The organism is Longitalea arenae, assembly GCF_016924755.1.
In the GTDB taxonomy this organism is placed as follows: domain Bacteria; phylum Bacteroidota; class Bacteroidia; order Chitinophagales; family Chitinophagaceae; genus Niastella; species Niastella arenae.
The window spans coordinates 173,014-230,684 of record NZ_JAFFJX010000006.1 but is presented as its reverse complement, the minus strand read 5'-3'; the positions used below and the strand labels follow the sequence as shown (position 1 = coordinate 230,684).

The following is a 57,671-nucleotide window of genomic DNA, read 5'->3' as shown; positions in this document are numbered from 1 at the left end:
CAAAGAAACGTATTTGTACTGGTATGAGTTAATGCTCCTGATCCGTCAATTTGAACTGGCAGCCGAAGAAAAATATAAAATGGAAGGGAAGATCCGCGGCTTTTTCCACGCCTATGTTGGGCAGGAAGCCATCGCCGCCGGTGTTATGACCGCTACCCGCCAGGAAGATCCTTTTGTAACTGCTTACCGCGACCACGGTCTGGCCCTTGCCAAAGGCATGAGTCCCGAAAGCTGTATGGCCGAACTGTATGGTAAAGCAACAGGTTGCGCCAAGGGTAAAGGGGGCAGTATGCACTTTTTTGGTAAGAAAGAATACTTTTTCGGTGGTCATGGGATCGTAGGCGCCCAGATTGGAACCGGAGCCGGTTTGGCGTTTGCCGAAAAATACAAGGGCACAGACAATGTATCACTCACTTTCTTTGGTGATGGTGCTGCCCGCCAGGGTATTTTGCACGAGGTATTCAATATGGCCATGACCTGGGAATTACCGGCCATTTTCATTTGCGAGAACAACAACTACGCCATGGGTACGTCGGTAACCCGTACCAGCAACGTACACGATATCTTTAAACTGGCCGATGCGTATGAAATGCCTGCTGATTCAGTAGACGGCATGAGCGCTGAAGCGGTACATGAAGCCATTTCACGCGCCGTGAAAAGAGCCCGCGAAGGCGGTGGACCCACTTTGCTCGAGATCAAGACCTATCGTTACAAAGGGCACTCTATTTCTGACCCCCAGAAATACCGTACCAAGGAAGAAGTGGAAGAGTACAAACAACGTGACCCCATTCAACTGGTATTGAATACCATTCAAAAGAACAAATACGCTACCAAGGACGAAATTGCAGCAATCGATAAACGCGTGAACGATAAAGTAGCAGCAGCGGTGAAATTTGCAGAAGAATCGCCATTCCCAACGGAAGACGAAGTACTGAAAGACATCGTGATGACGCCCGATTATCCGTTCATCGTTGATTAATATAACCTCGATCCCTAAGTAAACAACATTAACAACTAAAAACAATACAATTCATGGCAACTGATGTAAAACAAGTGCCTGAACAACCAGTAGAAAGAACAACCGAAGAAAGAGTGGTGGATTCAGCCCGCGATTTCTGGGGTAAGAATAGTAAAATTATTACTTACGTGTTGGCGGGGCTGGTAGTGGTCATCGGCGGTTATTTTGCCTACAATAAATTCTTTAAAGGACCTGCTGAAGTTAAAGCGGCCGAAGCGATCTGGAAAGCAGAGGACTATTTCAGACAGGATTCTTTTCAACTGGCTTTGAATGGTGACGGCGTGAACGGCGGTTTTCTGAAAGCCATCAAGAACCACAGCGGCACTAAAGCCGGTAACCTGGCTAAGTTTTATGCCGGCGCCTGTTATATGCAGCTGGGCGATTTCAACAATGCGATCAAACACCTGAAAGATTTTTCAACCGACCAGGTTGAAGTGGAGATCCGCGCTACCGGTTTGCTGGGTGATGCTTATTCTGAACAAGGCAAAAAAGCAGAAGCCATCGATTATTATAAAAAGGCTGGTACTATGTTCGATAAGGATGATGTAAATTCTCCTGAATACCTGTTCCGCGCAGCCATGCTGAGCCAGGAACTGGGCAAGAATAAAGAGGCCATCGAGCTGCTGCGCACGATCAAGGATAAATATCCGAATAGTCAGAGAGCTTTTGAGGTAGATAAGTACCTGGGTAAATTGGGAGACTTAAACTAGAGTTACCAGGTACCAGTTGCCAGTTACCGGGGTTTGAATACCGGTTGCGGCTAAGCCGCGAAGAACTGGAAACCGGAAACCGGTAACCGGAAACCGAATAAAATGGCTGAAGTAAGCAACAGTAAGTTATTACAAATAGATGCAGGCATTCTCAATACGAATGCCTGTGTTGTTATAGTACGTACCGAATGGAATGCCGCCATAGTCGACGAGCTCGAAAAAGGCTGCCATACCATCTTAAAGCAGGCAGCCGTTAAATCGGTGAAAGTGATCACCGTTCCCGGCGCTTTTGAAATCCCTTTCGGCATTAAAAGTTATTGGGACGCGAATAAATACAAAGATGACCGTCCCTGCGCATTCATAGCCCTCGGCTGCGTGCTGCGTGGCGATACGCCGCATTTTGATTATGTATGCCAGGGCGTAACAAGTGGTGTTACGCAATTGAACTTATCCTTACCCGTGCCGGTTATCTTTGGCATCTTAACCGTAGATAACGACCAGCAGGCACAGGAACGCATTGGCGGCAAACACGGGCATAAAGGCGAAGAAGCCGCCATTACCGCGCTCAAGATGATCGCATTAACGCAATCATATAAAAACCAATAATGATTTACAGGGTGAGCGATCTGCTATCCCGGAACCAACCGGCGGAGAAGCTCCCAGCATTAAAAGGGGATTTCCATGAAAGTTCAATTATTTATACCCTGTTTCGTAGACCAGTTGTTTCCGCAAACAGCCTTTAATATGGTAAAAGTGCTGGAGAAGGCAGGTTGTACCGTAACTTATAATACCAACCAAACCTGCTGTGGACAACCCGCCTACAATGCCGGGTTCTGGGACGATGCGCGCGAAGTGTGTTCGAAATTCATGAAAGATTTCAGCGGATCAGCCACCGATTACGTAGTGGCGCCCAGCGCATCCTGCATTGGTTTTGTACGGAACTATTACGAAACGCTTTTTGAAAATACACCACAAATGAACGAGGTGAAACGCCTGAAGGAAAGAAGCTTCGAGTTCACCGATTTCCTGGTAAATGTATTGAAGGTAGAAAATGTGGGCGCCAGTTTATATGCGAAAGCTACTTACCACGACTCCTGCGCCGGTTTACGCGAATGTAAGATCAAACAGGAGCCGCGTAAATTATTGTCGAATGTAAAGGGACTGGAACTGGTAGAAATGAACGATGTGGAAACCTGCTGCGGTTTTGGCGGAACTTTCGCCGTGAAATTCGATCCTATTTCCATTGGTATGGCCGATCAGAAAAGCCTCAATGCGAAAAATACCGGTGCAGAATGCATCATTTCTACAGACCTTTCGTGCCTCATGCACATTGATGGGCATATCCGCAAAAAAGGAATGGGCCTGCAAACGATGCACATTGCCGATGTGCTGGCGAGTGGATGGTAATGGGTCACCAGTCGCCGGATAACCGGTTACCGGTAACTGGTAACTGGTAACACTTGCCGAGCTACCGAAGGCAACCATTTTATAACATGACAAACCTATTAGTGTATGGGTATCGCAGACAGATTATTCCAACAAAGAAAAGAGAAAGCAGAAGCTAACCTGAAAGCCGGTAACGACTTTTTGGAAGCGAATAAACAGAAGCCCGGCGTAGTGGCTTTGCCCAGCGGGTTACAATATGAGATCATTACGGAAGGCACGGGCGAAAAACCAACTGCCACCAGTAATGTTACCTGCCATTATCACGGTACATTGATCGATGGCACAGTATTCGACAGCTCCGTACGCCGCGGCCAGCCGGCCACTTTCCCCCTGAACCGGGTTATCAAGGGCTGGACCGAAGGACTGCAGCTGATGCCTGTTGGCAGCAAATGGCGCTTTTTTATTCCGCCGCAGCTCGGCTATGGTGAGCAACAGGTAAGCGCCCAGATCGGCCCAAACAGCACCCTGATCTTTGAAGTGGAGTTGTTGGGAATAAAGTAGGGTAAAGAATATGATTTATAATAAATAGTGCCACGGTCGTCCTGGGAAGGAAGGCTGTGGCATTGTTGTTCCGGCACAAAATAATCTGTTACTATGAACAATAAGAAGGTACTTATCATGCTGACTTTGGCGACCCTGGTTGTTGTTACCGGTTGTGGCTTCGAAAAGATGGAAAAGCAGGCGAATAAACAATTTGGCGACCAACATTTCAAAACAGCTATTGCATTGATAGAATTGCATAAAGTTCGCTTTGGGGAATATCCCGCATCGCTTGACAGTATAAAGTATACCGGCGATTGGGACCAGATCGTTTGGTCGTCTGTCAAATATCAAAAGCTAAGCACCGGTTACGAACTTGATCTCACCAATGGTTTAATGAGCATGCCCGAAAACCTGGAATATCCGGCAGAATTTTGGCAGGGGCTTGGGCTCATGAGATCAAATTTGAAAAAGTAACCTGTATTCCGTTTCACCAGGATGACCCTGCAAGAGTTGGCAGTTACTTAAAATAAGAGAGCCGGCTTTTACCTGCTTGCATCTGCTAAAAAAACACCGAGAGCTTCAAACGGGCAAAGAAAGACGTGCCGGGCGTAAAATGTATTTCGGAGACGGGGTCCGCTTCATGCTGTAACCGCGATTCGGTATCAAATTGCGTTTCATTCCACTTTACATTGAACAGGTTCTCAATGGCCAGTCCAAGCTCATACTGCTTTTTCGTATAATTGACTGAAAGATCTGTCACGGTATATCCCTGTGCAACAACCGATTTGTTTTCATTAGCTGCGCGGTCCTTCATGAATCGGTAACGCAAACTGCCCTGTAGGCCATTTTTCAGTTGCCAGTTCAATCCGCCCGTACTCGTCAAACCAGGGGCCAGCGGAATATAATTTTCTCCTTTGGGCTCCTCTGCACTGCGAGGTTTGGCTATGTTAACATTGGCATCGGCAAAGAGCCAGTTGTTGAACTGGTAGCGGGCAGAAAGGTCGAGACCTATACGCCGCGTTTTGCCACTGGGCTTTACCACGCCTTCATCACCTACATAAACGAATTCCTGTTGCAGGTACAGGTACCAGGCAGCCAGATTCACCAACAAATTGCGGGTCGGTTTCAACAATACACCCAGGTCGGCCCCATAAGCGGCGGGTAAGATCTCATGGCCCTGGTTAAACACCACTACGCGGGCATCGTTTGAATGGAAGCCTTTACCGGTTTTCAGGTAGAGCTGTGTTTTCGTATCGAGGGTGTACTGGATATTTAACTTGGGACTTACAATCACTTTCTCCTGGTCGGGCGATTGAGCGGCAGAGAGCTTGTCCTTGTAATGAAAATTAAAATAATCGAGGCGGGCGCCGATATTAAAGCGCCACCTGTTCTTTTCTATGCTTTGATCTGCATACGCAAAGGCATTGGTTTCCCTGATATCGCCCAGCTGCGTATATTCCAGCACGGTATTGCGGTTGATGGTATGCGATAATTCTGTATTCCGCGTTTGGTCGAGGCGGAAACCGGTGCCGTACACCGATTCTACATTCCAGGCGCCCAGGTGGGTTTCGTGAGAAAGTTTGGAATGATACCCGTAAATATGCCGGCCTTCCCGCTGCCGGATCTGGTCGCCATTCACCGGATCGTTCAGAAAAAACGTGAAGTTGGAATGCAGGTTGAAATTATAATTACTGTAAAATGCATGGTTTTCCCAGGTGGTAGCGGGCGATAAATAACTGCTGAGCCGGGCGCTGCCATTGGTTCTGTTGGTATAACCACCCTCGGTATTATCAATATAGCCAAAACGCCCGATGGATCCGTTTTTCACTGCCCGTTCCGGGATCTGACCCGAGGCATCCCAGTCACTGTTCAGGGTAGAAGCGATCAGCGTAAGTCTATTGTTCTTTCCAAGCTGGGTATTGAATTTTCCAAATAGATTAAAGCGGTTAAAATGTTGCGGCGATGCAAACGGTCCGTCAGAATAGAGGAATTCGCCCGCTACATAGGCGTTGGTGCCTTTTTGCTTTTGCCGCTTGCTCAGCAGATCGATCATCGCCAGGCCGCGGATGGTATTGAACTGACCAGCTTCCAGCTTTATGGCGCTTTTATCCAAACTGTTCGCCGTGTTCATACTCACATAACCGGCCGTGCCTAAATTGCCATATTGCGTGTAGTAGGGGCCTTTACCATAATCTACGCTGCCCGTGAGTTCAGGGATCAGAAAATGCAGATCAGCATAACCCTGACCATGTGCGTGAGAGACCATATTTACCGGTAAACCATCCACGGTTACGTTGATGTCGGTGCCATGGTCAATATCAAAACCGCGTAAGAAGATCTGTTCGGCTTTGCCACCGCCCTGGTGCTGACCAATGAAAAGGCCGGGTACGGTGCGTAAAATATCCTGGGCCGAGCGCACCGGTTGCAGGTTCAGGTCAATTTTGCTGATGGTATGAAATGAAGCGGCGGTCGATTGAGGTGTGATCACCACTTCCTCTAAGCTTACCGGTCCTTTTTCCATTTCAACAAGGATGCTGTTATTACCGCTTGTTCTTATTTCCCGCGTGGTAAAACCGATAAAGGAAATGATCAATACACCATCCGATCCGGTTGCCGAAGCAGGGTTCAGGGAGAAATAACCTTGTTTATTGGTAACCACACCCTGCAATGAATTACTCCAGCGTACATAGGCCAACTCCAGGGGTTCCCTGCTGTTTTTGTCGATCACCCGTCCCTGGATAGCACCCTGGCTCAAGGCTATATACGTTAAAAAAGAAAAGCAGGCAGTGAGGATACATTTTTTCATGATCAGTTTAAGTCTTTTAGAGATTTATTGATCTGGCGGTGCATCACAGGTCCAAGTTCAAACGCACTTTCTTTGGCCGCCAGCAAATATTGACGGGCCATTTTTTTCTCACCAACCGCCTGGTAAATTTTACCCAGGTAAAACAGGGTTTCCGGTTCAAAACATTTATCGGCTACATAGAGCCGGGCTGTTTTCATAGCTTTCAGAATGGCTCCCTGCTGGCAATAAGCCCAGGCCAGCCAGCCGAACGCTTCTGGTGTAGGCCGGTTCGCCACTTCCTTTTCGGCCAACTGCAAACTGCGGGCGGCATTCTTCCATTCATTGGCTTCAATATGGAAGAGGTATTTATTATACATGCCGCCATATAAATCATTGGCTGCAGCCGCCATAAAGCGCGTAATATGTTGTTTAGATCTAATGCTATCCTGTTCAAATGCGGCCATTTGCGAAAGTAATAATTCATAATCAGGTACAGGATGCCGTTGCTGTAAAAAGCGGACGATCCTGCGGGCATTGCGCAGATCTTTATCGTGGGAGAAAGCCAACCAGGCAATGCCTTTAAGGGCATGGTAATAATGCGGATCTTTAGCGAGCGCATCCAGGTAGCATTGATACGATTCACGATAGCGGTTGGCATGGCCGTAAAGATCAGCGAGATTGGTTTTGATCCAGCAGTAAAGTGCGGGTGTGTGATTGTCTTTTATGTTGTGCCAGGCTTTTTCCAGTAAAGTTATGGCAGCTTGAAGATCGCCTTCTACATGATCTTTATACTTGGCTTCCCGGATCAGGTACTCAAAACTGTTTCGGCCGGCCAGACTGTTCAATGCCTTACGGGCCCGGTAGCGATTGCCCAGTTCCATGGATACATCAAATTCCAAGAGTGTGGTGAGGTATTTATCATCGCCCAGGACCAGCGCCGAATCAACGTATTGTTGCGCCTGGGCAAAGCGATGTTGTGTAATGCAATTGGCAGCCAGGGACCGGAAACTGGCAGAACTGCTTGTACGGGTAAGTGCATTAGCGGCCTGGAATAGGCTGTCGGCCCTACACAACTCCGTTATTTTACCGGAATAGGTAAAACGCCTGGTAAGCAGTGCAGCCGTCTTTGCGCTTGCAATGATATCACCCGGTGTTTTTTGGAGTTTGGTTTGCCAAAAATCGAGTTCGGTATTTATTTGCTGCAGGCTGATATTGGGAGTGGGCTGAAGGTACACCACATAGTCTTTGGAGTTGGTGACGGGGCCTTGTTGGCAGCTTGTATGAATGAGTAAGCTTATTAACAGATAGTAATAAATTGGTTTCATGATTATGGTGTTGGTGTAAGGCCATTCCGATTTAGAGATTTAGAGATTTAGAGATTTTGAGATTTAGAGATTTAGAGATTTTGAGATTTATTGAGAGGTTTTATTGTCGGAAGCTCTCCAAATCCCAAAATCTCGAAATCCCGGAATAGAATAAGTGGAAGGAATGTTTGGTGATTAATGCGGGTTTGCCAGGTAAGGAAAGGATGGCAGGAACTCTTTATCGTTGCCATTGACATGATCGCTCGTAAGGCCGGGATTGGCAGTGCCGGAAGGGCCCCCGAAGATCAGGGTAAGCTCCACGTCGATCACGTCATCTGCCAGTGCACGGCCGGTGAGTACATTGGTGCCATCAAAGAAAGTGGTAGGGGCCGTAGTGGATGCATTTAATACATCAGTTACCAGCACATTGGTAAATTGATCGGCATTCAAACCCAGCAGGTTCGTGGTATAACCGGGGTTTAAGGCAAGCAACCTGGATTTGAATTTGCTCGCAAATAAGCCATTCATGGCCGAAGGCGTTGTTGTATTGAAAACATCTTTATCAGCCGCCGATACAAAAACGGTATTGATCGCAGGACGCGCCATTTGATCCTGGGTCTGATAATAGGTTTTGGTTTGATCGTCATCATCTTTATCGCAGGCGGAGAAAACAGACAAAGCGGTAGCGATCAGCAATACTTTGCTAATTGATTGTATAGTCATAAAAGGTGCTTGAAAAATGTAAGAATGGTTTTTTATAACGCCATTGGCAAACGGCGAAGTAGGAAGGCTAAGAACTGTGAACTAATAACTGTGAACTGTGAATTATTGACGTTTTTTAGTTTCGAGCCATACATTGAGTTTGCCATTGGTAGCATTGAGCATTGATTTGGGCACCTCTATAACAAAGCTCAGGACATTGGTGCCTGCAAAGGCATCGGATCCCGGATTGTTGAAGCTGGTGGCCATGCCGCCAACGATCTTTTTAAACTGGTTAAGATCGAAAAAGAAGGGATCGTCGCGTGGACCAGCGAACACTTTAATACCACCATTGTTGCCAATATTGGCCGGAGAACCATAGGGGGTAACGGCTACTTCCGCCGTTACCGGACCTTCTAGCTGACTGCGGTTACCCGTTTCTGCGGGTTTGATGGGGCCATACACTTTCATTTTACCATTGCCGTAAATACCCTGGATCACGAGGTCTTCCACATTATCATTGTTGTTGTCGATATTGAACTCCAGTAAGGTATTGGCATCAAATTTAGCAGCGCCGGTGGCAGATGGCGCCAGCAATCCCTGGGTATTGGCAACGAATACCAGGTTGTTCGCATCCTGTGCCCTGAACACATACACATCGGTAATGTCAGTAGTTTGATTGGTAACAGCAGGTGAATCAATGTGGTCAGCAGCATATACCAAACCGCCTGCCGTAAAACCTGCTGCAGCCAGTGCAGCCAGCAGCATTTTTTTCTTTTTCATGTTCCCATTTTTTTTGTGATGATAAAAGATGAATGATCTTATGTATGTACGGTTGTATGAATGGACCGGATTTAATTTTAATAATTTTTTTAATGTGCTTTTGAACTTTAGGGTTAAGCTGTAAGAATATAGCCCTGATAGAGATCAGGGCTATATGGGGAGTTATAGCTCCCGGGTAACACCACTTGTTCAATTACATGGATAACGCCTTTATCGTGTATGTAAGCATTCAGATGATATACGTGGATGGAAAAAGCCTGGATTTAAAAGCAGATCAATTTTTAAAAGATTAACCATGCGGAGGCTTGCGGTCGGCATTCCCGGCAGGCGAAGCTTCGCCGGCATTCACCATCGACGGCTGGTGTTTAGGAAAACGTTTTCAGTTTCCTTACATTCGCGTTTTATAATATTTGACTATGGCATACTGGCTGGTAAAATCGGAACCTTCTGTTTATTCCTGGGAGCAGTTTGAGAAAGACAAGCAGACCTTTTGGGATGGCGTACGCAATTATGCGGCCCGTAATCACCTGCGGTCGATGAAAAAAGGGGAGCAGGTATTATATTATCACAGTAATGAAGGACTGGCCATTGTAGGTATTGCCAAAGTGGTAAAAGAAGCATACCAGGATCCTTCAACAGACGATGACCGTTGGGTGGCCGTTGATCTGAAACCTTTTAAAAAGCTGGCCAATCCGGTTACATTGGCCACTATCAAAAAAGACAAACGTCTTGCCAACATGGCGTTGGTGCGTATCAGTCAGTTGTCGGTACAACCGGTCACTGATGAAGAATGGGCAGCGATCATGGAACTGGCTGGATTGTAGGATTAGCAGCTAGTGGCTAGTGATAAATGGCTGGTAGGCGAGTGGCTAGCAGGAAATGGCTGGCAGGGCTTTACGTTCGAAGATCGCTACAAATTACTCACTTCCTCATGTGCCTGTATTCCTATTAGCTACTAACCACTTCCCACGCGCCTGTAATTTCGTATTCCAACCAGCTACTTGCCACTTCTCACTCGCCTGTATTCCCTGCATTCCTATTACCCTCTATTTTTGTATTCCTACCAGCTATTAGCCACTTCCCACTCGCCTGTTTAACAATTCCTTTAGGTTACCTTTCACGCATTTAGTAATTAATCTGTACTACACAACCTAAACATATTGCCATGCCAACAACCAGTCTCCGGCAAGCACCCAGACACCTGCACTGCTTGTCACCATGAATGCCCCGTGACTAAGAAACAACAGAATCAGTAATAATTTCTTCCAACGGTATGTAATATTGCCTTTTCTGCATCTACTAACTAACACACACACCTAAAAAGTATAGCCATGAAGTTTTTGTTTCAACTGCTGGCAGCATTGCTGCTGTGGCTCTTTATTGCCTGCAATAACCGTGGAGCCCAATCTGGCAAGACTACCGATACTACCGTAATAGCCGATATGGAATTGGTTCAAATGCAGGAATCGATGCCTGCCCCTGATGCTATTGCTGATAGCAAATTTACGCCGCCGATGATCGTAAAGATGAAGAGATCGCCGTTACAGAAGAAAACTCATTTAATACTGAAGATTATGATCATATTGTAGAGAACCGTTTCCTGGCGGCTACACAGCATCCGTTATCTACATTCTCCATCGATGTAGATGAGGCGGCATACAGTAATGTTCGGCGCTATATTAATAATGGCAGCATACCACCTGCAGGCGCCGTACGCATAGAAGAAATGGTCAATTATTTTGATTACTCTTACCCGAAGCCAAAGAACGAGGAGCCATTTACGGTGAATACAGAATTATCTGAATGTCCCTGGAACCCGCAGCACCGCCTCGTGCATATCGGGTTACAGGGAAAAGAAATACCGGTCCGGAACCTGCCCAATGCCAACCTGGTGTTTTTGATCGATGTATCGGGCTCCATGGAAGACGCTAACAAACTGCCTTTGGTGAAATCATCTTTGAAAATCCTGGCCGACCAATTAAGGCCTGATGATAAAGTGGCAATTGTGGTGTATGCCGGCAATGCCGGACTGGTACTGCCCTCTACCAGTGGCGCCAATAAAAGCGCCATCAAACAGGCGATCGATCAACTGGAAGCAGGCGGTTCTACGGCTGGTGGCGAAGGTATTCAGCTGGCCTATACAATAGCGCGTGAAAATTTCATCAAGGGCGGTAATAACCGCATCATCCTGGCAACGGATGGCGATTTCAACGTAGGCGCCAGCAGTGACGATGAACTGGTGGCATTGATTGAAAAGGAAAGAAAGAGCGGCGTATTTCTAAGCGTACTTGGCTACGGCATGGGCAATTACAAGGATAACAAAATGCAGCAATTGGCCGATAAAGGAAATGGCAATCATTCCTACATCGATAATATCAATGAAGCGCGCAAAGTGCTGGTGACAGAGTTTGGCAGCACCTTATTCACTATAGCCAAAGACGTAAAGATCCAGGTAGAGTTCAATCCCGCCAAAGTGCAGGGGTACCGGTTGATCGGTTATGAGAACCGGGTGATGGCTGCCGAGGATTTTAACGATGATCAAAAAGATGCCGGCGAATTGGGTTCAGGCCATACAGTAACCGCTTTATACGAAGTGATACCTGCTGGCGTAAAAACTGATTTCATCGGTAAAGTGGATGAACTTAAATATCAACCAACGAAGATCAGTCTTACCCCTGGTGGCAGCGATGAAATTATGACCATCAAGTTACGTTACAAGAAGCCTGATGAAGAGCTAAGTAAATTGATCGTGCATCCCGTGAACGACACACACCTGGCCCTGGCCAACACCTCTGATAATTTTCGCTTTTCAGCGGCGGTGGCTTGCTTCGGTATGTTGTTGCGCAATTCTGCATTCAAACAGCATGCTACTTTTCAACAGGTGCTTCAATTGGCTAAGGGCGCAAAAGGCGCTGATGAAAACGGGTACCGCCAGGAGTTTATCAACCTGGCACAGGCGGCCGGTTCATTAACCGCTAAAAAATAAAGTCAGCACCTTCTAAACTTTTTCTATGTCTTTTAATTATAAACGATTTGTATTATCCGCTACCATACTGATGATGGCTTTTGTAGCCTGTAATAGCAATAGCGGAGGATCAGAAACAGCGGCTAACGTAACATTGGAAAAAACCGTTGATAATGCATCAGCCGCTACGGAGAATTATTACGGATCTGCAGATACTACAGCCCAGGCGGCGCCGCCGGCAGCCAATGAAGAACAGCCAAAGAAAGCGGGTTCACCCGCAGTTGCTGCTGCCAATGTTGACTGGGATAAAAAGATCATTAAAAATGCTTCGTTGACTATTGAAGCAAAAGATCATAGGACTTTCAATGATTATGTACACGAACAGGTAAAAAGAGCCGGCGCTTATGTGGCCCAGGAAGAACAAAACAGATCGGAGTATAAGATCGAGAACATCGTCACCATTAAGGTGCCTGTTGATCAGTTCGATAACCTGGTAAGATCGTTAAGCAGTACAAAAGATGAAAACCTGGTATCGCAGAAAATCACTTCCCAGGATGTAACCGGTGAAGTGATTGACACCCGTTCCAGAACGGAGGCCAAACGCCAGATCCGGTTACGTTACCTCGATCTGCTGAAACAGGCGAAAAATATGGAAGAGATCCTTAAGGTGCAGCAGGAGATCAACAATATCCAGGTAGAGATTGAAGCAGGCGCAGGCAGGGTAAGTTATCTCACGCATGCCGCAGCCTATAGTACCATCCAGTTAACTTTTTATGAAATTCTGGATCCTTCGGCGCAGTACAACGACAGGCCCGGTTTTGGAAAAAGGGTGCTGAACGCACTGAGCAATGGCATGGATTGGATAGGCGAGATGCTGATCGTAGTGCTTACCCTATGGCCATTGTGGTTATTAATAGGGATCGGCTGGTGGTTTGTCAGAAGATGGAGAGCAAGAACCGCATTCAACAGTAAGAAATAGGCGCTAAGAGGGGCATTTAAAAAATTTAGGGATTTCGGGATTTAGATATTTTGAGATTTGTCAGACAGTTCAAAATCTCAAAATCTCAAAATCTCAAAATCTCAAAATCTCAAAATCTCAAAATCTCAAAATCTCAAAATCTCAAAATCTCAAAATCTCAAAATCAGAAATCATATATTTGAGTTATGAGTAAAAAGAAACTAGTTGTCTTAAGCGGCGCAGGTATTAGCGCTGAAAGTGGATTGAAAACTTTTCGTGACAGCGATGGTCTGTGGGAAGGATACGATGTGCGCGAAGTAGCTACCCCACTCGCCTGGAAAAAGAACCCCGCCCTGGTACTGGAATTTTATAACCAGCGCCGGAAAAATGTGCTCGAGGCAAAACCGAACGATGCGCATTTCGGTTTAGCCAGACTGCAGGATGATTTTGATGTAACCATCATCACCCAGAATATCGACGACCTGCACGAACGCGCGGGTTCAAAAAAAGTATTGCATTTACATGGTGAAATACTAAAAATGCGCAGTGAATGGGATGAATCCCTGGTATATGATATCCGGGGCGATATCAAACTGGGTGACAAAGCCGAAGATGGCGCCCAATTACGTCCAAATATCGTTTGGTTCGAAGAGCCGGTACCCCTTATCGAAATGGCCATCCCGGTAGTGCTGAGTGCAGACATTTTTGTTGTAGTAGGTACTTCCCTGGTAGTATACCCGGCGGCCGGACTGGTGAACTATGCGCCCATGGAAATTCCCAAATATGTGATAGATAAGGTAATTCCCGCCACCAACTCGGTACACAATGTGACAAATATTGAAAAACCTGCCACATTGGGCGTTCAGGAATTGATAAGCCTTTTAAAGAACTAGGTCCGCCTGCAAAAAACCGCATTCCGCATTTCACTAATTTAAATCCGGAATGCCCATTGCACATCACATTTCGTTCACATACTTTTGTAAGCGTGGTAGCAGAATTGCAGCCTTGCATGAAGTGTAACTAAATTGTTTGCAATGGAAATTCCATCGGTAACAGCTTCCCTGAAAAAATACAAAGGCAAATGGGGCCATGCTGAATCGAAACATTTGCTGAAACGAACCTTATTCGGCGCTAAAAAAGAAGACATCGATCTTTTTGCTTCCCGCTCCCTAAAGTTTGCCATTCAACAATTACTCTACACAGAAGAGCCCACGCCAACACCTCCTATCAATCATTATAACGACGAGAAATATACCGACGGAAATTCAGCCTGGTACTACCTGGATCACTGCCACGAAACTAAGCGGAATGAACAGTGGCCGCAGAAGAAATTCCTTTAAAGCCTGGTGGCTGGGCAATATGCTCAATCAGCAAAGTACCCTGCGCGAAAAAATGGTGCTCTTCTGGCATAATCATTTTGCCACAGAAATGAAAACGGTTGATAATCCCACCATGATCTACAAACACCATGTGCTGCTGCGGCAATATGCGTTGGGAAATTTCAAAGCCATGGTAAGGGCCGTAACCGTTGATGCTGCCATGCTTAAATACCTGAACGGAAATGCCAATACGAAAAAAGCGCCCGATGAGAACTATGGCCGCGAACTGCAGGAATTATTTACACTAGGCAAGGGACCCGGTTCACAATATACAGAAGCAGATGTGAAAGCCGCCGCCAGGGTATTGACGGGTTTCCGCATTAACAACAGATCACTGCCCGATGTGCACGGCGAATTTGACGCCGGGCGCCATGACGAACGCGATAAACAGTTCTCTGCCTTTTATAACAACCAGGTAATTAAAGGCCGCAGCGGAAAAGAAGGGGAGGCCGAACTCGACGATCTGCTCAACCTCATCTTTCAGCAGCCGGAAGTAGCGCGCTTTATCTGCCGCAAATTATACCGGTATTTTGTTTATCACCATATAGATGAAGTTACCGAGAAAAACATCATTGAACCACTCGCCCATACGTTCAGGCAACATAATTATGACATTAAACCGGTGCTCGAACGATTATTGAGCAGCCGGCATTTTTTTGATGCCGGCAACCGCGGTGGAATTATTAAAAGTCCGGTCGACCTCGCGGTTGGCCTCTGCCGTGAATACAATATAGGTTTTCCGGGGGAAGAGAATTACGTGGAGTTGTATCAGCTCTGGTTCAATATTCAAACCATTGCTTCACAGATGCAGCAGAATATCGGCGACCCGCCCAATGTGGCCGGCTGGCCGGCTTATTACCATGAACCGCTGTATGATAAATCCTGGATCAGTTCCGATACCCTGCCCAAGCGTACTGCTTTTACCGATCGTATGGTGAGCAATGGCTTTGCCCGCAATGATAAAAAGATACTGATCGATCCCTTGCAGTACACGAGGCAATTATCGGCGCCCGGCGATCCCAACAAACTCATTGATGAACTGGCTGACCTGCTGTATGCGGTGGAATTGCCTGTTGAAGAAAAACAATATATGAAGACCGCTATCCTCTTACAGGGCTTGCAGGGCATGGCCAGTGATCATTACTGGAGGGATGCCTGGAACAAACTGCAGGAGAAACCCGATGATGCCGCCAATGCGAAAAATGTTACCAATAAGCTGAAGAACCTGCTGAAGTATATGATGAGCCTTCCCCAATACCAGTTAATGTAAAACCTCAACTATGAAACGCAGACAATTTTTACGGAATACGATCTCAGGTGTGGTGCTGTCTGCTTTTTGGCAGGGCATATCACTGAAGGCGCTGGCGGGTACGCCGGCTTTGCATGCCCGCCATGCCGTTCAGAACGATGAGCGGGTGCTGGTGCTTATTCAACTGGCCGGCGGAAATGATGGTATCAATACGGTGATCCCCTTCGATCAATACAGTGCCTATACGGCGGCAAGGCCGAATATTTTTCTGCCGGAAGAAAAAGTATTGCGCCTGAATGGTTTTGAAGCAACCGCTTTCAATCCAGCCCTTGTGAACATGCAGCAATTGTTCAATGAAGGCAAGCTTGGGGTAGTGCAGGCCGTAAGTTATCCAAAGCCGAACTTCTCCCATTTCCGGGCAACCGATATCTGGATGTCTGCCTCAGACAGTGATAAAGTGGTATCATCGGGTTGGGCAGGACGTTTTCTACATGATGTATATCCGCAGTTCCCTGATAATTTTCCCAATGAGGTGATGCCTGATCCGCTGGCGATCCAGGTAGGTGCGGTGGTATCTACCGCTTTACAGGGCCCTTTGTTCACGATGGGGATGGCCATTAGTAATCCCGCCGGCTTTTATAAACTGGTAGAAGGAAAAGTGAATGTAAATGCGAATTCACGCTGGGGCGAACAGCTGGATTACATCGAGCTCATGAGCCAGAAAACCGGTCAATATGCTACAGTGATCAAAAAGGCTGCGCAAAAAGTAACGGCGCAATCACCTGCCTGGCCGGCTGCGGGTAAAAATTCCCTGGCCGATCAGTTAAAGATCGTTAGCCGCCTGATCGCAGGTGGCTTGAAGACAAAAGTGTATATGGTGAGCACCGGCAGTTTTGATACCCATGCCAAACAGACCGAGGCCGATACAACTACCGGTACCCATACCAAACTCTTACAACGCGTATCAGAAGCCATTGGCGCTTTCATGGCCGATCTGCAATTTCTGCAAATCGAACATCGCGTAATGGGTATGACCATTTCGGAGTTTGGCCGCCGCATTAAAAGCAATGCCAGCGGCGGTACCGATCACGGGGCCGCTGCGCCGGTATTTTATTTCGGCCATGCCATAAAACCGGGAATTGTTGGCGCTAACCCGGTGATCCCAGAAAAAGTGAATGTGAACGATAATGTACCCATGCAATATGATTTCAGGTCATTATATGCATCGGTACTCCAGGGCTGGTTCAGGATGCCAGTACAGGAAGTGCAGCAGATCTTACTGGGCGATTTTGCGCCCCTGCCTATTGTATAATGGTATCTGTTTCTTCAAAGCGGATACCGTTCATTTCCAGTTCGCGAAGCACCGGGCTATAAACGGAAGCCATAACGGGGATATGTAATCCGGTTTCGCGGATCTTGCCCAGTAAGATCTGTTTGGCGGCAATGGCCAATGGCAGGCCCGTCGTTTTGGCCATGGCTGTATGCATATGGTCCTCGCCTTTGATCACCAGGCTGCTGGTAGCGAGGTGATGATCTCCCTCCAATTCATAACCGATCTCATGTTGCAATACTACCAGGTCTTTATCGGCCGGTTGCAGCAGTAATTTTTTTTCCATGGCAAACTGCAGCACATCTGCGGCGCTGCATTCTCCCTTATTGATGAGCGTTTGGTCGTCATCCATGCCTAAAAAGAAGAGTTGTTTCATGGAGAGGTTGGCTTCGTGCATTTGTCCGGCCACCGTAGCTGCTGCCTGGGTTTTTATTGAATCGAGGTTTACATCCATGAGCTGGCCTTTATTATCTACCATCATAAAATCCTGCAGGGCTTTTCTTTCATCTTCATTGGCGTCTTGTTCGGCCTCGAGCAGTTGCTGCAGTTTTTCGAGCAATTGCTTGGTTTGTGCAAAACGGGCCGTCAGTTGTTTTTCAATCCATTCGCCAAAGCCATGATTGGCAAAATGCGCCTGGAAGAACTGTTGCAACGAAACCCCGTCGGTATGATATTGCTTGGTGATGTCGGTCAGCTTTAGCTCCACCAGGTTTTTCCAGCCGAAGCAGAACTCGGGGTAACGCAGGGTGGTACGCACAAAGGTGCGGGCATCAGGCAGGCCGTACAGCGGCATATAATGCAGTGAGTCGCGATTGGGGTACCAGGCCAGATAACCGAGCCCGGGGATCTGGATAACGCGATTGGGATCGAACAATTGCTCGTATGACAAGCGGCAAATAGTACCGTTCTCTTTAAAAACAGCGCCCTCTTTACCGGCCAGCACTATATTATGGTAGCCGCCCGTCATTTTATAGTGCCAGGGATTATCATCGCTTTCCGGCGAGATCAGTCCACCGCAGAATGAACGGAAGGAAGTAATGGTGCCGCCATTTGCTTTAATGCGATGAATGTGCTGCATGGCGTTCATATGATCGATGCCAGGGTTGAGGCCCATCTCATAGAGGAATAAAAGTCCTTTTTCTTTGATGGCTGCGTGCCAGGGCGCCATGGCATTATCCACATAGGATGGTGTGAGCAGATTCTTTTGAAGTTGTAAACAATCGGCAGCTATTACCAGGTGCAGGGCAGGAGGGAGCAGGGAGATTACCAGGTCGGCGGCTGTGATGAGTTGATGGCGTTGTTTTTCGTCATCGGGTATAAATAACACAGTTTGTATATGGTTGTCAGGAAGCGTTTCTGTTGAAGGAGGAAGATGAGCAACCGTGATGAACCAGTTGCTGACTGCTGCTTCCCTCAACAGGTAATCGATCAACGAAACAGAAGAACCACCGGCGCTGAACACTAATATATGCTTCATGAAAGAGTTCTATTGAATAAAGATACTAAGAATGGGCAGAAAGCAATAACGTGTCGGGGTTCGTAAAGCTAGCCAGGTTACATAACCCATAACCGGCAACTGGCAGCGGTAACCGGTAACAATAAAAAAAGCCGGTGATAAACACCAGCTCTTTTGGTTTTGAACCGTCCCTTATTTAATATCTTTAATTCAGAATAATATTTTTAATTCAGAATAATCGTTCCCATATCAAGTGTGCTTCCTTCAACCACTTCAACCATCTTTCCTTCTGCATCTTTTAATTGATCCCTGCCCACTGTCACTTTCCACGCGCCCGGTTTAACTTTAAACCTGAACTTACCGTTATTAACCATTGTTTTTAAAGAATCTTTGCCATTCACTGCGAATACCCAGATAGAATCCCGCGCTGAATTTACCTGACCGGTAATTTTAGATTCGTGCATCGCGCGGGTCGCATGAAAGCCTATAACCACACTTACGACCCCTATTAACGTGGCAACAGTTTTATCCATATAGCAAAGGTTTGAACTCCTCAGTTATGTGATCAATTATCAAAAGCACATAACATTTAAAAAAACTGTGCCAGATGCTTATATGGTCTAAAAACTATGCCAGACGCAAGAAATGTGGAAAAACGAATTATCAACTGTAGAATATTCCTCAGAAACCAGCAGAAGCCAATCCAAGCGCTTTTGAGTTGATGCTGGTGATAGAATAGTCGATGGTTATACCTCGTTTGGTGCTGGGTACTTCCAGTGTTCTTCTCTTGCCGGCAGGAACATTATTAAAGATGATGGTTTGTGTTTTTACCAGTTTCTTTTCCGGACCGAAATACTTTACTTCAACCGCTACCTGGTCAAGCGTGTAGAGGCTGCTGTTAAGAACAGTTATATCCAGGTCGGAAATACCACCCAGGATACCTACTTTGAAAGCGCTGGCTTCGGCGCGTACCTGTTCATAGATATTCTTGCGCGCTTTTTCAATCATTTCCTGGTTATTGTTTTTCTCCCTGGGTTCAGTAACCGGCGTTGTTTCGGTTGTTGGGTTATTGGGATTGGAAACCGGAACTACAATGGATTTATTTTGCTGCGGCGATGGAACTACATTATTGTCTTTTTTAATAACTGCATGCCGCATGTTTGATTGTGCGGGTGCATTATTGGTAGCAGATGTGGAAGGCGGTGGCGCCTGATCTGTATTGTTATTGGCATCGTCAGTACCTGCCACTGGCTCTTCTTCCCTTTGTTTGGTTTGATGCTTTTTGGCTGGCTTTTCTGTGACAGGGGCGGTGGCGCTGCTCTTCTCATTTTGCTGTTCCCTGATCTCCTTTACCAGGCTTTCCAGGGCCGCGGTATCGGGTTGCTGGCGGCCTGAGTTGATCACCAGACCGATAACCACTCCACCCAGGATCAGTACTGCTGCCACCAGTGCGCGGGTCACATTTTTATTATCCTGCAGGTATTTGCCCGAACCTGCCAACAGCGCTTTGAGATCAAAGGTCTCTTTCCTGGACGTTTTTGGCGTTGACCAGCTTTCCTTTGGTTTGATGGCCGCCGGCTTTTCAATGGTTTTTTCGGCTGTGTGTTTTATGGTTGAACCGCCGCCGGATCCCTTTTTTGAATAAGCGGCTTTCCGGGCTTCGTAGTCTGATAAGAATGCATCATTGATCTGCACGTCTTCTTTCTGGCGCGACTTATATCCTTTAAGCAAACTGCTGTTCAGCTGATCATCTTCCTCGGAAATAATATAACTGGAAGCGGCTGCTTTCTTTTCGGTATTTTTTTGCGTGGCTGAATCTACGTTTGTGTCGTTTTGCCGGGCAACCGGTTTGGCGCTTTCTTCTTTCTTTGCTACAGGAACCGGTGTTTTGCCGCCCGGTAAGGTTACATAAATATGTTTGCCGGTGCTTATACCTGTTTGTTTGTTTACAGGCTGGTTCTCCTGCTGCGTTGTTGCAGTACTTGTTTGCTGTTGCTCAGTAACCGATGATGCGGCCGGCTGCTCAGCCTGTTTTTTATAGAAACGGTCATATGGCTGTTCTTCCACCCCCGGAGCAAATGATTTCAATTCCTCAATTTCGCTGGGATAACGCCATGCTGCACTTCTACCTTCTAACCAAACCAGGTCATAAGGCTTAAGCCCTTTGGCCGCCAGCTCTTCTGCTGTGTACGGTCCAGTTTGCTTGTTATCGCGTAATAGTAGGTATGTGTTCATAACATTAAAACTCAGTAAAAGTAATGCAAGCAGATAGCTGTAGTCAGCTACTTCGTATACCGAAATAATATTCAGTGGGTCGCGGGCTTAAGAGGGTTACATGGAATTCAATAAGGATACCGGGGGGTGAATTAAGCTTAGCTGCAAGTTAACAGTTGATAGTTATTGTACCAAATACTCCATATAAAAAGAGACGTTAAAAATGCCAGTAGTTTTCCACCATAACTGGCTCAGTACCCGATGTCCATAACCGGCGGCACCGGATATATAACGATTGTTTATAAGGCATCGGAACATGATTTTAGAGTATAAAAATTCCATACCATGAAAAACGTTTGATCAAAGCTGATATACTTGTTACGGGTGAAAGCGCTGGTTAAGTGTTTGCTTTCGTAACTGTTCTCCATTGCCTCCCTGGCGGGCCTTATAGCCTGCTGTTTCGCCATCTTGCAACCCGCTTTTTTTTAACATTTGTTGATAAAATTTAGGGCTAAAAAACCCTTTCAATAACCGGGTTTTCACGCTTAAATAGGGTATTTTTGCCACCCATCCAACGACCAATAAACGGATGTAAATCATTTCTGTAACAAGTATGGAAGAAAACTTCACACCACAGGAAACAAACGATCAGAATCGTATAATCCCTGTAAATATCGAAGAGCAAATGAAGACGGCTTATATCGATTACTCCATGTCAGTGATCGTAAGCCGCGCCTTGCCCGATGTACGCGATGGTTTGAAACCGGTTCACCGGCGCATTTTATACGCCATGAACGAATTGGGATTGAACTTTAACCGGGCGTACAAGAAATCGGCGCGTGTTGTAGGAGAGGTGTTGGGTAAATATCACCCGCATGGTGACTCATCGGTGTACGACGCCATGGTGCGTATGGCACAGGAGTGGAGCATGCGGTATACCCTTGTAGATGGCCAGGGTAACTTCGGTAACCAGGATGGCGATGGCCCGGCGGCCATGCGTTATACCGAAGCCAGGCTCGACCGGCTGGCGGAGTACATGTTGATGGATATCGATAAAGACACGGTCGATTTCCAGCCCAACTTCGACGATTCTGAAAGAGAACCGTCCATTTTGCCTGCCCGGATTCCTAACCTGCTTGTAAATGGTTCCAGCGGTATTGCGGTTGGTATGGCTACCAACATGATGCCGCACAACCTCAGTGAAGTGATCGACGGCTGTATCGCCTACATCGATAATCGGGAGATCACCATCGACGAACTGATGCAGCATATCAAAGCGCCCGATTTTCCTACCGGAGCCATTATCTATGGTATGGAAGGGGTGCGGGCGGCCATGCATTTTGGCCGCGGCAGGGTAGTGCTGCGGGGCAAATTAACGGTTGATACCAAACCGAGCGGTCGCGAAACGCTTATAATAACAGAAGTGCCTTACCAGGTGAACCGCGATGCGCTTTGCGATAAGATCGGGCAGCTCGTAAATGAGAAAGTGATCGAAGGCATTGCCCATGTTAACAACGAATCGAATGCTAAAGAAGGCACGCGTATCGTAATTGATCTCAAACGCGACGCTATTGCCAACGTGGTGATCAATCAGCTGTATAAATACACCGAGCTGCAAACTTCCTACGGTATTAACAACGTAGCCCTGTCGAAAGGACGCCCGAAAACACTGAACGTAAAAGAAATGATCAGTGAGTTTGTGGAGTTCAGGCATGAAGTGGTGGTTCGCCGTACCCAGTTCGAACTGCGCGAAGCGGAAAAGAAAGCCCATATTTTACAGGGTTATCTCATTGCACTCGATCACCTTGATGAAGTGATCGCCATGATCAGGGCATCGGCCACACCGGAAATTGCCCGCGAAAGCCTGATCAATGCAGGCTGGGGGCTCGATGAAGTACAGGCCAGGGCCATTCTCGAATTGCGTTTACAACGGTTGACCGGCATGGAACGCGAAAAGATCCGGGAAGAATTCGAAGAGCTGCAGCGCCTGATCTCCCACCTGCGCGAACTGTTAAGCAATGAAGGTATGCGCTACGATGTAATCAAGACCGAGCTGGCCGAAGTAAAGGAAAAGTTCGGCGATGCCCGCAAAACAGAGATCACTTACCTCGATAACGAGGTTCGCATAAAAGACCTGATCAAGGAAGAAGATGTGGTGATCACCATCTCGCATCTCGGCTATATCAAACGCACTTCCGCTACCGAATTCCGCGCCCAACGCCGCGGAGGCCGTGGCGCCAAGGGCGGCCGCGCCCGGGAGGAGGATTTCATCGAGCATCTGTTCGTGGCTTCTTCTCACCATACCATGCTCTTTTTTACCGAAAAAGGACGTTGTTACTGGCTCAATGTATACGAAATACCTGAAGGCGACAAAACCGCAAAAGGCCGCGCCATTCAAAACCTGATCCAGTTGCCGCCCGATGATAAGATCAGGGCGATCATCGATATCAAAGACCTCGAAGATGAGACTTTTGTAAAGGGTCATAATATTGTGCTGTGCACCAAAAAAGGGATCATCAAAAAAACGGCGCTGGAAGAATTCAGCAACCCGCGTAAGACCGGGGTAAATGCCATTACCATCGTGGAAGGCGATGAACTGCTGGTGGCCAGGTTAACCACCGGCAATAGCGAGATCATGATGGCCGTAAAAAGCGGTCGCGCCATCCGTTTCCCTGAAGAAAAAGTGCGTGCAACCGGCCGTGGCGCCATTGGCGTTTCGGGAATTGACGTAGATGATGAAAATGATGCAGTTATTGGCATGATATGTGTCAGCAAGGAAGATAACTCTCGTAGTGTATTGGTAGTGAGTGAAAAAGGATTCGGAAAAAGGACGCAGTTAGAGGAATATCCCATCACTAACCGGGGCGGGAAAGGGGTGAAGACCCTGAATGTTACCGAAAAGACCGGCGCCCTGGTGGGAATGCTGGACGTAGCAGAGAAGGAAGACCTCATGATCACCTGCAGGAGCGGAATGACCATCCGCATGCCGGCTGAAGGCATCAGCGAACTGGGACGTAATACACAAGGTGTTAAATTGATCCGCCTGGATGATGGCGATGAGATCGCCGCCATTACAAAACTCGATGATAGCGAAGAAGAAGTGAATGGAGAAAATGGCGAGATTGAGGTACTGGCCGATACAAACACAGTGGCGGAGACAACCGATGGCAATGAGTTTGCATCTGATGAGAATGCAGGGGCTTCTAACGAAGAACCCGCGTCCGGAAACGAAGAGAACCCGGAGAATGAATAATTAAGTGCATTGAGCACTAATTAAAATAAAACACAGATGAAATGAGCCGTAAAAATTTTTGAGCAGGCTGGTGCCAACGGCGAAGAAGTTTTTACGGCGAATTCCATGTGGCCAAAAAACATAAAAAATCACGCATGAAAAAATTGTTTCTGACAGCAATGCTTGCTGTAATTGGGTTCATGTCACAGGCCCAGAAACTCGAAAAGGCTAAAGACCTGCTGAGCAGGAAAAAACTCCCCGAGGCAAAAACAGAAATAGATAACGTACTGGCCGTTGAAAAGAATAAAACCAATTCAGAGGCGTGGTACACAAAGGCAAAAATATATGGAGCCATTGCCGCTGATTCTACACAGAAAGCGACGGTTCCCGATGCGCGCGGTACTGCCTTTGAAGCCATGAAACAGTACCTGAGCCTGGAAGCAGGTGTAAAAGAAGCCGCCAAAAGGAATATTCAACTGACCATCGATAACAATGCTCCGCTGATCGAGCTGTACACCGGCTATTCAAAAGATGCGGCCTCTTTTTATAATGCCAGCAATTTCAACGATGCATTTGTGAATTTCAAAAAATCGCTGGAAGTATTCGACCTGATGTCTGAAAGGAACATTATTCCCATCAAGCTCGATACTACCACCACTTTATATGCAGGGATCTCGGCTGAAAAAGCGCAAAAGCCCGATGATGCAGCTGTTTATTATGGAAAGATCGCTGAAGCTAAAGCAAAAGGCGAGGGCTTTGTAGAGATTTACAAATGGCTGGCTGACTATTACCGCAGAAAGGATGACGTAACCAACGCAGCAAAATTTGCTGCCCTGGGTAAGGAAGTTTATCCTACTGATCCGTTCTGGACAGGTTTTGAACTGGATATGGCCCGCGAGAAAGGAAATAAAGAAGACCTGTTCCAAAAATACGAGGCGGTTATCAAGGAAAATCCTGATAACTATCTTTTCCTTTTCAACTATGGGGTAGAATTGTATCAAACCGGTTATGATCCGGATGCGAGCAAGCGCCCGGCCAATTCAAAAGAGCTGATCAATAAAGCCGTTGAAGTAATGACCAAGACTTTGGAGAAAAAACCTGATTTTGCCAATGCCAACATGGTATTAGGCCAGATCTATTACAACCAGGGTGTTGAGATCAATAACGAGAACAAGAATATTCGTCCAAGCGGCGGGGTGAAATTAACACCTGAACAATTGAAGAAAAAAGAAGAGCTGCGTGCTGAGACCAGCAAGAAATTTGACCAGGCATTGCCTTATTTAATGAAGGTAGACGAGATCCTCGATGCGCAGGGAAAGTTAAAAATGGAAGAAAAAGACAACCTGAAAAATGCGCTTGACCTGCTGATCATCATCAACGAAGAAAAAGTAAATCAGCTGGAGCAAAAGAAACGCCAGGCAGAAGCTAAAAAAGACGCAGCCGGCATTAAAGCCATCGATGCCGAGATCAAGAAGATCCAGGATAATGTTACGAAGTACACTGATAAGTACAATAATATCGACAGAAAGCACTAAGAGGCATAAACGAAATTGATGTTGAGCCCCGGCAACCGCCGGGGTTTCTTTTTTAGCCGTAGATCCGCCGCTTGATGCGTCTGTGGAGCAATCAGTTGCATGAAGTGTATTTTAATTTCCTTTTAATTGATGGGTATTTACCGAATGAGACGCGGCCATTACCTTTATGCAATGCGCTGAACAATCGTGCGCATGGGTTTAAGGGTTTAATTTTTCAATCAATTTAACGCAGCTTTTCTAGGCTGCGTTTTTTTATTTGGCACAGTAGCTGGCAGTTACACAAGTGAATCACTTGATTTTCCCGGATTGTATTTTCTGCAATTGCGCTTTACAAAAATGGTTTGTACGGTCACGGGTACACGCCGCCTGGTCGGGTTGAACGATTTGCTGCGGTTTCTGTGCTTGGCGCGGCAGGGGCAGTTGGCGAAGCAGTGCAGGATCATTGATTTAGCCGCTTCAAATGGCGAGCGGTTGAGCGGCTGGTGGCTCTGAGAACGGCGGAAGGTGATGATGGCTGCCGGAGAATGGCCATTTAAAATGAGCTGCTGGGTTCAACAACCTTTATTAATCGCTAAAATAAGGAAGTGGCCGAGCGGCTCGTCGCATGAGAACGGCGTAAGGTGATGATGGCTTCCCGGAGAATGGCCATTTAAAAGGAGCTGCTGGGTTCAACAACCTTTATTAATCGCTTAAAATAAGAAAGAGGCTGAGCGGCTCGACGCATGAGAACGGCGGATGCTGAATGATGGCTGCGGGAGAGTGGCATATTTAAAAGAGGTTGAGACGGCGGCAGCGTTATGGGATGGACAGGAGCTTGCTTTGCTATGTCTTGTCTGTTAGCGTCTATTTAACATAATGTTAATTATAATCTTAAAAGAATACTGAAAGAGGAGTGACAAGCGCTGGAGAATGCTGGTAAAGAACCAATTTTGGCGGCTGTCCCTGTGAAACCAGCTTTGAGATCCAATTTTCCGGCCCTTGTCACAATCATTGTGCGCCATACATCCTGAAAAAAGCACTTAGAACAAATGACAGTTTTCCTTCAATTGGATTGCGTTTACGGGCTTTAAGACGCCATACTCACAGCGATTGCGAATAAATTTGGACCAAAATTTCGAGTTCAGGTTTTAATTGCAGTCTCGGGAAAGCTGCCAGGGATTTATAGCCAGATGGTTGGAAGAACACCGGATGAGAACGAAAACAAAGATACAAAAAGAAAGGATACAATTTTCGTGGAGGGACGCTTGTTAGATTTAGGGCCGCGTACTTAAGTTGTTGAGTACTATTTTAATGCGGAATTTCTATCTGCGCTAAATGCCATATCCCGCCAAATGCATGATACAGATCAATAAATACACATTTATCCGGCTTCAGGGAAATTACTTATACTAAAATAAATGCTTTATGCGTTAAAAAAGCGATCCCCATCCTTGTAAAACCTGATTTTATGCTTGGTACAATATCCCTGATTCTGATCCTCTTAATTCCGGTCATCTTCATCTGGCTGAGTCATCGCAGCAGCAAACGGTTTAAAAATTTCAACTGATTCTTCCGACAACATTAGCACAACTTGTCCCGCTTTGCGGAATCAGCAAATTAGCCGATCAGCTTTTCACCCAGGTCACTTTTTCCTGCACCGGTTTTCGCTTACCCGCAACAGATGGCACTTTCACATAACCCAGATAAAAGAAGCCCATTAACATATCATCGGGTCCTAAATTGAACAGCGGTTTTGCTTCCTCAATAAATGTAATGCCGCCTGTGCTCCAGTAACCTCCCAGCCCTTCATAAGCAGAGATCGTAAGATAAATATTTTGAACCGCACAGGCTACCGCCGCAATTTCTTCCATGGCCGGAACCTGCTCTGCATGCCGTTTGCAGCCAATGGCTATTACATGCGAACATTGTTGGGGGCCTACCAGCATCTGTTCATATTTATTTTGTTTGAACTTAGCACCGGCATATTTTTTATAGATATCCGCTTGTTGTTCGGCCAGTGTTTGTAAGCCGTTGCCCGTAAAAACCGTGAAGCGCCAGGGTTCGGTAAATTTATGATTGGGCGCCCAGTTTGCATTTTCAAGCGCCTGCCAGATGATCTCGTCCGGAATAACTTTTCCCGGTTCAAATTGTTGCGTAAACACACTCCTGCGTGTACGGATCAGTTCATTGATCATTTCGCTTTTCGTCATAGGCGGCAAAGGTAAGACACTTGTTCCTTAATTCTAGGCGGTATCGTTGCTTCGGATTCTGTCTTCTTCTTTACCTTTGAAAGATGCGTATAACTTTATTTTTAATTTGTTTCTTATCAGGAATTTCATTGTTTGCGGCGGATATCAAACGGCTCGACAGCCTGCTTAGCCGGCGCCATTTTTTTGAATTGCAACGTGCACTGGAAAGCGATATTAACCGTGATCTGCCCGCCTACCGGAAATTGTATTATCAGGCCTTTCTATATAATTTCTTCCATAACCTCACCAGATCGAACGAGGTGATCAATTTGCTGTTGGAGAAACACAAAAAACAATTGACGCCGGGCCGCATCGGCAGCCTTCTCATGAAGAAAATAGATAATCATGTGAAATTGTACCAGTACCGCGAGGCGCATCTCACCACCCAGCTTGTACTACGAAAATACCGGCAGGTATTATCAGCCGAGGAACGTGATGACGCCAGGAACTCCGATATCATCTGGAAGGGTTTGCAAAATGTTGCCCCGCAAACAACGACCATTACCGGCGAAACGCAGATAGCCTACCGCCGTGATCTGGCTGGCCTCATTAATGTGCCGGTAAATTTTGCGGACAGCACCTTTGATTTTGTATTTGATACCGGCGCCAACCTGTCGGTAATAACGGAATCCTATGCGCGCAAAACCAAACTGCGTTTATTAAACGTGCGGTTTAAAGTGAGGGCCATAACCGGATTACAGGTTCAGGCCAACCTGGGTATTGCTGATGAATTACGCATGGGAAATATCATTGTTCGAAATGCAGTATTCATGATCTTTCCTGACAGCGCCCTGTCTTTTGCCCGCGGAGCGTACACCATTAAAGGTATTATCGGTTTCCCTGTCATTGAACAATTGCAGGAGATCAGGATCAATAAGAACAAGGTGATCGTTCCTGCTGTTGCCGTTGACCGCAGGATCCGCAATTTTGGCGTGGATGAATTGCTGCCCGTGATCTCGGTAGCGTATAAAACCGATACCCTGGCATTTACCTTCGATACCGGCGCCCAGTTCACCTTTTTAAACGAACCCTTTTACCGGGATTATAAACGGCTGATCGATACGGCGGGCACTTCTTTCGATATGCAGATCGGCGGCGCGGGCGGCATCACGAAAACCAAAGCCTTCCGCTTGCCGCAGGTGCATATCAATGTGGCCGGGCAGCCGGCCGTATTAAAAGATGTCGCTGTGAAAACCGCCAGTTCTACACCGAAGGATAACCTGTACTATGGTAATCTGGGCCAGGACGTAATGAACCAATTCGCTGAAATGGTCATCAATTTCCGGTATATGTATGTTGACTTTATACCTGCAACGCCCTAGTCTCTGTCATCATGGTCATCCTGACCATGTCCATTGTTATTCCGTTTGAATAACTGGAAATCGGTCTTACCGAACTTGTACGTAAGGGTAACGCGGAAGCTGCGCACATTCCAGCGCCGGTATGCATCCTGGTAAAAGCTTTCCGTGTCGCTGATGATACCCCTTTTCCTGGAATTGAATAAGTCGTTTACGTTGAACGTAAATGTCGCTTTATTCTTAAGGAATTCTTTGCGTAAACCGAGATCAATACCATACATCTCCTTGCGTTTTCCCTGCGGAACCACTTCCGGTGATTCGTATTCACCCGTCGCCTGAAAGCTCCATTTGTTCCAAAAAGCCGATTTTGCCGCAACCCGGTAATTGATGATCAGTTTGGCTTCGATGTTAAAGCCTTCATTACTGAGATCGGTATTGTTAATGTTCGACACCACTTTTTTATACTGCATGTCTACCGTTGGGGTAATGTCGAGTTGTTGTCCCAGTTTTTGCTGTAAGGTCAGTTCAGCGCCCCACCGGTTCTGGTATTGGGCATTCACGAACGTGCTCAAAATGGCACTGGGATCAATGGCCGCATTGTTCAACCGCTCAAATTGTTCGGCCGATATGGTATCGCTGTAACGCGTAATATCGCCCTGGGTATTGCGGAAATAGATAACACCGAGGAAACTGCCGGTGAAATAGGTTTTATTATAATTGAACTCAAATGAATTGGTGAATTCGGGGCGCAGGGCTGGATTACCCTGGCGGATATTCAAGGGGTCATTGATATCAACGAATGGATTCATTTGCCAGAAATCGGGCCTGCGGATGCGGCGGCTGTAGTTCAGCTGGATCTCCTGCCCCTCGCCAATCGTTTTGCTCAGGTATAAACTCGGGAACAAGGCATCCCAAATGTTTTTAAGCTGTTGGGGAAACTGGTAACCAAATTTCTGGGCACTGTCAACCAGTTCCCCATCGAATTTTGAATATTCTGCGCGTAAACCTGCCTGGTAGCCGATCCCCTGCCATTTACCGGTGTATGTTGCATATGCTGCATGCACCATTTCCTGGTATTTGTAATGATTGCTGAGCGGTAGTTTAAATTCGGAACCGTTGTTCACTGAATAAGCATTGAAAATGCTGGTAAAATCGTTTATATAAGTGCGCAGACCAGTCTCCAGTTTGTTATTTTCTCCATTCGGATCCACATAGTCAACCTGAATGGTGAGTTGGTTATTGCGGCCTGCGCCTTCATTGCGAACCCGGCTGTCGGGCGAATAAATACTGCCATCGGGGTAAGCGTAGGTATTTAAGATATTTGTATTGTCGTCGTTGGTGCCGTGATTGTAATTGATATCAGCACTGATCGACTTGCCGCTTTCTACAAAATTATGTTTGAAGATCAGCTGCGTGCTGCTGCGTTCATTGTTCGAACGGTTGTCAGATGTTCTGAAGCCATAGTGGTCAGCCTGCCGGTGAATATCCAGGTATTCCTGGTTCTGGTCTTCGAAGTTGCCGAATTTCCCCCGGCCAATATTCTGCGTAATGGTAAATGTATTGCGGTTGTCCAGGAAGAAATCCATGCCAAAGCGCACTGAATAAAAGCGGCGCTCGCGGTCGGTATAGGCAACCTGATTGAAATAATCCTGCACAATACCATTGTCTTTATTCTGCCGATAGGTTTCCGATTTGGCTCGGCCGCCTGATTCATTGTAGTTTCCGTTTACAAAGAAATTGAATTTGCCCTGGCGTAAATTAAGTGCCAGGTTGCCGGTATAAATGCCCGGTGTACCGGCGCCAACAGAAGCAAGGCCGTTCAGTCCGAGTTTTTTATTTTTTTTGAGCACCACATTGATGATACCGCCGGTACTGGCAGCATCAAATTTGGCGGAGGGATTGGTGATCAGCTCTACCCTTTCAATATTGTCGGCCGGGATCTGGTCTAATGTAAGTATTGTCGGGCGGCCATCTACAAAGATCTGGGGCGAGTTGTTACGCAACAGCACGTTTCCGTCAACATCAACGGTCACGGAAGGAATATTGCGCATGACGTCAATACCGGTACCGCCTGCAGATGCCAGGTTCTTTTCTACGTCGAATGTTTTACGGTCAATACCCATTTGCAGCGCGGGTTTTTGCGCTACTACGGTAACTGATCCGAGGTATTGTGATTCTGCTGTTAATTTGATGTTGCCAAGATCTTTTTCAACCGTTTCATTGCCCTTGGCTGATTTGTCGAAAAAGATGATCATCTCCTGTTTAGCATATCCTATAGCAGTTGCAACCAGTTTGAACGTATCGGTAATGGAAAGATGGCTGATATCAAAGTCACCGTTGGGTTTAGTGAGCATGCCGCCGGCCAGGGTATTCGTGTTTTTTTCAAATAGTTGAACCGAAGCGGCATCAAGGCCTTTATTGTTTTTGGCATCCACTATTTTGCCGATCAATTTACCAGGGGCGGCATTGGCAGATTGGTTCCGGGGCGCTTTTTCTTCCTGGGCACATAAGGATATTGTTATAAAACTTGCTATAAACAGTACTAATACAGGTTTCATTACGCAGTTTGTGATTATTATTTACACCGGTATAAATGAATTTTAACCGGATGGGCTATTAGACGGTAAAAATGGCTGGCAGGTGTGCATACTGTTCAAATATTTAATTTTAATTTAATTCAGTTAAACATATCAGCTTTCCTTTGAATAAGCTTCAATTTTCACACCACGGAGAATCGATGGGCATGGGCAATGGTGAATGGTGAATGGTCAATGGTCAATGGTGAATGGGCAATGGGCAAATTCTTTTGCTTCGCCAATGTTCAATCGTCAATGGGCAATTGGCAATGGGCAATGGCCAAATTCTTTTGCTTCGCCAATATGCAATGGGCAAATCCTTTGCTCGGCCAGGCGGGAAACTTTAAACGGTGAATAATGAATTTATCAGCTCTTTCAGGTTTTCAACTTTCTTCAGACGTCCATTCCAGCTGAAGTTTATTGAGGCTTTTATACAAACCATCATCATGAGAGAGTAATTCCTGGTGGGTGCCGCTTTCAACCACATGGCCTTTATCGAGCACAACGATCTTATCGGCATTTCGAATGGTGGAAAGCCGGTGAGCGATCACAAAAGAAGTGCGGTTTTTCATGAGATTGTCGAGGGCTTCCTGCACCAGGGATTCCGAAGCGGAGTCCAGGGAACTGGTAGCTTCATCCAGTACCAGGATCACCGGGTCTTTTAAAATGGCCCGGGCAATGGCAATACGTTGCCTTTGTCCGCCCGATAATTTCACGCCCCGCTCCCCTACTACGGTATCATAGCCTTCCGAGAAGCCAACAATAAAATCATGTGCATTGGCTTTGCGGGCAGCCGCTTCTATTTCGGCTTGTGTTGCGCCGGGTTTGCCATAGGCAATATTTTCGCGGATGGTACCGCCAAATAACAGTACGTCCTGCGGCACCAAAGCCATTTGTTTACGCAATTGGGAAAGCGGAATGTCATCAGCCGGTCTGCCATCGAACAGCAGTTTACCTTCGTCTGGCTGGTAAAAGCGTAAGAGCAGGGCAGCAATGGTTGACTTGCCTGCCCCACTGGGGCCAACGATGGCAATTTGTTCACCCGGCGCAGCGGAGATACTAACGTCCTTTAAGATATGTACTTCTTTGCGGGAAGGATAACTGAAAGCTACATGTTCAAAACGTACTGCCCCATGCAGCTTGTTTATCTCAGCAACAGGTTCATCGGTTACCGCTACCGGTTCTGTATCATCGCGCAGGATCTCGCGAACGCGTTGGGTAGCGCCCAGTGTTTTTTGCAATTGGGTGTACAGATCGGCAAAACCTGCCATACTACCGCCGACAAAAGCGGTATAAACGACAAAAGCGGTTAGATCGCCAAAGGAAAGCGTACCTGCCTGTACCAGGGTGGTTCCATACCATACAACAAGTATGATGGTGCCAAAAATGCTCATCAAGATAAAAGAAACAAAAAATCCCCGGAAGCGGCCATTGCTGACCGCCAGTTTTACTACTTGCTGTAAACTCTTTGTATACCGGCCTATTTCATACCACTCATTAGTAAACGCTTTTACATTACCAATGCCCTGCAGCGTCTCCTGCACAATGGTATTGGAATCGGCCAGCTGATCCTGTGTATGACGTGACAGCTTGCGGATCTTTCTCCCAAAAACCACGCCCGCCACCACAATAACAGGTACAACCGATAACATAACCAACGTAAGGGAACGGGATAAATATAATATTAACCCCATTCCTATGACAAGCGTTAGCAGTCCACGCAAAATTTCTGCCAGCATTCCCGTGACAGCTTCCTGTATCTGTGACAGATCAGCGCTGATGCGGCTCGATAGCTCTCCCACCCTGCGTTGCGCAAAAAAATTCATTGACATCATGATCATTTTGCGGTACACATCTTTTCGCATATCCGCCAGCGCATATTCCCCAACATAGGAAAACAGGTATACGCGCATAAAGGAAAAGATCATCTGCATAATTAAAATACCCAACATCCATAATGCAATGGTGCCCGGTGCAACGGCTTCTTTACCCAGGCTGAGCGAGTGTGCACTATCAATAAGTCTTTTCAGGAAATAAGGAAAAGCCATGGTAGTGCCGCTGCTGAGGGCAATGAACAGCAATCCGGTTATAAATGTCCAGCGATATGGTTTCACGTAGCTGAAAATTAATAACGCTTCTCTCAAATTCTCTTTGGTCAATTTTGCTGTAGGCATATCCGGTTTACGAGCACCGTTATCCTGTCTGTTGCCACGTGCCATATAAAGAGGTAAACGTTTTAATGTTGATTAATTAATGTTGCAAAGAATGAATCAGGCTTCTAAATGCCTGGAACTTTCAGTAGGATCAGTTATTCTTTTTGCCGGCTCTCAAAGGCTTCTACGGGTAATAAGGTATTTTTTTTGATAGACGAACGGGCAGGATAAATATTGTATCCGGTAATTATATCTACAGGAAAATCAATAAATAATACAAGTTTATAAAAGCAGGCACGGTATTTATTAAGTAATAACAGATAGTTTAATTTTTCTATTTTTTTTAACCGCAGATTTTTTTGGCATGATTCTTAATACTTAATTGATAACCTAGCGATTTTTAAAACTACAGCCGATTGCTTAACCTGATATTGTAGCCTACCCGCTCCCACGTAGTTATTTAGTTAATTACATTTTTTACATATTAAAAACTCAAAGTTATGAAAAGAAGCTTTTTAGCGGCAGGCATTGGTCTTTGCATTTTTGCAGTTACAATGGTAGTATCTAACCAACCAGTAAGAGCAGAACTTTACAATGGAAATGTTATTGAACAGGATACTACTCCTAAGAAAAAAGATACAAGCAAGAAGAAACCAGATACAATGAATCTGAACCTGTCTTCACCTTCGACATCACAAAAGTAATTTATTACTTAAGGAAAACCGTCCCGGCTTAGCCAGGACGGTTTTCCTATTTATAATAACGGCCTTATCAAATTAAGTAAGCTCCATAATAAGCGGCGCCGATCAAACCGGTTTTATCATTCTTTATGATCCTGATCGGAACCTGCTCTAACAAATGTTGCATGCGATCGCAATCCATGTAATGTTCCATAAATTGTCTTTCTAACAACAAGGGTGCAATTTTAGGCGGAATACCACCGCCCAGAAATAAACCACCGGTTGCTTTCATCTTCAATACCAGGTTCGATGATTCACGGGCAAGGTATCTTACAAACAGGTCCATCGTCTCAACACAAATAGCCGCTTTTTGTTCAATTGCAGCGCCACTGATCACTGCTGAATCATTCTTTTCCTGTTCCAGCGCTTCTTTTAGCCAGCTTGGTTCTTCCCGCTTTTTTACATCGCGCAAAAAACGATAGATATCGACAATGGCCGGTCCAGCCACTACTTTTTCCCAGCTCACAACGCCATATTCGTTTTGCAGGAATTTCAATAAAGCAATATCCAGGTCTGTTCGGGGCGAAAAATCTGCGTGACCGCCTTCTGTGGGAAAAGGAAAATGGTTCACACCATTCCAGTATAGACCCGCCTGGCCCAAACCGGTTCCTGGGGCAATGATCGCCATATTGCCGGTGCTCTCGTCGTTACCAGGGTGTATGGTGATCAGGTCTTCTTCCGTTAATGCGGCCAAGCCATACGCCATTGACTCCAGGTCGTTCAGGAGGAACACTGCTTCAACGCCCATGGTGCGTTTCACCTCTTTAATATCAATATTCCAGTCAAGATTTGTAAGGTTCACTTTCCCATCCAGCACGGGGCCGGCAACACCCAGGCAGATCCTGTCGGGTTCCGGGCAATTATTATCCCCCAGGAACTGCTGCAGAATAGCCGTACAGGAACTGTATTCTGCAGATGGATATCTGCCCGTATATAAAACTTTCAATCCGGTTTCCGTTGCCACATAAAATGCCAGGTTGGTCTTAGTGCCACCAATATCGCCCGCCAGTACGGTAATGCCTTTTTCACCGAGTCCCGTACGCCGTTGGAGATGCAGATTTTTTATGATCATAATAAGGTGCTTGTTTTCTTGATTAATTCCTATCTGCTGCAATAATAAGTTATAAAATGAATGAACTTGTCAACTCCCAGACTTAAATCAAACATGGAACCAGAACCAGTTACTGCGGAAATAATCATCGGCCTGTATTGTTATGCTGGTGCGGTATGGGCTGCCCTGCCTGCCATCGCAAGGCAAAAGCGTGTGTTGAATTGTATAAAAATGCAAAAACGCTGACTGGCCGCAAAAACGAGGCAAGCTTCGGCCATAAGCAGTGGCCAATGATTTTCTGAAAAGAATGCAGGCGCTAAAGAGATGCCCTGGAAAACAGGTATGCCGGCGGCGCCTTTTAATGAAGTCACTGAGCGAATGCAGGGAATTATTTTTCAATTCATTCTATGATCCATTTGCAGTACAGTTTTAGTAAAGGGCTGTGTACGGGCAAGTCATTGCCATAGCGAAGCCGCAATGTAGTAATGTTGAATGCCTTTTTTACGAGTTATATCAAATAAAAAAGTTGTTAACGGCTGTAATAGAGCCAGGATCAATCTAATACATTCTTTTGCTTTGTTGTGAACCTTAGTGTGCCTGGCATTTTTACGATGGGCTTTCTACCTGCCTGGTTATCCACTGTTTAAGTCAAATTGTGTAAAAATTAATTTGGTTTTTTCCTTTTGACTACAATATTCCACTCCGCTCCGCTGTTTATATGAAAAGAATCGGCCATATTCCCTCTATTTATGGCCAAAGAAAAGTTCATCAGGCTGTTCATATAAGCCAGTGTTTTGCCCTCCGGTACATCGCCGAAGGTGTTCACAAATTCGATATCCTGGTCAAACACCGGGATACCATTCTTATTTATTTTCACCTCCAATTTATCTTTAGGTTCCACGTGTAACACCTTGAAAATCGAATCGTTAATGTTGGTCCATACATTGCCATACTGGATGTCCAGGATCGGTATATTACCCAGGATAGAATCCCCTTGCAAGACGGGTTTTTGATAGGGAATGGTGACCACAGAGGCCGGCAATTCTTTTCCAACCTGTTCAAATGAGATCACGCCGGCTGCCAGCCGCGCCCCCGTATAGGCATATACATCCCTGCCATGAAATGTGTAGGAAGCCTGAGAGTTCTTTCTTCTATTTAATTCCTCATCAATCTCACGTACTGATTCAATGCCAAGTGATTGAGCTATTAATGTTAATGTACCGTTGTCTGGTGTTACAAAGTAATGGCCGGTCTTTGTCTTCAAAACCACCGACTTCCGGCTGGTACCAACGCCCGGGTCTATCACGGAAACGAAAACAGTGCCCGCCGGCCAATATGGAGCCGTTTGCTCCAGCCGGTAGGCCCCCTCCCAAATATTATAGGCCGGGATCTCATGGGTGAGATCATACAATTTCAAAGCGGGGTCAACGCCGGCAGCCACCCCCTTCATGGCGCTGACGGCGCCATCTTTCAATCCAAAATCGGTTTGAAAAACCACAGCTCCTTTGCGGGGCTGGCAGGCGGTCAAAAGAGCTATTAAAAAAACGGATAATACGCTGATCTTTTTCATTTGATGGTTTTTTTATGGTCAGCTGCGCTGATCATTAGCTGTTGATCATCGCAAAATGGTTATTTTTCAAATTTATATGGATTTATTAAAAGCAATTCAAAAGGAACATTCCAAAGCCCAATGTGAGAAGATCGTGCGCTACGTGGGCGGTGACAAAACCCGCTTTGCTGAACTCATGCAATTATTCCTGAAAGGTGATTACCGGGTAACCCAGCGCGCAGGCTGGCCCTTAAGTATCTGTGTGGAGAAACACCCTGAATTGATCACGCCTTATTTCAAACAATTATTGCCATTGTTGAAAAAGCCTGACGTGCATATTGCAGTGGTGCGGAATACCGTGCGCTTGCTTCAATTTGTTGCCATTCCCAAAACCTACCATGGTGAGCTAATGAACACCTGTTTCGAATTTGTTGCCGATCCGCAAACAGCCCCGGCCGTAAAAGCCTCTGCCCTCACCATCCTCGAAAATTTGTCAGTATTATACCCCGATATCAAACCCGAGTTAAAACTGATCATTGAAGAGCGCTGGCCCTACGAAAGCGCCGCTTTTCATACCAGGGCCAGGAAGATCCTAAAAAGGATGATTTGAATCCCGGTTGTATCGGTCCATCAAAGGATTCGCTTACTATACACATTGATCGCCGAGCCTTCCGCTAAAAATACCGAAACCGGCACCTGGCTGTTCAATGCCGAAAAAGCCGGACCGTACAGTTTTGCAAAATCACATTCCACCGTATACTGTTCCACCGGATACACATCCCAGCTTGGATGTTCTACCTGGTATTCACCGGTGAGCTGTTCATTGATGCTGGTATAACCCCAGAAATGTTCGGTAATGAATTCTTCTTCGCTGCCAGGCTGCAGAGGGAATTTTTGCAAGCCCGTTCTCACTTCCAGTTTATTCCAATGACCACTGAATTTCCAGTGATAGCCAATGTGCAATCCCTGTTCCGTGGTATGGGAAAACGCTTTCATGGGCAGGGTCACATATCTTTCTCTGAATAGTGTATTCGCAATAAAGGTAATGGCCCGTTTCGGCACGATCTCCTTCACGAAAACAACGCCCCTTTTATAAACACCATTTTCTTTGTACCGCACATAAAAGCGCAGGTTCACTTCCGGAAATGAGGTATGAAATGGAACGCGCAGCTTCATAACGCAGGTATCATGGAACAGAAAGCCCACCAGGCTTACATAGGTCCTGTTATTCCAGCTATCCAATTCGGTTTTGGCGGGTAAAAACGGTTTCAACGCTTCGGGGTCAATCTCGTAATTCGCCATTATCAATCGAAGCCATTCGGCCGTCAGGAACTTCTTTTGTTTCATGGGCAACTCTTTCAGTGATCAAAATTATCATAAATTGCCGGTACCCTCAATGCCTGGATCTGAAAACGCAGCCCCTGTTTTGAAACAGGTTTTTTTGCAGGCACCCCCACATTTGCCGAAGCATTACGTCTACAATGAGAAGGCCGTAAAACGGTCAGCTCAGTTAACATTCCTCAAAAAATAAAACGGTGATAAAACGACTTGTTGTTTTTCTACTTGCCCTGATTTACCTGCCATCCCATGCCCAGCGAACAACGTATAATTTTAATAGCAACTGGAAATTTTTTGCCGGTGATGATTCAACAGCCAAAGAAACTGCTTTCAATGATGCCTCCTGGAAACCGGTGACCCTGCCCTGGGCATGGAATGAAGATGATGCCTTTAAAAAAGATATCCGGGACCTGCGCACGGGCATCACCTGGTATCGAAAACACTTTAAACTTCCTGCTGCAGCGAAGGATCAGAAAATATTCCTGGAGTTTGAAGGCATCCGGCAGGCCGGTGATTTTTATGTGAATGGAAAATATCTCGGTAATCATGAGAACGGCGTCACTGCTTTTGGGTTCGACATCAGCAGGCTCGTGAACACGGGCGATGTAGAGAATGTGCTGGCGGTGCGGATTGACAATAGCTGGGATTATCATGAGCGGGCCACCAACACCAAATTTCAGTGGGAAGACAGGAACTTTAATGCGAACTATGGCGGCATCACCAAAAACGTATACCTGCATGTGACCGGCAAACTGTATCAAACGCTTCCTTTGTTCGCCGCATTGGGCACTACCGGCGTATATGTATATGCCGATCGGTTTAACATCAAGGCGCATACTGCTACCATTCATGCCGAATCGCAGGTTAAAAATGAAGGCGATAAAGCGCAGACCTTCACATTCGAAGTAGCCATTACAGATATAGCAGGAAAGCCGGTAAAAACATTTGCCGGTGAAAAAACTACTATAGCCCCCGGTGCAACGGCTGTAGTAAAAGCCGCTTCCGTGGTAAGCGGGTTGCATTTCTGGAGCTGGGGCTATGGCTATTTATACAAGGTGCAAACCATTATAAAGGTGAATGGAAAACCGGTAGATCTTGTACAAACAAAAACCGGTTTCCGTAAAACGGAATTCAGGAATGGCATGATCTATTTGAACGATCGCGTGATCATGGTGCATGGTTATGCACAAAGAACCAGTAATGAATGGCCGGCCATTGGTCTAAGTGTTCCTGCCTGGTTAAGCGATTACAGCAATCACCTGATGGTGGAAAGCAATGGCAACCTGGTGCGCTGGATGCATATTACACCATGGAAACAGGATATCGAAAGCTGCGACCGGGTTGGACTGATGCAGGCCATGCCGGCTGGCGATGCGGAAAAAGACGTAACTGGCGTGCGGTGGGAGCAACGCAAAGCAGTGATGCGGGATGCCATCATTTACAATAAGAACAATCCCAGCATTATATTTTACGAGTGTGGCAATGAATCTATCAGTGAACCACATATGCAGGAGATGAAAGCCATCCGCGATCGGTATGATCCTTTTGGCGGGCGGGCCATCGGTTCCCGGGAAATGCTCGACAGCAAAATGGCGGAGTATGGCGGCGAAATGTTATACACCAATAAAAGTGCGCAGATCCCCCTGTGGGCCATGGAATATTCCCGGGATGAAGGCTCGCGTAAATACTGGGACGACTATAGCCCCCCCTTTCATAAAGATGGCGATGGGCCATTGCATAACGGACAAAATGCTTCTTCCTACAATCGTAACATGGAATCACATGCCATAGAAAATGTAAAACGCTGGTTTGAATTCTGGAATGAACGGCCTGGTACCGGAAAACGCGTGAGCGCAGGAGGTGTTAATATTGTATTCTCAGAAACGAATACGCATCATCGCGGCGCTGAAAATTACCGGCGCAGTGGTGAAGTGGATGCATTGCGGATCAAAAAACAGAATTTTTATGCGCACCAGGTAATGTGGGATGGCTGGGTGAACCCCGAGAACTATCGCATCCATATCATCGGCCACTGGAATTATGCGCCCGGCGTAAAGAAAGATATATACGTCATTTCTTCTGCCCATAGGGTGGAATTATCAATAAATGGAAGATCGGTTGGCACCGGAGAAAGATCGAATGGGTTTCTGTTCACTTTCAAAGCGGTGGAATGGCAAGCGGGCGCAATCGCTGCTGTTGGATTTGACGCTAAGGGAAAACGCGTTTGTGAAACGGCCATCACTACCAAAGGCAGGCCTGTTGCACTGCGCCTGAAAAATATAGAAAGACCTGTACCGTTTATTGCCAATGGCCATGATCTGTCATTGGTGGAGGTAGAAGTGATAGATGCCAACGGCGAACGTTGCCCTACTGCATTGGATCTGGTGAACTTTTCTTTGGAAGGACCGGCCGAATGGCGGGGTGGTATGGCCATGGGCCCTGATAATTATATACTGGCTAAAAGCCTGCCGGTGGAGAATGGGGTGAACCGGGTATTGATCCGTTCGACCAACAAAGCCGGTACCATCACCATCAAAGCCAGTGCCGATGGTTTAGGTTCCGCTGTCCTTACCTTAACATCCATTCCCTTTGCAGAAAAAGATGGCTTATCGAATCACCTGCCTGCAGCTGGTTTGCCCTGCCGCCTCGAAAGAGGCCCCACGCCCTCAACACCCTCATATACCAATATCCGTCCACCAATCTCCATTGTGAACGCTACTGCTGGCGCACATGCTGACAGCGCTTTCGCAAGTTATGATGATAATGAACTGAGCGATTGGGTGAACGATGGTAAATTATCTACTGCCTGGATAGAATACGAACTGGAACGGTCCGCCACAGTAAGTGAAATAACGCTTAAGTTGAATAACTTCCGCAGCCGCGCCTATCCATTGATCATTACGGTGGATGGTAAAGAAGTATTTTCCGGTTCTACCCGCCCCACGCTAGGTTATTATACTATACACTGCAAACCGCAGCAAGGTAAAAAAGTGCGCATTCAACTGGCTGCCCTGTCAAAGGACGAAGGCGGCAACCAGGTGGTAGAAGTTTCCGGTAAAAAGCTCGATGATGGTGTAGCGCGTGACGATTCCAAAGCCAAAGGAACACTGAGTATCATTGAAGCAGAAATATACGAAGCTGTGAAGTAATAAGTCAAACAGGTCAATGGGTCAAATCAGGGAGTCAAATGAGTCAGAACACTGACTCATTTGACTTTTGCTTACTCACTCCACAATGCAGCATCAGTTCCAGGTTGTAGGGCAAAACCTTCAGGCATTCCCTGTAACCTGAAACCTGTAACTCATAACTATATTCTCTAATTAAAAACATCAGGCTACATTGTAATTGCCATCACTTTATTATTCTTCCGGCTTTCTTCCGCCATAAAGCCCATGATATGGCTTTCTATGGATTCATCGATGGTAGAAGTCAGCAGCTTGGGATTTTGCTGTGCCACGGCCTGTACAAAGTCACGCGCCAGCAACCAGTCGCCCCCACCGTGACCGCTGTTCTTGTATTCATCAACATCCTCTGCTTTGGGCACCAGTTTGGTTTGCTTATCGGTTCTGAAATCAGTGATCACCAGTTCATTCATATCGCCCACCATATCGCCCATGGATCCCATGATGCGGGTGCGGCGGCCTGCATAGCTGGTAAAGGCTTCCATCGAAAAGCTGGCCGTTATGTTATCACCGAAACGAATATTGGTGATATAATGATCCGGCTGGTCATTGTCCATCCGGTACACACAACGGCCATAATCGGTGGTCTTCAATTTTTCCATAATCGCTTCGGCATGTTTCGATTTATCTTCCGGCAGGTCGAATACGCCCAGGCGAAGCCGTTTGTCGTGGTATACCCGGATGGCTGAATACGGACAGCTGCGTTCCACTTTACAACCATCGGTGCAGCGGGCCGTGCTGCCTTCGGGAGCGTTTTCTTTTCTGAACCATTTCAGATCGCCCATGGCCGAGATCTGTTTCGCAGGCTTATTAATGATCCATTTTATAATATCCAGATCGTGGCATGACTTGGCCAGGATGATGGGGGTTGTTTTTTTGGAATTATGCCAGTTGCCGCGCACATACGAATGGGCCATGTGCAGGTGTTCAATGGGCTCCAGGTGTTGAATGCTGATGATGTCGCCAATAGCGCCCTGTGACAGCAGTTCCCGCATTTTTACAAAGTAGGGCGCATACCGTAACACATGGCATACAGCTACTATGCGGCCGGTTTTTTTGGCAAGCGCCAGAATGTTCCGGCATTCTTTTTCGGTTGGGGCAATGGGTTTTTCCAGTAAGATATCATATCCCATTTCCAGTGCTTTCATGCAGGGCGCATAATGCAGCGCATCGGGCGTGGTGATGATAATGGCATCGGCGAACCTGGGCCGTTCAAAAACTTTTTCCCAGGTATCGAACCGGTTCTTATCGTCGATCTGGTGTTTAGCCGCATATCTTTCATTCCTGATCGAAATGGGTTCGGCTACGCCCACTATATCGAGCAGGTTGGGAAATTTGGCGGCAAAATTTCCATACACATTTCCGCGGCTGCCGGCGCCCAGGGTGATAGCGGTCACTGGCTTTTCAATGGGCTTATGCAATGGATTGGGCGGCAGTTCGTATTCGATCGTATCATTGGCAAGCCGGGCCATTGTATTTGAACCTAATACGGTGGCGCCTACACTCAGGCTGAGTTGTTTCAAAACACTTCTTCTGTTCATCGGTAATTTATGTGAGGGTAAAGCAATTGTTAACTGTAGCGGTCGTTACGCCATGGATAGGCTGTATTGGAATAACCTCTTTCTTCCCAGAAACCTAACACATTTTCTTTCAGGAATTCGATCCGGCAGATCCATTTGGAACCTTTCCAGGCATATAGTTGCGGAGTGATCATGCGAACCGGGCCGCCATGTTCTTCCGGCAACGGGTGGCCTTCCACGGTATGCACCAGTAATACATCCGGTTTTAGCGCTTCTTCCAGGGCAATATTGGTGGTGTAGTCATCGTACCCATAACAGAGGATGTGGGTAGCTGTTTCCTTGGGTTGAACCAGGGCCGCAAGATCCAGCAATCGCACGCCTTTCCAGTTCATATTCAATTTTGACCAGGTGGTCACACAATGAAAATCGGAAGTGTCTTCCGTTTGTGGTAATGCCATGAATTCATCCCAGTTCAGTTTGACGGGATGTTCCACTTCGCCATCGACGATCAATTGCCATTCTGCCAATGGGATCTGGGGTTGAATGCCCAGGTCGAGCACGGGCCACTTGCGGGTTTCCGTTTGTCCAACCGGGATCTCCGGCATTCCATGCCGGTTCAGTTTGCCGGTGCCCATGGGCCGTTCATCGGCAAGCGATGGCGTTTGTTTCATCTTTTCTTCGAACCGGTTCCTGAGCTTCATCCGGGCTTCCACGATCCGGTTCAATTTGTCTGATTGCTCCATGATTTGAAATTACCACATATGATCGGCTATAACAAAAAACAAAGTTTATACCGGATGCAACCGTTTGCGGGGAAAAAGCTGGTAACAAGTGGTTAACAGCCAGCAGGGCTTATATTGAAACTCCGCTGTTGATGGCTGCCATTCCATACCCTGCCAGCTATTCACCACCCGTTACCCGGTGTTACTGAACCAGGATCTTTACCGTTTCCAGGGGCTGTTCATTCAACCGGGCCGACAACCAATAAATTCCTTTACCGAGCTGACTGACAGGAATGACCACTGTGCGGCCTTTATTCACGGCTACTGTAGTTTGATAAACGGTCTTTCCCGCTGCATTCATCAGCGTTAAGCGAACAGGGCCATTGCCATTGATCGTTAACCGGATATTGTCGTGGGCCGGGTTATTCAAAACCAGCAATTGTGGGGCGGCTTCCTTTTTGATAATGGCCAGGTTAGAGATCGTTTGCTGATTTTTCTTATCCGTTGTTATTACCCGGTAATATGCGGTTGTCGTAATATCTTTATCATCTATCGTATAATGGTATCCTTCAGCTGCGGAACCCATGGGTTTAATGCGGCCGCTGATAGCTTCAAAATGGCTTCCATCTGTACTTCTTTCCAGGGTGTACCAGGCGGTATTTGTTTCCGGACCTGTTTCCCATTCCAGCCTGTTGCCCTGGTGGCCCTGGGTGCCTGTCAGGATAAAGCCACAATGTTTATCGGGTTTCGACAGATAATCAACCGAAGCGCAGATCAGGTTCTTACGCACGGCATCATTAACAATGGCTTCTACGGGAAAACCAAAATACAAGAGGCGAAACCGGCCTTTATAGCCTATACCTGCACCGGTATTGCCAGCGCTTGCATAATTCAGCACCAATTCTGATCCGCCGCTGCTGTCGATCACATCGGGAAAATCTACATTGTAGGATCCGTTAACTCCATTGCCCAATACGCCGCTGCCTCCTGTAAAAAAGCCGGTACTGCCATTAAAGTTATAAGTACCAGCACCGTCGCTAACGTATACTGCTTTCAGATAGTCTTTATAAAAAGCAGAATCGGCATTGGGCGATCCGGAGCGGCCGAGGTCCCACCCTATTTCCGAGCCGGAGATCAACAGCCGTCCCCCTTTGTCGAGGTATTTTTTGATCACTGTTTTTTCCATTGAATCTAGTGATCTGTTAGCGGAGCTTTCTTCACCCACAAACCAGTCCACCGCAAAATATTTCGACAGGGCCAGTTTACCGGAAGCGATCACTTCGTTCTGCACCCCGTCAAAAGCCACATCGCAAGCGGCCAGTCCACTCCCATGTTCTACCATATAACTGTAATTGTTCATGCTGCCCAGCACCATCCGGCGTACATTGCCCAGGGCGCTGCTTTCGAATTTCAACAGCATGGCCGAGGCATCGAGCCGGTCGAACCCATCTACCAGCAGCCAGGTAACCGGTTTATGTTTAACGGGCACCGCATGGCGGGGTGTATGGGCAGCCACTACACCGGAAGCAAAGGATTCGCCGCCGGCATTCAGGGCGGTTATTTTGAAGAAATAGGTTTTATTGGGTCTTCCCCTGAAAATATAAGTAGTGTCAATAACGTCAGTAGCGTCAGCGAATCCGCGCCCGTTCTCGCTTACATATACGCGGTAAGCGGTGGCCGGGTCGCCGTAGATCCCGCCGGCTACGGGGGCCGACCAGCTTACATGGATCTTGTAATGGCCGATGTTTCGGGCGGCCACATGTGTGGGCTCTTCCGGCAGCACGGTGCGTTTGACGCTATCGCGGTAAGTATAGAATTTCAGTATACCCTTGTACATGGCCCTGGCCGCCAGGCGCCGGAACTCAGGTTCGCGCATCGCTGCCGCATCACCGCTATGGTCATGAAATCCTAATTCAATGAGGGTGCCGGGTATCGTACGTAATTCTCTTAACTCGCCAAAATTGGCCGTTTTCACGCCGCGGTCGGCCCAGGTACTTCGCCAGCCCGCCCTGATATCGGCAATCAATTGTTTATGGATGCTGTCGCGCAGCTGGGTGCTGCCCGGTGTGATAGTAGGTTGCGAACTGCCAAGACCGTTATAGCGGTAGCTTTCGGTTCCTGTACCACCGCCGGCATTGGTATGAAAAGAAACAAAGACCGCATTGTTTATTTCGGTGGGTAAACCTTTGCTTAATTCCCATTCGGTATAAATGGGCCGAACCGTAACATCTTCGCGGCAGGGTGGATGGCCCTGGAAGCGGGCGTACTGGCGGGCCGATTCTTCAAAACGCGGTCTGCCACTGGCTGCACCGCCATTTAAGCAATCAGGCGTTTGGCCAATACCACCGCCCAGGCGGATGGCATCTGCAACAATGGCCTGGGTGCTGTCGGCCGACTGATTAGAAATGGTAACGTTGTAATTGCCGCCGGCAAAAAAATAAAATTGTCCCAGGTATACCCAGGTATCACCATGGACCTCCTGGTTGATGGTAAATTTTGTGGTGCCGCCTGCGTGGGTAACGGCATATTTTACATCGGTGGCCCGGTTGAGCCCGCTGATATAACGTACCGACACCCAGTACAAGCCGCTGGTGGTGACTGTGGGTTTAAAGATCGCGGTAGCGGTGCCTGCAGCGCTCGCTGCATGGGTACGGTAAGTGCCGCCATAACCGGCAATGGTGCCGGTTGACCAGGCGCCGGTCTCTGTATAGGCCGGCGCGCCGTCGTCGTTATTGACAATGATCTCCGCTGTGTTCATATCGCGTTCGCGTACGCTCCATACATTGGCGCCGGCATTCGTCAGATAGTTCAATAAATAATAATCCACTGTTTCTGCCGTAGTGAAATCTTCCACCAGTTGATTTGAAGTTCCCCGCTGGGTCAGAAAGCCAAAGCCTGTGCCTGTATTCTGCCAGCCATGGCCCGGACTTAACCAGACGGTTTTGCCGCTTAATGCGCCTGCAGCAGCCGGTTGGCCGCTGCCTGGAAATACACGGGCCAAGGCTGCGCCGGGAATACCCGGTTTATCAGGATAGGGATCATTGTTCCTGACCGCTTCATATTTTTCAATGGGCGGCGACAGCACAAAATAATCCAGTGTTTTCCATTCGCCCGAAACCCGGTCTTTTGCCAGCAGCAAGAGGTTTCGGCTGTCGGTATCGGTGATCAGGTGTAATAACAATTCCGTCAGTAGTTCCGATTCGGTTTCGGTAATGGCGCCTGGTACAAAGGACTGGCCGGTGTTGAAATAAACCTGCAGCTCGTCGTTGACCTTAACGATACTGTCGGCCCGTAAATGAACGGATGGATCCTGCGCGATCAATTGGTTTACATGATGCACGAGGCTGGTATCGTTCTGGGCCAGGGTAAGGGTGGTGGAAAAGACAAGACATAAAAGGACAGGTAATAATTTTCTCATTGGTAGCTTGGTATTTGGTGTAGAATAAACCTACTGAAAAATTAATTGCTGCTTCAAAAATCTATAGTGCATAAAAACGCATAGGATAATGTGATAATGTGATAATTTGATAATGTGATGATGTGATAATGAAAGGCACAAAGGCATAAAGGCAAAGAACTGAAAGGTCGTAAAGCAATGGGCAATCGGCAGGCATTGAGTATTCGCCATTCACCATTGACCATTCACCATTGACCCTGCAACCGGCAGCCGGCAACGGAAACCGGTAACTGGTAACTGGTAACCGGAAACCGGTAATAGGATAATGTGATAATGTGATAATATGATAATGTGATAATGAAAGGCACAAAGGCAAAAAGGCATAAAGGCAAAGAACTGAAAGGTCGTAAAGCAATGGGCAATCGGCAGGCATTGAGCATTCGCCATTCACCATTGACCATTCACCATTGACCCTGCAACCGGCAGCCGGTAACTGGCAACCGGCAATGGAAACCGGCAACCGGTAACTGGTAACCGGAAACTGGTAACCGGTAACTGGCAACCGGTAACCGGTAACTGGCAACCGGTAACCATCCCGCAAAGCCGAATAAAAAATGTAGAAATTACATTATGGAAAATTGAGCGCGCTGCATCTAAGTACAAACTACTGTTGTATGAACTCACTCGCCCTGCCCGTTGTTCATCCAGCATTTCAAAAATTGAAACGCGCTGGTCGCTTTTTGCATTTCGCTGCCGGTGGACTGATCCTGGTGCATGCGCTGTCGCATCTCAATCAACCGCATAGCAGTCCCATATACCTCGGTTGTTTGCTGTTTATGGCAGTTGACATTTTCATTCTGGCTATAGCAGGAAAAAATATTACAGCCGATCTGCCGCTGGTAAACCTCTTCTTCCGGCTGGTCGAGATCATCTTTTTCCTGGGTATTGGTTTTACTTCCTGGTTGTTCGGGGAGTGGTTGATCGGGGCCGGACATATTTTCATGTGCCTGGCCTATGCGTATCTTTTCTGGTGCGAAAAGAAGATGCTGAACACTGAATATGTGGCGCTGCATCATACGGGCATTACCATTCCTGCGCTGCCCGAAAGCAGGTTCTTCATCTGGTCGAACATCGATCGCATTGAGGCTCAATACGATTCCATCACCATTGCAGCTTCGGGCGACAAATCATATCACTTTGATCTCCGCCAAAATCTTCAATTCGAAGAACTCGATCAAATTCACGAATTTTGCAGACATTATTTGAAGCAGGCTTAAGGTGGAAGGTTAGAGGCTTACTGGAGATTCCCAATTGGGTTTTGCCTTAGGCTTTAAGCCTTAAGCCTTTAGCTTATTTTTTGAGGATTGAAAAAGTAATTGATGTCTGAATTAAAGAGTTCGCCGTATTTGTTGTATTCCGACGGGAAAGGAAACATTTTTGAGGATACCAGTTTGTATGTTACCGGAAGGGCTGGTTGGGATGCCTATGAGGTGCCGGTAGAGGACTGGATCGTTTTGCCGGACGGCGGTTCGCTGTATGAACTGCCTGGCCGCCGGGGAATTGGTATAGATGTAAATACCGGCGAAATGCGTCTTTGTGATAAAGGCTGGGCCGTAGCTGCCTTTATCCCGCCTGCACATACCGGTCTATACCTGGCTGCCTATGAAACAGCCCCCGATGCACCTACCCTGCCGCTCTTCTGTTATACCGCTGTAGGCTGGCAAAATGATGTATTCTATGTGCCCGCTGTGCGTATTGAGCAGGACATTCGCCAGGAATGTGCCGGGTTCGACACCAAAAAGATCGAATCGGGCGTAGCCACTTTTTTGAAAGCCTATCCGCATAACCGGCTGGTAAAACACCTGGCCGATAATTGCTGCATGACGTATAATTGTCCGGCCGCCCGGAATTATTTCATGGGGCGCTGGGAGTGCCCGGTACCTTCTTCGCCGGCCTGCAATGCCAACTGTATCGGCTGTATTTCTTTTCAACCCCAGGAAGAAGAGATCGTTTCAACGCAGGAGCGCCTGACCTTTAAACCAACTGCTGAAGAGATCGTAGAATTTACCGTGCCGCACCTGGAAACGGCGCCCTATCCGATCGTAAGTTTCGGCCAGGGTTGTGAAGGCGAACCGCTGTTGATGTGGGAAACCATCCGTGAGTCGATCATTCAAATGCGCCGCCATACATCCAAAGGCAGCATCAACATAAATACGAATGGTTCAAAACCTGCTGCCGTAAAAGCGCTTTGTGAAGCTGGTTTGAATTCGATCCGGGTAAGCACCAATTCGGCGCGTAAACATATTTATGAAGCATATTACCGTCCGAACAATTACCAGTTTGAGGATATCATTGAAAGTCTGAAAGTGGTACGTAGTTATAATGGCTGGACCAGCATTAACTATTTTGTTTTTCCGGGTATGACCGACAGTGTTGAAGAATATGAAGCATTGAGAAAACTGATCAGTGAGACCGGACTGAACATGATCCAGTGGCGTAATTTCAATATCGACCCCGACTGGTATATGGGCAGGATCGGCGCTTATGAAACCGGTGATCTGCTGGGAATAAAACAATTGCAGGAATTAATTCATGAAGAATTCCCACAGGTGAAGTTTGGCTATTTCAACCCGAGCATGGAAAGGATAACGGGTAATTACGAGGAAGATTTCGCACATTAATAATGGTGAATGGTCAATGGTGAATGGTGAATAGCTCGCGATCTTCGGATTTCCAAACAATAGGAAGCCGGCAGGGCGAATTGCTATTGACGACTGATCATAGACATTGACCAAAAAGAAAAGCGCCGGAACCACCGGCGCTCTTCTTTTTATAAAACACTCTATGATGATGATTGACTGAAAGCCTGTTTTGTTATTTAACCTTGTTGATAGTGGTTTCCTGAACGTAGGAATGGTTTCTATTGATAGTATATACTTCAGTAGTCCCTTTTTTAGATTTTACTACAACATTCAGCGATGTATCGCCCAGGTCTTCTGATTTCAACAGGAATTTCTTGGTGATGCCTGTTCCTTTAAATTTATCGCTGTACAACACATTACCATACTCGTCGCGGAAAATTACGGTGTACTCGTCTTCCACTTTATTCGTCAGGTTCAGTTCGAATACCGGTTGGTTTTCCATGTTTCCGATGAACTTTAATTCAGTTGCATTTGTGTTCTCGCCTTTATCCCCGTCATTGGCGAAAGCAGGCGCTGAAAATGCTAAAGTGAAAGCCAGTGCTACGATTGCCAGTTTTCCATAATTCCTCGATTCCGTTTTCATAATTGTATGTTTTATATGTTTGTTGCGTTTGGTAATGCAAACATAGCACGCGTTTTCCCGCAGGTAAAATCAACTCGAAGCCGTTTTTAGGATGTTAAAACCCTGTACGGAATGTTAAAATCCGCCATGGTAGCGGCTTTCAGGAGGAAATGGCCATGATGGCCAAGGCGCTGTAGCCGTTTAAATGTTTTTTGGACGATTTAAATGAATAGCGTATAAACGACCGTTAGTTATCATAAAGACATAAAGCAAAAGGTATAGCTGCTATACAGGCAATGAGGCGAGGCATACAGGCGATGAGGCTACTGCAAAAAGGCAAACAGGCAACTAGCCATAAAGGCAACTGTAAAAAAGCAAGAGACATACAGGTATAAAGGTGAGGCGTACAGGCAACGAGGCAACTACAAAAGGCAAATAGGCAAAAAGGCACAAAGGCAATTGTAAAAAGTAAGAGGCATACAGGCATAAAGGCGAGGCGTATAGGCAACGAGGCAAATGCAAAAAGGCAGCAAGGCATGAAGGAGCAACGAGGCAACTACAAAAGGCAAATAGGCAACTAGCCATAAAGGCAACTGTAAAATAGCAAGAGGCATACAGGTATAAAGGTGAGGCATAAAGGCATAAAGACGGGCTAAAGGCCTTGGCTATTCCCCTTTAGGGGTTAGGAGGTAAACTTCCTAACTTTGCCCAAAACTAAGCTGTATGCAATTTGATTTGGAAAAAGCGCTCCCGGTTCTGGAAAGAACACCTCTGGTGATTGAATCGTTGTTATACGGACTGGCAGACGAATGGTTGTTTAATAACGAAGGCGGCGATACCTGGACGCCATTCGAGATCGTGGCGCATTTGATCCATGGTGAGAAAACCGACTGGATCCCGCGTACACAGATCATTTTTGGGGAAGGCTATAAAGTATTTCCTCCATTTGATATGGAGGGACATAAAAAGGAAAGCAAGGGCAAGTCGATGGACGAGCTGCTCGATGAATTTAAAATTTTGCGCAAGGATAACCTGGCCGCTTTGAAAGCCATGAACCTTACAGATGAATTACTGGAACGCACCGGTATCCACCCTGTATTAGGACCCGTTACCCTACGGCACTTATTAGCGTCCTGGGTGGTGCATGATCTCACGCATATCCATCAGCTCAGCCGCGTGATGGCGAAACAGTATGATGAAGCCGTTGGGCCCTGGAAACAGTTTATGGGAGTGCTGAAAAGCAATTAGCTGATGTGCTAATTAGCTGATGTGCTAATTGGCTGATGTGCTAATTAGCTGATGAGATAATGATTACACGCTATGTTGCGTGCTTACGAGGCATCGAAAATCTAGGGACTGCTGATAACTGGAGCATTATCACATCATCAAATTATCAAATTATCACATTGACCATTGACCATTCACGACATTCATGGAATTAATACTACTTTGTTTATTCGCTTTCCTCGCAGGCTTCACCGATGCTATCGCCGGTGGTGGCGGTTTAATTCAAACACCGGCCGCGCTCGTGTTATTGCCGCAATACCCTTTAGCCACCGTGCTGGGAACATTAAAAATACCTTCTTTCAGCGGCACCAGTATTGCTACAGCACAATATGTGCGCAGGGTGCCGGTAAACTGGCTATTGATCGCCGTAATGACCGTTATTGCTTTTTGTGCAGCTTTTGCCGGATCAACCCTGTTGGCCCATGTTAACAGCAGCTTTATGAAGCCCCTGCTCCTGATCATGTTGATCATCGTTGCTATTTATACGTTTACCAATCGCCGTTTTGGCGATCATACAGAAAAAGGCCATAGTGCTAAACAACAGGTAATTTATTCCATGCTGATCAGTTTGGTCATTGGCTTTTATGATGGTTTTATAGGACCAGGCGCCGGCAGCTTTCTGATCTTGTCATTCATTGGCTTAATGGGCTTCGATTTCTTGAAAGCAAGCGCCCATGCTAAATTTGTAAACCTGGCTACTAACCTGGGCTCTATTACTTTTTTCTCCCTGACGGGCAAGATCATTTACGCTGTGGCTTTACCCATGGCTGTATGTAACGCTTTGGGTGGCTGGCTGGGCGCCCGGCTGGCCATTTTAAAGGGAAATGCATTTATCAGGATCTTCTTTTTGATCGTTGTATGCGCCACTATTATTCGGTTTGCCTATGACGTGTTTTTCAGGCGTTAAACAAGCACAGAGCCTATAAAAACTGTTAAAGTTTGCGATAAGAGCAACATCAGTTGCGTTTTGTTGTTCAATTAGCATTATAGTTGTAATAAACACTGAACATTGGTTATCTTAGTGTAATCAAATTACCGATCATGCAACAGAACCAGGAATTTGAATCCAAGAAGAATATTCAGGCAGGCAGTTATACCGCACTGGTGGTAGGCTTAATGCTGGTCATCTTCATTTTTGTAAAATGGGGTATGCCGCCATTACCCGAACCACCTGTTGAAGAAGGCATTGAAGTAAACCTGGGTAACAGTGATATGGGTCTGGGCAATGATCAGCCATTTGAACCCGGCTCCCCCGCCCCGGTGCAACAACAGGCGGCATATGTTCCACCTGCCAAAGCGGAACCTGCGAAAGAAGACGTAAAGGATATTGAAACCGATGATAAGGATGTGGACGCTCCCGAAATTAAAAAGCCCCCGGTTGCAAAACCTGAGGCTACCAAAGTGCCCGAAAAAGAAGTAGTAAAAAGCAAACCGGTAAAAAATCCGCAGCCTGTTGAAACACCTGCTCCACCCGTTCGCAAACCCAAGGCAACGATGGGAGCTGTGAATGGAACAGGTACCGGCGGTAATGAAGCTTCTACCTACAAAAGAGGCGGCAGTGAAGGTATTGCCGGCGGAACGGGTGACCAGGGCCGTCCCGGTGGTAATCCCGATTCAAAGAATTATACCGGCGGTGGCCGCGGAAATTCAGGCATCGCTATTAAAAGCGGTCTATCAGGCCGTACTTTCACGAGGGTTTATTCCTATACCGACGAATTCAATGAAAATGCAACAGTAGCCGTTGATATAAAGGTTGATCAGGAAGGTAATGTGATCAGCGCCAGTTACCAACCCAAGGGCTCTACTACATCAGAAAGCTTTTTTAAAGAAAAAGCGATTGATATTGTTCGCCGGTCAAAATTGAACGCTAACCCCAGCGGACCGGAAGCGCAGACCGGTACCGTACTGGTTAAATTTAAGGTGAGAGGATAAGTCACTTCATGTAACTTACTAATCCTGTATTATAAAGCAGGTGTGCCATTCGCCAACTGGTGGATGACACACCTTTTTTTCGCACTTTTCTTTTAGCTTTGTCGCCCTAATTATACCGATGACCTACGAGCAAGCGACGAATTATTTATTTAACCGGCTGCCGATGTTCAGCCGCATTGGCGCAGCCGCCTATAAAAAGGATCTTACCAATACGCTAAGGCTTTGTGAATATTTAGGCAATCCGCAAAAAAAGTTCAAATCAATTCATATTGCCGGAACCAATGGCAAGGGTTCCACCAGTCATATGCTTGCCGCCATTTTGCAAACCGCGGGTTATAAAACCGGTTTGTATACCTCGCCGCACCTGCGTGATTTCCGGGAACGTTTCCGCGTGAACGGTGAAATGATCGATAAACAGTTTGTCGTGGATTTTGTACAACGTATTAAGCCCGCTATTGATGAAATAGAACCTTCTTTCTTTGAGATCACGGTAGCGATGGCTTTCGCTTATTTTGTACATCAGGAGGTAGATATTGCCGTAATTGAGACCGGCCTGGGCGGCCGTTTGGATTCTACCAACGTAATTATCCCGGAACTTGCTGTGATCACCAATATCGGCTGGGACCATATGAACCTGCTGGGCGATACCTTACCCGCCATTGCGCTTGAAAAAGCCGGTATTATCAAAGCGCAGGTGCCTGTTGTCGTTGGCGAAACCGCTGCCGAAACAAAACCGGTCTTCGAGCAGGTAGCGCAGGATAAGCAGGCGCCCTTGGTATTTGCCGACAAACAACGGTATGTAGCCGAGTGGAAATATGACCATCACCGACTGGTGCTGCAGGTATCTTCTTCCCGTTCTGATGAACGTACTACGTATCAGTTAGACCTGCCAGGATATTACCAGACCAAGAATTGCATAACCGTTCTGGAAGTTGTTCATCAGCTTCAACAACGCGGTTTTAAAATAACGGAAGAGCATGTACAACAGGCTTTACAACAGGTTAAAAAATTAACCGGTTTACATGGCCGCTGGGAAGTCATTCATGCCAATCCGGTTGTGGTACTGGATGTGGGGCATAATGAAGATGGCATAAAACAGATCACTGCACAGATCGAATTGAGCGATCACCAGCATCTGCATATCGTGATCGGACTGGTAAAGGATAAGGAAATTGAAAAAGTGTTGTCTTTATTACCCAGGGAAGCCACGTATTACTTTACAAGGGCACAAATACCACGCGCTTTACCGGAGACGGAACTCGCTGCCAGGGCCAGGGCGATCGGGTTGAATGGTAATTCCTATGGAGATGTGAATACCGCCTTACGTCAGGCTATGAGTAAAGCTGATAAGCACGATCTGGTGCTTGTTTGCGGGAGTGTCTTTGTTGTAGGAGAAGTTAGCCTTTATTAGTGCAGCGTACCTCCTACTTCTCTAGTACCAGTGAGAATGATCTAAAATTTCAACTCCCCTAACTTAGCCAGCGCATACATGATAGCGGTCACATGCATACTTTGCACGATCTCGTTATCGCGCAGCATTTGTTTCAATTCATCCAGCGATGCCAGGTGAATTTCAATGTCTTCATTTTCATCGAATTCCTGGTCCTTTACTTTCTTACCGCCGGTTGCCAGGTACATATGCATCCAGTTATTATTGGTGCTGGGATTGGCGCTGGTTTTACCAAGGTATTCAAATCGGTTAAAGTTATAACCGGTTTCTTCCAGCAGTTCGCGGGCAATGGCCTCTTCATAATTTTTATCGGTATCATCCACACAGCCACCAGGGATCTCATAATGCGTCTCGCCCAGCCCATGCCTGTATTGACGTTCGAGGATCACCTTTCCATCCTCGGTAAGCGCCACAGCTGATACCCAGGTCGGGAATTCATATACATAGTAGGGTTCAATCAATTTACCATCGGGTCTTTCACAGGTATCCTTACGCACCGTAAACCAAAGGTCTTTGAATAAATATTCAGATTTGAGTGTTTTCCAGTTCAGATCTCTCATTCTTCTATAAGTTTATATTTGAGCAGTGGTGATGGTCAATGGTCAATGGTGATGGTCAATGGTGAATGGTGAATGGCAGTAATTAACTACAAACCACAAACTACAAACCAAAGAAGTTACCACCCCATTCGTTCCCGCAAGGAAGTAATGTGTGCTACGTGATGTTTACCATGCCAGGCATAACTGCCCAGTAAATAATACAACGACATCTCTTTTTTATGCTCCGGATGAAACACCGTGCGGTTCCAGGCTTCTGCCGGCAGATTCAGCATGGCAGCATGCCAGCGGGTATGTAATGCGTATAAGAGCGTAATGGAAATATTAATAGGCACTGCATTTACATCGGCCAGATCGGCCCATAATGCTTCTTCATAAGGTTTAATGACCGGATTGTTTTCTGTGAGTCCCAGTTTGATGCGGGTGTACGCATTTATATGGCTGTCGGCCACATGGTGCACCACCTGTTTAACCGTCCAGCCGCCATCACGGTAAGGCGTGTTCAGTTGTTTTTCATCCAGGTTCTCGATGGCTATTTCGAGCATTCCGGGCAGGAATTGAATGTCCTGCAGCCATGTGCGTTTTTGCCTGTCGGAGAATGGTTGCGGTTCGTATTTACCAATCGGATAACGTAGGTCCATAATGTGATAATGTGATAATTCGATAATGTGATAATTCAAAATCCAGCCGAGCGGGACGAGTTGTGATAATGGGAACCGGTCAGCTTTTATTTTTCATCACGCAGGGCATGGCCTGTAAGGTGAATGAACACATCTTCGAGGTTAGCCTTCTTAACTTCTTTGGGCCGTTCAAAGCCGGTAGCCACCAGGTCGTCGATCAGTTTGTCGGGCGTTGCCAGGGCAATGATCTTTCCGGCATCGATAATAGCAATACGATCGCACAATACTTCCGCTTCATCCATATAGTGTGTGGTAATGATCACCGTCGTGCCTTTTGCCCTGATCGACTGAATGAGGTCCCACAAATTGCGGCGCGCCTGCGGATCGAGGCCCGTGGTGGGTTCGTCGAGGAAGATGATCCTGGGTTCATTAATGAGCGTGGTGGCAATGGAAAAGCGTTGTTTCTGGCCACCGCTGAGGTCCTTGAATTTACTTTTCGCCTTGTCTTCCAGGTTCACCATTTTCAGCAGGTCGCGGGCGATGATCTTACGATTGTACAAACCCGCGAACAGCTCGATCAGTTCTACCAGGTTCAGGCCCGGATAGAAACCGGAGGTTTGCAGCTGCACACCGATCACCTGTTTTATGGAATTGGGATCCTTATCGAGGTTAAAACCGTTCACCCATACTTCACCGGCGCTTTTTGAACGCAGGGTCTCAATGATCTCCAGAGTAGTCGATTTACCCGCGCCGTTGGGGCCCAGTAAGCCGAAGATCTCTCCTTCATTGACGTCGAAGCTGATGCCCTTCACTGCCTGAAAACTGCCGTAATTTTTGACAAGGTCCTTTACAGAAATGATCACCTTACTCATGTACTTGTTCCTGAATTTGAGGCACAAGATAGGTTTTAAAAGCAATTTCTGATTTTGGGATTTCTGATTTTGAGATTTCATTCAATATGGTCCTTCCTTCAAAATCCCGAAATCCGGAAATCTCAAAATCTAGAAATCCGGATCTATTTCGCGAAAAGCTGAGTAAAGTACAACTGGTTCTGCATATTCCGCGTAACCCCAATGCCGGTGTATTTAAAGCTGCCTTCCATATTCTTGCGGTGTTCGGCGCTTTTGATCCAACCGCTCACCACGGCCCTGGCCGACAGGTTCCCAAATGCTACATTTTCGCCTACCTGTGTTACGCCGGGCACTTTCTCCATAATGTATTTCATGCGGAAGGAAAGCCCCTGGTGGCCAAAGGGAATACG

47 protein-coding genes (2 of these 47 only partly in view) are annotated in these 57,671 nt (G+C 46.7%); 26 read left to right on the top strand and 21 right to left on the bottom strand.

Translation table 11 applies throughout. The features are described 5' to 3' along the window. From pdhA to JT717_RS15645, 6 genes are all read left to right on the top strand, one after another. A protein-coding gene (gene pdhA / locus JT717_RS15670) for a pyruvate dehydrogenase (acetyl-transferring) E1 component subunit alpha (protein ID WP_205511438.1) crosses the window boundary here: on the top strand, positions 1-979 show its 3' portion. It extends 17 nt beyond the left edge of the window; the window shows 979 of its 996 coding nt (coding positions 18-996); the start codon falls outside the window, past its left edge; its stop codon occupies positions 977-979. A gap of 53 nt (positions 980-1,032) precedes the next feature. Further along, positions 1,033-1,728: a tetratricopeptide repeat protein gene (locus JT717_RS15665; RefSeq protein ID WP_205511437.1), complete on the top strand. Its 696-nt coding sequence runs from the start codon at positions 1,033-1,035 to the stop codon at positions 1,726-1,728. Between the two features lie 102 nt (positions 1,729-1,830). Further along, positions 1,831-2,334, top strand: a complete 504-nt coding sequence (gene ribH / locus JT717_RS15660) for a 6,7-dimethyl-8-ribityllumazine synthase (protein ID WP_205511436.1) — start codon at positions 1,831-1,833, stop codon at positions 2,332-2,334. 75 nt (positions 2,335-2,409) lie between these two features. After that, entirely contained in the window at positions 2,410-3,135 is a 726-nt protein-coding gene (locus JT717_RS15655; protein WP_205511435.1) for a (Fe-S)-binding protein, read from the top strand. Between the two features lie 105 nt (positions 3,136-3,240). Further along, a complete protein-coding gene (bamJ, locus tag JT717_RS15650) occupies positions 3,241-3,675 on the top strand; it encodes a BamJ family beta-barrel-assembly machinery protein (protein ID WP_205511434.1) in 435 nt (144 codons plus the stop codon). 93 nt (positions 3,676-3,768) lie between these two features. Further along, the gene (locus tag JT717_RS15645; RefSeq protein WP_205511433.1) at positions 3,769-4,131 is read left to right on the top strand and encodes a hypothetical protein; all 363 of its coding nucleotides are present in this window, start codon (positions 3,769-3,771) and stop codon (positions 4,129-4,131) included. 85 nt (positions 4,132-4,216) lie between these two features. On the opposite strand, the gene JT717_RS15640 is transcribed toward JT717_RS15645, so the two are convergent. From JT717_RS15640 to JT717_RS15625, 4 genes are all read right to left on the bottom strand, one after another. Continuing rightward, complete coding sequence (locus JT717_RS15640; RefSeq protein ID WP_205511432.1) at positions 4,217-6,463, bottom strand: TonB-dependent receptor; 2,247 nt, start codon at positions 6,461-6,463, stop codon at positions 4,217-4,219. Between the two features lie 2 nt (positions 6,464-6,465). Next, positions 6,466-7,767 (bottom strand): tetratricopeptide repeat protein, encoded by a 1,302-nt coding sequence (locus JT717_RS15635; protein WP_205511431.1) that lies wholly within the window; start codon positions 7,765-7,767, stop codon positions 6,466-6,468. 174 nt (positions 7,768-7,941) lie between these two features. Next, positions 7,942-8,469 (bottom strand): DUF4331 family protein, encoded by a 528-nt coding sequence (locus JT717_RS15630; protein ID WP_205511430.1) that lies wholly within the window; start codon positions 8,467-8,469, stop codon positions 7,942-7,944. A gap of 102 nt (positions 8,470-8,571) precedes the next feature. After that, positions 8,572-9,228, bottom strand: a complete 657-nt coding sequence (locus JT717_RS15625; RefSeq protein ID WP_205511429.1) for a DUF4331 family protein — start codon at positions 9,226-9,228, stop codon at positions 8,572-8,574. 416 nt (positions 9,229-9,644) lie between these two features. Between JT717_RS15625 and JT717_RS15620 the strand changes: the two genes are divergently transcribed. The 8 genes from JT717_RS15620 (at position 9,645) to JT717_RS15585 (ending at position 17,091) form a co-directional block, all read left to right on the top strand. Further along, the gene (locus tag JT717_RS15620) at positions 9,645-10,052 is read left to right on the top strand and encodes an EVE domain-containing protein (protein WP_205511428.1); all 408 of its coding nucleotides are present in this window, start codon (positions 9,645-9,647) and stop codon (positions 10,050-10,052) included. A 507-nt stretch (positions 10,053-10,559) separates the two neighbouring features. Then, on the top strand, positions 10,560-10,817 hold the full coding sequence (locus JT717_RS15615; protein WP_205511427.1) for a hypothetical protein: 258 nt from the start codon (positions 10,560-10,562) through the stop codon (positions 10,815-10,817). Then, positions 10,730-12,214, top strand: a complete 1,485-nt coding sequence (locus JT717_RS15610; protein ID WP_205511566.1) for a vWA domain-containing protein — start codon at positions 10,730-10,732, stop codon at positions 12,212-12,214. The genes JT717_RS15615 and JT717_RS15610 overlap by 88 nt, the downstream gene beginning before the upstream one ends. A gap of 25 nt (positions 12,215-12,239) precedes the next feature. Next, positions 12,240-13,172 carry a DUF4349 domain-containing protein gene (locus JT717_RS15605; protein ID WP_205511426.1) on the top strand — a complete coding sequence of 311 codons (933 nt, stop codon included), beginning with the start codon at positions 12,240-12,242 and terminating at the stop codon, positions 13,170-13,172. Between the two features lie 185 nt (positions 13,173-13,357). Then, the gene (locus JT717_RS15600; protein ID WP_205511425.1) at positions 13,358-14,044 is read left to right on the top strand and encodes an SIR2 family NAD-dependent protein deacylase; all 687 of its coding nucleotides are present in this window, start codon (positions 13,358-13,360) and stop codon (positions 14,042-14,044) included. A 141-nt stretch (positions 14,045-14,185) separates the two neighbouring features. Then, entirely contained in the window at positions 14,186-14,491 is a 306-nt protein-coding gene (locus JT717_RS15595; RefSeq protein ID WP_205511424.1) for a hypothetical protein, read from the top strand. After that, the gene (locus JT717_RS15590; RefSeq protein ID WP_205511423.1) at positions 14,460-15,800 is read left to right on the top strand and encodes a DUF1800 domain-containing protein; all 1,341 of its coding nucleotides are present in this window, start codon (positions 14,460-14,462) and stop codon (positions 15,798-15,800) included. Before JT717_RS15595 ends, JT717_RS15590 begins: the two co-directional genes overlap by 32 nt. A gap of 10 nt (positions 15,801-15,810) precedes the next feature. Then, positions 15,811-17,091 carry a DUF1501 domain-containing protein gene (locus tag JT717_RS15585; RefSeq protein WP_205511422.1) on the top strand — a complete coding sequence of 427 codons (1,281 nt, stop codon included), beginning with the start codon at positions 15,811-15,813 and terminating at the stop codon, positions 17,089-17,091. Here the strand turns inward: JT717_RS15585 and JT717_RS15580 are convergent. The 3 genes from JT717_RS15580 to JT717_RS15570 all read right to left on the bottom strand — a co-directional run bounded on the left by JT717_RS15580 (position 17,081) and on the right by JT717_RS15570 (position 20,800). Then, positions 17,081-18,586 (bottom strand): saccharopine dehydrogenase C-terminal domain-containing protein, encoded by a 1,506-nt coding sequence (locus JT717_RS15580; RefSeq protein ID WP_205511421.1) that lies wholly within the window; start codon positions 18,584-18,586, stop codon positions 17,081-17,083. The genes JT717_RS15585 and JT717_RS15580 overlap by 11 nt on opposite strands. 203 nt (positions 18,587-18,789) lie before the next feature. Beyond that, positions 18,790-19,098 carry a hypothetical protein gene (locus JT717_RS15575; protein WP_205511420.1) on the bottom strand — a complete coding sequence of 103 codons (309 nt, stop codon included), beginning with the start codon at positions 19,096-19,098 and terminating at the stop codon, positions 18,790-18,792. Between the two features lie 148 nt (positions 19,099-19,246). Continuing rightward, positions 19,247-20,800: a DUF4339 domain-containing protein gene (locus JT717_RS15570; protein WP_205511419.1), complete on the bottom strand. Its 1,554-nt coding sequence runs from the start codon at positions 20,798-20,800 to the stop codon at positions 19,247-19,249. 592 nt (positions 20,801-21,392) lie between these two features. On the opposite strand from JT717_RS15570, the gene gyrA reads away from it, so the two are divergent. Continuing rightward, positions 21,393-24,032, top strand: a complete 2,640-nt coding sequence (gene gyrA / locus JT717_RS15565) for a DNA gyrase subunit A (protein ID WP_205511418.1) — start codon at positions 21,393-21,395, stop codon at positions 24,030-24,032. A 134-nt stretch (positions 24,033-24,166) separates the two neighbouring features. Beyond that, positions 24,167-25,546: a hypothetical protein gene (locus JT717_RS15560; protein ID WP_205511417.1), complete on the top strand. Its 1,380-nt coding sequence runs from the start codon at positions 24,167-24,169 to the stop codon at positions 25,544-25,546. 1,604 nt (positions 25,547-27,150) lie between these two features. Here the strand turns inward: JT717_RS15560 and JT717_RS15555 are convergent. Further along, a complete protein-coding gene (locus JT717_RS15555) occupies positions 27,151-27,735 on the bottom strand; it encodes a nitroreductase family protein (protein ID WP_205511416.1) in 585 nt (194 codons plus the stop codon). A gap of 83 nt (positions 27,736-27,818) precedes the next feature. On the opposite strand from JT717_RS15555, the gene JT717_RS15550 reads away from it, so the two are divergent. Further along, the gene (locus JT717_RS15550; RefSeq protein WP_205511415.1) at positions 27,819-29,096 is read left to right on the top strand and encodes a pepsin/retropepsin-like aspartic protease family protein; all 1,278 of its coding nucleotides are present in this window, start codon (positions 27,819-27,821) and stop codon (positions 29,094-29,096) included. On the opposite strand, the gene JT717_RS15545 is transcribed toward JT717_RS15550, so the two are convergent. Both JT717_RS15545 and JT717_RS15540 read right to left on the bottom strand, forming a co-directional pair. Further along, on the bottom strand, positions 29,093-31,630 hold the full coding sequence (locus JT717_RS15545; RefSeq protein WP_205511414.1) for a TonB-dependent receptor: 2,538 nt from the start codon (positions 31,628-31,630) through the stop codon (positions 29,093-29,095). The two genes, JT717_RS15550 and JT717_RS15545, sit on opposite strands and share 4 nt — an antisense overlap. Positions 31,631-32,031: 401 nt before the next feature. After that, positions 32,032-33,867, bottom strand: coding sequence for an ABC transporter ATP-binding protein (locus tag JT717_RS15540; protein ID WP_205511413.1), 1,836 nt, complete (start codon positions 33,865-33,867; stop codon positions 32,032-32,034). Between the two features lie 434 nt (positions 33,868-34,301). Between JT717_RS15540 and JT717_RS15535 the strand changes: the two genes are divergently transcribed. Then, on the top strand, positions 34,302-34,505 hold the full coding sequence (locus JT717_RS15535; protein ID WP_205511412.1) for a hypothetical protein: 204 nt from the start codon (positions 34,302-34,304) through the stop codon (positions 34,503-34,505). 67 nt (positions 34,506-34,572) lie between these two features. Here the strand turns inward: JT717_RS15535 and glk are convergent, their stop codons facing one another. Together glk and JT717_RS15525 are read right to left on the bottom strand one after the other, a co-directional pair. Then, a complete protein-coding gene (glk, locus tag JT717_RS15530; RefSeq protein ID WP_205511411.1) occupies positions 34,573-35,613 on the bottom strand; it encodes a glucokinase in 1,041 nt (346 codons plus the stop codon). Positions 35,614-36,256: 643 nt separating this feature from the next. Further along, the gene (locus JT717_RS15525) at positions 36,257-37,162 is read right to left on the bottom strand and encodes an SAM hydrolase/SAM-dependent halogenase family protein (protein WP_205511410.1); all 906 of its coding nucleotides are present in this window, start codon (positions 37,160-37,162) and stop codon (positions 36,257-36,259) included. 76 nt (positions 37,163-37,238) lie between these two features. On the opposite strand from JT717_RS15525, the gene JT717_RS15520 reads away from it, so the two are divergent. Then, positions 37,239-37,751 (top strand): HEAT-like fold family protein, encoded by a 513-nt coding sequence (locus JT717_RS15520; RefSeq protein WP_205511409.1) that lies wholly within the window; start codon positions 37,239-37,241, stop codon positions 37,749-37,751. Between the two features lie 20 nt (positions 37,752-37,771). On the opposite strand, the gene JT717_RS15515 is transcribed toward JT717_RS15520, so the two are convergent. Further along, a complete protein-coding gene (locus tag JT717_RS15515) occupies positions 37,772-38,488 on the bottom strand; it encodes a YqjF family protein (RefSeq protein WP_205511408.1) in 717 nt (238 codons plus the stop codon). A gap of 188 nt (positions 38,489-38,676) precedes the next feature. Between JT717_RS15515 and JT717_RS15510 the strand changes: the two genes are divergently transcribed. Then, entirely contained in the window at positions 38,677-41,628 is a 2,952-nt protein-coding gene (locus JT717_RS15510; RefSeq protein ID WP_205511407.1) for a glycoside hydrolase family 2 protein, read from the top strand. A 185-nt stretch (positions 41,629-41,813) separates the two neighbouring features. Here JT717_RS15510 and JT717_RS15505 read toward each other — a convergent pair whose 3' ends face one another. The 3 genes from JT717_RS15505 to JT717_RS15495 all read right to left on the bottom strand — a co-directional run bounded on the left by JT717_RS15505 (position 41,814) and on the right by JT717_RS15495 (position 47,321). Next, complete coding sequence (locus tag JT717_RS15505; protein WP_205511406.1) at positions 41,814-43,202, bottom strand: Gfo/Idh/MocA family protein; 1,389 nt, start codon at positions 43,200-43,202, stop codon at positions 41,814-41,816. A 29-nt stretch (positions 43,203-43,231) separates the two neighbouring features. Continuing rightward, the gene (locus JT717_RS15500) at positions 43,232-43,924 is read right to left on the bottom strand and encodes a molybdopterin-dependent oxidoreductase (RefSeq protein ID WP_205511405.1); all 693 of its coding nucleotides are present in this window, start codon (positions 43,922-43,924) and stop codon (positions 43,232-43,234) included. Positions 43,925-44,105: 181 nt separating this feature from the next. Continuing rightward, positions 44,106-47,321, bottom strand: coding sequence for a golvesin C-terminal-like domain-containing protein (locus JT717_RS15495; RefSeq protein WP_205511404.1), 3,216 nt, complete (start codon positions 47,319-47,321; stop codon positions 44,106-44,108). A 653-nt stretch (positions 47,322-47,974) separates the two neighbouring features. On the opposite strand from JT717_RS15495, the gene JT717_RS15490 reads away from it, so the two are divergent. Both JT717_RS15490 and JT717_RS15485 read left to right on the top strand, forming a co-directional pair. Further along, the gene (locus JT717_RS15490) at positions 47,975-48,577 is read left to right on the top strand and encodes a hypothetical protein (RefSeq protein ID WP_205511403.1); all 603 of its coding nucleotides are present in this window, start codon (positions 47,975-47,977) and stop codon (positions 48,575-48,577) included. A 102-nt stretch (positions 48,578-48,679) separates the two neighbouring features. Continuing rightward, positions 48,680-49,981 carry a radical SAM family protein gene (locus JT717_RS15485; RefSeq protein WP_205511402.1) on the top strand — a complete coding sequence of 434 codons (1,302 nt, stop codon included), beginning with the start codon at positions 48,680-48,682 and terminating at the stop codon, positions 49,979-49,981. Between the two features lie 193 nt (positions 49,982-50,174). Here the strand turns inward: JT717_RS15485 and JT717_RS15480 are convergent, their stop codons facing one another. Further along, a complete protein-coding gene (locus JT717_RS15480) occupies positions 50,175-50,585 on the bottom strand; it encodes a hypothetical protein (protein ID WP_205511401.1) in 411 nt (136 codons plus the stop codon). 702 nt (positions 50,586-51,287) lie between these two features. Between JT717_RS15480 and JT717_RS15475 the strand changes: the two genes are divergently transcribed. The 4 genes from JT717_RS15475 to JT717_RS15460 all read left to right on the top strand — a co-directional run bounded on the left by JT717_RS15475 (position 51,288) and on the right by JT717_RS15460 (position 55,194). Then, the gene (locus tag JT717_RS15475; protein WP_205511400.1) at positions 51,288-51,812 is read left to right on the top strand and encodes a DinB family protein; all 525 of its coding nucleotides are present in this window, start codon (positions 51,288-51,290) and stop codon (positions 51,810-51,812) included. A gap of 184 nt (positions 51,813-51,996) precedes the next feature. Further along, the gene (locus tag JT717_RS15470) at positions 51,997-52,758 is read left to right on the top strand and encodes a TSUP family transporter (protein ID WP_205511399.1); all 762 of its coding nucleotides are present in this window, start codon (positions 51,997-51,999) and stop codon (positions 52,756-52,758) included. Between the two features lie 134 nt (positions 52,759-52,892). Next, complete coding sequence (locus tag JT717_RS15465; RefSeq protein WP_205511398.1) at positions 52,893-53,783, top strand: hypothetical protein; 891 nt, start codon at positions 52,893-52,895, stop codon at positions 53,781-53,783. A gap of 118 nt (positions 53,784-53,901) precedes the next feature. Continuing rightward, the gene (locus tag JT717_RS15460; protein ID WP_205511397.1) at positions 53,902-55,194 is read left to right on the top strand and encodes a bifunctional folylpolyglutamate synthase/dihydrofolate synthase; all 1,293 of its coding nucleotides are present in this window, start codon (positions 53,902-53,904) and stop codon (positions 55,192-55,194) included. 41 nt (positions 55,195-55,235) lie between these two features. Here JT717_RS15460 and JT717_RS15455 read toward each other — a convergent pair whose 3' ends face one another. The 4 genes from JT717_RS15455 to JT717_RS15440 all read right to left on the bottom strand — a co-directional run. Further along, complete coding sequence (locus JT717_RS15455) at positions 55,236-55,793, bottom strand: NUDIX hydrolase (RefSeq protein ID WP_205511396.1); 558 nt, start codon at positions 55,791-55,793, stop codon at positions 55,236-55,238. 116 nt (positions 55,794-55,909) lie between these two features. Then, positions 55,910-56,431, bottom strand: coding sequence for a YfiT family bacillithiol transferase (locus JT717_RS15450; RefSeq protein WP_205511395.1), 522 nt, complete (start codon positions 56,429-56,431; stop codon positions 55,910-55,912). An 86-nt stretch (positions 56,432-56,517) separates the two neighbouring features. Then, the gene (locus JT717_RS15445) at positions 56,518-57,282 is read right to left on the bottom strand and encodes an ABC transporter ATP-binding protein (protein ID WP_205511394.1); all 765 of its coding nucleotides are present in this window, start codon (positions 57,280-57,282) and stop codon (positions 56,518-56,520) included. 143 nt (positions 57,283-57,425) lie between these two features. Beyond that, positions 57,426-57,671: the final stretch of a CAP domain-containing protein gene (locus tag JT717_RS15440; protein WP_205511393.1), read on the bottom strand. It continues 333 nt past the right edge of the window; only the last 246 of its 579 coding nucleotides appear in the window; its start codon lies off the right edge, out of view; it ends in the stop codon at positions 57,426-57,428.

What these genes read in the sequence shown, in the direction of transcription:
- JT717_RS15495 (WP_205511404.1), bottom strand. Translation starts at nt 47,321, where the DNA reads ATGAGAAAATTATTACCTGTCCTTTTATGTCTTGTCTTTTCCACCACC.
- JT717_RS15535 (WP_205511412.1), top strand. Translation starts at nt 34,302, where the DNA reads ATGAAAAGAAGCTTTTTAGCGGCAGGCATTGGTCTTTGCATTTTTGCA.
- JT717_RS15500 (WP_205511405.1), bottom strand. Translation starts at nt 43,924, where the DNA reads ATGGAGCAATCAGACAAATTGAACCGGATCGTGGAAGCCCGGATGAAG.
- JT717_RS15560 (WP_205511417.1), top strand. Translation starts at nt 24,167, where the DNA reads ATGAAAAAATTGTTTCTGACAGCAATGCTTGCTGTAATTGGGTTCATG.
- JT717_RS15480 (WP_205511401.1), bottom strand. Translation starts at nt 50,585, where the DNA reads ATGAAAACGGAATCGAGGAATTATGGAAAACTGGCAATCGTAGCACTG.
- glk (WP_205511411.1), bottom strand. Translation starts at nt 35,613, where the DNA reads ATGATCATAAAAAATCTGCATCTCCAACGGCGTACGGGACTCGGTGAA.
- JT717_RS15655 (WP_205511435.1), top strand. Translation starts at nt 2,410, where the DNA reads ATGAAAGTTCAATTATTTATACCCTGTTTCGTAGACCAGTTGTTTCCG.
- JT717_RS15470 (WP_205511399.1), top strand. Translation starts at nt 51,997, where the DNA reads ATGGAATTAATACTACTTTGTTTATTCGCTTTCCTCGCAGGCTTCACC.
- JT717_RS15585 (WP_205511422.1), top strand. Translation starts at nt 15,811, where the DNA reads ATGAAACGCAGACAATTTTTACGGAATACGATCTCAGGTGTGGTGCTG.
- JT717_RS15525 (WP_205511410.1), bottom strand. Translation starts at nt 37,162, where the DNA reads ATGAAAAAGATCAGCGTATTATCCGTTTTTTTAATAGCTCTTTTGACC.
- JT717_RS15625 (WP_205511429.1), bottom strand. Translation starts at nt 9,228, where the DNA reads ATGAAAAAGAAAAAAATGCTGCTGGCTGCACTGGCTGCAGCAGGTTTT.
- JT717_RS15465 (WP_205511398.1), top strand. Translation starts at nt 52,893, where the DNA reads ATGCAACAGAACCAGGAATTTGAATCCAAGAAGAATATTCAGGCAGGC.
- JT717_RS15570 (WP_205511419.1), bottom strand. Translation starts at nt 20,800, where the DNA reads ATGAACACATACCTACTATTACGCGATAACAAGCAAACTGGACCGTAC.
- JT717_RS15590 (WP_205511423.1), top strand. Translation starts at nt 14,460, where the DNA reads ATGAACAGTGGCCGCAGAAGAAATTCCTTTAAAGCCTGGTGGCTGGGC.
- JT717_RS15455 (WP_205511396.1), bottom strand. Translation starts at nt 55,793, where the DNA reads ATGAGAGATCTGAACTGGAAAACACTCAAATCTGAATATTTATTCAAA.
- JT717_RS15630 (WP_205511430.1), bottom strand. Translation starts at nt 8,469, where the DNA reads ATGACTATACAATCAATTAGCAAAGTATTGCTGATCGCTACCGCTTTG.
- JT717_RS15540 (WP_205511413.1), bottom strand. Translation starts at nt 33,867, where the DNA reads ATGGCACGTGGCAACAGACAGGATAACGGTGCTCGTAAACCGGATATG.
- JT717_RS15580 (WP_205511421.1), bottom strand. Translation starts at nt 18,586, where the DNA reads ATGAAGCATATATTAGTGTTCAGCGCCGGTGGTTCTTCTGTTTCGTTG.
- JT717_RS15595 (WP_205511424.1), top strand. Translation starts at nt 14,186, where the DNA reads ATGGAAATTCCATCGGTAACAGCTTCCCTGAAAAAATACAAAGGCAAA.
- JT717_RS15665 (WP_205511437.1), top strand. Translation starts at nt 1,033, where the DNA reads ATGGCAACTGATGTAAAACAAGTGCCTGAACAACCAGTAGAAAGAACA.
- JT717_RS15545 (WP_205511414.1), bottom strand. Translation starts at nt 31,630, where the DNA reads ATGAAACCTGTATTAGTACTGTTTATAGCAAGTTTTATAACAATATCC.
- JT717_RS15645 (WP_205511433.1), top strand. Translation starts at nt 3,769, where the DNA reads ATGAACAATAAGAAGGTACTTATCATGCTGACTTTGGCGACCCTGGTT.
- JT717_RS15615 (WP_205511427.1), top strand. Translation starts at nt 10,560, where the DNA reads ATGAAGTTTTTGTTTCAACTGCTGGCAGCATTGCTGCTGTGGCTCTTT.
- JT717_RS15485 (WP_205511402.1), top strand. Translation starts at nt 48,680, where the DNA reads ATGTCTGAATTAAAGAGTTCGCCGTATTTGTTGTATTCCGACGGGAAA.
- bamJ (WP_205511434.1), top strand. Translation starts at nt 3,241, where the DNA reads ATGGGTATCGCAGACAGATTATTCCAACAAAGAAAAGAGAAAGCAGAA.
- JT717_RS15620 (WP_205511428.1), top strand. Translation starts at nt 9,645, where the DNA reads ATGGCATACTGGCTGGTAAAATCGGAACCTTCTGTTTATTCCTGGGAG.
- JT717_RS15600 (WP_205511425.1), top strand. Translation starts at nt 13,358, where the DNA reads ATGAGTAAAAAGAAACTAGTTGTCTTAAGCGGCGCAGGTATTAGCGCT.
- ribH (WP_205511436.1), top strand. Translation starts at nt 1,831, where the DNA reads ATGGCTGAAGTAAGCAACAGTAAGTTATTACAAATAGATGCAGGCATT.
- JT717_RS15605 (WP_205511426.1), top strand. Translation starts at nt 12,240, where the DNA reads ATGTCTTTTAATTATAAACGATTTGTATTATCCGCTACCATACTGATG.
- gyrA (WP_205511418.1), top strand. Translation starts at nt 21,393, where the DNA reads ATGGAAGAAAACTTCACACCACAGGAAACAAACGATCAGAATCGTATA.
- JT717_RS15460 (WP_205511397.1), top strand. Translation starts at nt 53,902, where the DNA reads ATGACCTACGAGCAAGCGACGAATTATTTATTTAACCGGCTGCCGATG.
- JT717_RS15640 (WP_205511432.1), bottom strand. Translation starts at nt 6,463, where the DNA reads ATGAAAAAATGTATCCTCACTGCCTGCTTTTCTTTTTTAACGTATATA.
- JT717_RS15635 (WP_205511431.1), bottom strand. Translation starts at nt 7,767, where the DNA reads ATGAAACCAATTTATTACTATCTGTTAATAAGCTTACTCATTCATACA.
- JT717_RS15450 (WP_205511395.1), bottom strand. Translation starts at nt 56,431, where the DNA reads ATGGACCTACGTTATCCGATTGGTAAATACGAACCGCAACCATTCTCC.
- JT717_RS15515 (WP_205511408.1), bottom strand. Translation starts at nt 38,488, where the DNA reads ATGAAACAAAAGAAGTTCCTGACGGCCGAATGGCTTCGATTGATAATG.
- JT717_RS15575 (WP_205511420.1), bottom strand. Translation starts at nt 19,098, where the DNA reads ATGGATAAAACTGTTGCCACGTTAATAGGGGTCGTAAGTGTGGTTATA.
- JT717_RS15505 (WP_205511406.1), bottom strand. Translation starts at nt 43,202, where the DNA reads ATGAACAGAAGAAGTGTTTTGAAACAACTCAGCCTGAGTGTAGGCGCC.
- JT717_RS15475 (WP_205511400.1), top strand. Translation starts at nt 51,288, where the DNA reads ATGCAATTTGATTTGGAAAAAGCGCTCCCGGTTCTGGAAAGAACACCT.
- JT717_RS15520 (WP_205511409.1), top strand. Translation starts at nt 37,239, where the DNA reads ATGGATTTATTAAAAGCAATTCAAAAGGAACATTCCAAAGCCCAATGT.
- JT717_RS15490 (WP_205511403.1), top strand. Translation starts at nt 47,975, where the DNA reads ATGAACTCACTCGCCCTGCCCGTTGTTCATCCAGCATTTCAAAAATTG.
- JT717_RS15445 (WP_205511394.1), bottom strand. Translation starts at nt 57,282, where the DNA reads ATGAGTAAGGTGATCATTTCTGTAAAGGACCTTGTCAAAAATTACGGC.
- JT717_RS15550 (WP_205511415.1), top strand. Translation starts at nt 27,819, where the DNA reads ATGCGTATAACTTTATTTTTAATTTGTTTCTTATCAGGAATTTCATTG.
- JT717_RS15555 (WP_205511416.1), bottom strand. Translation starts at nt 27,735, where the DNA reads ATGACGAAAAGCGAAATGATCAATGAACTGATCCGTACACGCAGGAGT.